The organism is Enterobacter sp. 342 (assembly GCF_036663495.1).
Lineage (GTDB): Bacteria > Pseudomonadota > Gammaproteobacteria > Enterobacterales > Enterobacteriaceae > Enterobacter.
Genome location: NZ_JAWUEI010000017.1, coordinates 57672 through 101773, shown reverse-complemented (window position 1 = coordinate 101773; position 44102 = coordinate 57672). Strand labels below are relative to the sequence as shown.

44 protein-coding genes and 2 pseudogenes (1 of these 46 only partly in view) are annotated in these 44102 nt (G+C 55.4%); 22 read left to right on the top strand and 24 right to left on the bottom strand.

What is annotated here, in order from left to right; all coding sequences use genetic code 11:
• Nucleotides 1-235, top strand: a pseudogene (locus tag V6E55_RS15145) (hypothetical protein); the annotation flags it as partial.
• Nucleotides 236-263: 28 nt separating this feature from the next.
• Here V6E55_RS15145 and V6E55_RS15140 read toward each other — a convergent pair.
• A complete protein-coding gene (locus tag V6E55_RS15140) occupies nt 264-455 on the bottom strand; it encodes a toxin-antitoxin system HicB family antitoxin (protein WP_316943240.1) in 192 nt (63 codons plus the stop codon).
• A gap of 125 nt (nt 456-580) precedes the next feature.
• Between V6E55_RS15140 and V6E55_RS15135 the strand changes: the two genes are divergently transcribed.
• From V6E55_RS15135 to V6E55_RS15125, 3 genes are all read left to right on the top strand, one after another.
• A complete protein-coding gene (locus V6E55_RS15135) occupies nt 581-922 on the top strand; it encodes a SymE family type I addiction module toxin (protein ID WP_316943238.1) in 342 nt (113 codons plus the stop codon).
• Nucleotides 923-980: 58 nt separating this feature from the next.
• Entirely contained in the window at nt 981-2009 is a 1029-nt protein-coding gene (locus tag V6E55_RS15130; RefSeq protein ID WP_316943237.1) for a virulence RhuM family protein, read from the top strand.
• A 443-nt stretch (nt 2010-2452) separates the two neighbouring features.
• Entirely contained in the window at nt 2453-3040 is a 588-nt protein-coding gene (locus V6E55_RS15125; protein ID WP_316943236.1) for a hypothetical protein, read from the top strand.
• Between the two features lie 31 nt (nt 3041-3071).
• Here the strand turns inward: V6E55_RS15125 and V6E55_RS15120 are convergent, their stop codons facing one another.
• Nucleotides 3072-3515 (bottom strand): acetyltransferase, encoded by a 444-nt coding sequence (locus tag V6E55_RS15120; RefSeq protein WP_316943235.1) that lies wholly within the window; start codon nt 3513-3515, stop codon nt 3072-3074.
• A gap of 282 nt (nt 3516-3797) precedes the next feature.
• Nucleotides 3798-4844 (bottom strand): class I SAM-dependent methyltransferase, encoded by a 1047-nt coding sequence (locus V6E55_RS15115; protein WP_316943234.1) that lies wholly within the window; start codon nt 4842-4844, stop codon nt 3798-3800.
• A 199-nt stretch (nt 4845-5043) separates the two neighbouring features.
• On the opposite strand from V6E55_RS15115, the gene V6E55_RS15110 reads away from it, so the two are divergent.
• From V6E55_RS15110 to V6E55_RS15095, 4 genes are all read left to right on the top strand, one after another.
• Complete coding sequence (locus V6E55_RS15110; protein ID WP_316943233.1) at nt 5044-5772, top strand: MerR family transcriptional regulator; 729 nt, start codon at nt 5044-5046, stop codon at nt 5770-5772.
• A 102-nt stretch (nt 5773-5874) separates the two neighbouring features.
• Complete coding sequence (locus V6E55_RS15105; protein WP_316943232.1) at nt 5875-6834, top strand: YbgA family protein; 960 nt, start codon at nt 5875-5877, stop codon at nt 6832-6834.
• Between the two features lie 145 nt (nt 6835-6979).
• The gene (locus tag V6E55_RS15100; protein WP_316943231.1) at nt 6980-8068 is read left to right on the top strand and encodes an AAA family ATPase; all 1089 of its coding nucleotides are present in this window, start codon (nt 6980-6982) and stop codon (nt 8066-8068) included.
• Nucleotides 8069-8184: 116 nt separating this feature from the next.
• Nucleotides 8185-8916: a carbonic anhydrase gene (locus tag V6E55_RS15095; protein ID WP_316943230.1), complete on the top strand. Its 732-nt coding sequence runs from the start codon at nt 8185-8187 to the stop codon at nt 8914-8916.
• Between the two features lie 107 nt (nt 8917-9023).
• Here the strand turns inward: V6E55_RS15095 and V6E55_RS15090 are convergent, their stop codons facing one another.
• From V6E55_RS15090 to V6E55_RS15075, 4 genes are all read right to left on the bottom strand, one after another.
• A complete protein-coding gene (locus tag V6E55_RS15090) occupies nt 9024-10016 on the bottom strand; it encodes a GlxA family transcriptional regulator (RefSeq protein WP_316943229.1) in 993 nt (330 codons plus the stop codon).
• A 26-nt stretch (nt 10017-10042) separates the two neighbouring features.
• Nucleotides 10043-10822: an MBL fold metallo-hydrolase gene (locus V6E55_RS15085; protein WP_316943228.1), complete on the bottom strand. Its 780-nt coding sequence runs from the start codon at nt 10820-10822 to the stop codon at nt 10043-10045.
• 124 nt (nt 10823-10946) lie between these two features.
• The gene (gene nlpA / locus V6E55_RS15080; protein WP_316943227.1) at nt 10947-11747 is read right to left on the bottom strand and encodes a lipoprotein NlpA; all 801 of its coding nucleotides are present in this window, start codon (nt 11745-11747) and stop codon (nt 10947-10949) included.
• A gap of 138 nt (nt 11748-11885) precedes the next feature.
• Complete coding sequence (locus tag V6E55_RS15075) at nt 11886-12305, bottom strand: GNAT family N-acetyltransferase (protein WP_114979007.1); 420 nt, start codon at nt 12303-12305, stop codon at nt 11886-11888.
• Nucleotides 12306-12491: 186 nt separating this feature from the next.
• Between V6E55_RS15075 and V6E55_RS15070 the strand changes: the two genes are divergently transcribed.
• The 6 genes from V6E55_RS15070 to V6E55_RS15045 all read left to right on the top strand — a co-directional run bounded on the left by V6E55_RS15070 (nt 12492) and on the right by V6E55_RS15045 (nt 20236).
• Complete coding sequence (locus tag V6E55_RS15070) at nt 12492-13061, top strand: TetR/AcrR family transcriptional regulator (RefSeq protein ID WP_129996999.1); 570 nt, start codon at nt 12492-12494, stop codon at nt 13059-13061.
• Between the two features lie 147 nt (nt 13062-13208).
• Nucleotides 13209-14330 carry an efflux RND transporter periplasmic adaptor subunit gene (locus V6E55_RS15065; RefSeq protein ID WP_114979009.1) on the top strand — a complete coding sequence of 374 codons (1122 nt, stop codon included), beginning with the start codon at nt 13209-13211 and terminating at the stop codon, nt 14328-14330.
• Entirely contained in the window at nt 14330-17440 is a 3111-nt protein-coding gene (locus tag V6E55_RS15060) for an efflux RND transporter permease subunit (RefSeq protein WP_316943225.1), read from the top strand. The genes V6E55_RS15065 and V6E55_RS15060 overlap by 1 nt, the downstream gene beginning before the upstream one ends.
• Nucleotides 17440-18804 carry a TolC family protein gene (locus V6E55_RS15055; RefSeq protein WP_316943224.1) on the top strand — a complete coding sequence of 455 codons (1365 nt, stop codon included), beginning with the start codon at nt 17440-17442 and terminating at the stop codon, nt 18802-18804. Before V6E55_RS15060 ends, V6E55_RS15055 begins: the two co-directional genes overlap by 1 nt.
• Before the next feature lie 120 nt (nt 18805-18924).
• Entirely contained in the window at nt 18925-19221 is a 297-nt protein-coding gene (locus V6E55_RS15050; protein ID WP_023333976.1) for a YicS family protein, read from the top strand.
• Nucleotides 19222-19330: 109 nt separating this feature from the next.
• Nucleotides 19331-20236 carry a DMT family transporter gene (locus tag V6E55_RS15045; protein ID WP_316943223.1) on the top strand — a complete coding sequence of 302 codons (906 nt, stop codon included), beginning with the start codon at nt 19331-19333 and terminating at the stop codon, nt 20234-20236.
• Nucleotides 20237-20272: 36 nt separating this feature from the next.
• Here the strand turns inward: V6E55_RS15045 and nepI are convergent, their stop codons facing one another.
• The 3 genes from nepI to V6E55_RS15030 form a co-directional block, all read right to left on the bottom strand.
• Nucleotides 20273-21463 (bottom strand): purine ribonucleoside efflux pump NepI, encoded by a 1191-nt coding sequence (nepI, locus tag V6E55_RS15040; protein ID WP_316943222.1) that lies wholly within the window; start codon nt 21461-21463, stop codon nt 20273-20275.
• 66 nt (nt 21464-21529) lie between these two features.
• Nucleotides 21530-22057, bottom strand: coding sequence for an SRPBCC domain-containing protein (locus V6E55_RS15035; protein ID WP_316943221.1), 528 nt, complete (start codon nt 22055-22057; stop codon nt 21530-21532).
• A gap of 97 nt (nt 22058-22154) precedes the next feature.
• The gene (locus tag V6E55_RS15030) at nt 22155-22607 is read right to left on the bottom strand and encodes a DUF1198 domain-containing protein (protein WP_114979016.1); all 453 of its coding nucleotides are present in this window, start codon (nt 22605-22607) and stop codon (nt 22155-22157) included.
• A gap of 219 nt (nt 22608-22826) precedes the next feature.
• On the opposite strand from V6E55_RS15030, the pseudogene V6E55_RS15025 reads away from it, so the two are divergent.
• A pseudogene (locus V6E55_RS15025) lies at nt 22827-23042 on the top strand (MBL fold metallo-hydrolase); the annotation flags it as partial.
• Nucleotides 23043-23103: 61 nt separating this feature from the next.
• Here the strand turns inward: V6E55_RS15025 and uhpT are convergent.
• The 7 genes from uhpT to ivbL all read right to left on the bottom strand — a co-directional run bounded on the left by uhpT (nt 23104) and on the right by ivbL (nt 30294).
• Nucleotides 23104-24501 (bottom strand): hexose-6-phosphate:phosphate antiporter, encoded by a 1398-nt coding sequence (gene uhpT, locus V6E55_RS15020; RefSeq protein ID WP_114979017.1) that lies wholly within the window; start codon nt 24499-24501, stop codon nt 23104-23106.
• Nucleotides 24502-24633: 132 nt separating this feature from the next.
• A complete protein-coding gene (locus tag V6E55_RS15015; protein WP_114979018.1) occupies nt 24634-25944 on the bottom strand; it encodes an MFS transporter in 1311 nt (436 codons plus the stop codon).
• Nucleotides 25937-27442: a signal transduction histidine-protein kinase/phosphatase UhpB gene (gene uhpB / locus V6E55_RS15010; RefSeq protein WP_316943218.1), complete on the bottom strand. Its 1506-nt coding sequence runs from the start codon at nt 27440-27442 to the stop codon at nt 25937-25939. The genes V6E55_RS15015 and uhpB overlap by 8 nt, the downstream gene beginning before the upstream one ends.
• On the bottom strand, nt 27439-28032 hold the full coding sequence (gene uhpA / locus V6E55_RS15005; RefSeq protein ID WP_114979020.1) for a transcriptional regulator UhpA: 594 nt from the start codon (nt 28030-28032) through the stop codon (nt 27439-27441). The genes uhpB and uhpA overlap by 4 nt, the downstream gene beginning before the upstream one ends.
• Before the next feature lie 77 nt (nt 28033-28109).
• Nucleotides 28110-28397 (bottom strand): acetolactate synthase small subunit, encoded by a 288-nt coding sequence (gene ilvN, locus V6E55_RS15000; protein WP_033144334.1) that lies wholly within the window; start codon nt 28395-28397, stop codon nt 28110-28112.
• Between the two features lie 3 nt (nt 28398-28400).
• A complete protein-coding gene (gene ilvB / locus V6E55_RS14995; RefSeq protein WP_316943216.1) occupies nt 28401-30089 on the bottom strand; it encodes an acetolactate synthase large subunit in 1689 nt (562 codons plus the stop codon).
• Nucleotides 30090-30195: 106 nt separating this feature from the next.
• Nucleotides 30196-30294, bottom strand: a complete 99-nt coding sequence (gene ivbL, locus V6E55_RS14990; protein WP_057979964.1) for an ilvB operon leader peptide IvbL — start codon at nt 30292-30294, stop codon at nt 30196-30198.
• Nucleotides 30295-30815: 521 nt separating this feature from the next.
• Between ivbL and tisB the strand changes: the two genes are divergently transcribed.
• From tisB to emrD, 4 genes are all read left to right on the top strand, one after another.
• Nucleotides 30816-30905 carry a type I toxin-antitoxin system toxin TisB gene (tisB, locus tag V6E55_RS14985; RefSeq protein WP_020684667.1) on the top strand — a complete coding sequence of 30 codons (90 nt, stop codon included), beginning with the start codon at nt 30816-30818 and terminating at the stop codon, nt 30903-30905.
• Nucleotides 30906-30969: 64 nt separating this feature from the next.
• Complete coding sequence (locus V6E55_RS14980; protein WP_096150935.1) at nt 30970-31416, top strand: GNAT family N-acetyltransferase; 447 nt, start codon at nt 30970-30972, stop codon at nt 31414-31416.
• 62 nt (nt 31417-31478) lie between these two features.
• Nucleotides 31479-32312 carry an EamA family transporter gene (locus tag V6E55_RS14975; protein WP_316943214.1) on the top strand — a complete coding sequence of 278 codons (834 nt, stop codon included), beginning with the start codon at nt 31479-31481 and terminating at the stop codon, nt 32310-32312.
• Between the two features lie 175 nt (nt 32313-32487).
• Nucleotides 32488-33672, top strand: coding sequence for a multidrug efflux MFS transporter EmrD (gene emrD / locus V6E55_RS14970; RefSeq protein WP_316943213.1), 1185 nt, complete (start codon nt 32488-32490; stop codon nt 33670-33672).
• On the opposite strand, the gene V6E55_RS14965 is transcribed toward emrD, so the two are convergent.
• Together V6E55_RS14965 and dsdC are read right to left on the bottom strand one after the other, a co-directional pair.
• Complete coding sequence (locus V6E55_RS14965; RefSeq protein ID WP_316943211.1) at nt 33575-34663, bottom strand: cellulase family glycosylhydrolase; 1089 nt, start codon at nt 34661-34663, stop codon at nt 33575-33577. The two genes, emrD and V6E55_RS14965, sit on opposite strands and share 98 nt — an antisense overlap.
• Nucleotides 34664-34747: 84 nt before the next feature.
• The gene (dsdC, locus tag V6E55_RS14960) at nt 34748-35674 is read right to left on the bottom strand and encodes a DNA-binding transcriptional regulator DsdC (RefSeq protein WP_114979025.1); all 927 of its coding nucleotides are present in this window, start codon (nt 35672-35674) and stop codon (nt 34748-34750) included.
• Nucleotides 35675-35883: 209 nt separating this feature from the next.
• On the opposite strand from dsdC, the gene dsdX reads away from it, so the two are divergent.
• Nucleotides 35884-37221, top strand: a complete 1338-nt coding sequence (dsdX, locus tag V6E55_RS14955) for a D-serine transporter DsdX (protein WP_316943210.1) — start codon at nt 35884-35886, stop codon at nt 37219-37221.
• A gap of 17 nt (nt 37222-37238) precedes the next feature.
• Entirely contained in the window at nt 37239-38528 is a 1290-nt protein-coding gene (gene dsdA, locus V6E55_RS14950) for a D-serine ammonia-lyase (protein ID WP_316943208.1), read from the top strand.
• Here dsdA and V6E55_RS14945 read toward each other — a convergent pair.
• The 4 genes from V6E55_RS14945 to V6E55_RS14930 all read right to left on the bottom strand — a co-directional run bounded on the left by V6E55_RS14945 (nt 38512) and on the right by V6E55_RS14930 (nt 42230).
• Nucleotides 38512-38859, bottom strand: coding sequence for a DUF202 domain-containing protein (locus V6E55_RS14945; RefSeq protein WP_316943206.1), 348 nt, complete (start codon nt 38857-38859; stop codon nt 38512-38514). The genes dsdA and V6E55_RS14945 overlap by 17 nt on opposite strands.
• Nucleotides 38849-39196, bottom strand: a complete 348-nt coding sequence (locus tag V6E55_RS14940) for a YidH family protein (protein WP_028017795.1) — start codon at nt 39194-39196, stop codon at nt 38849-38851. The genes V6E55_RS14945 and V6E55_RS14940 overlap by 11 nt, the downstream gene beginning before the upstream one ends.
• Nucleotides 39197-39288: 92 nt before the next feature.
• Complete coding sequence (locus V6E55_RS14935; RefSeq protein ID WP_129997020.1) at nt 39289-40611, bottom strand: 6-phospho-alpha-glucosidase; 1323 nt, start codon at nt 40609-40611, stop codon at nt 39289-39291.
• Nucleotides 40608-42230 (bottom strand): alpha-glucoside-specific PTS transporter subunit IIBC, encoded by a 1623-nt coding sequence (locus tag V6E55_RS14930; RefSeq protein ID WP_316943205.1) that lies wholly within the window; start codon nt 42228-42230, stop codon nt 40608-40610. The genes V6E55_RS14935 and V6E55_RS14930 overlap by 4 nt, the downstream gene beginning before the upstream one ends.
• A gap of 222 nt (nt 42231-42452) precedes the next feature.
• Between V6E55_RS14930 and V6E55_RS14925 the strand changes: the two genes are divergently transcribed.
• Nucleotides 42453-43199 carry a GntR family transcriptional regulator gene (locus tag V6E55_RS14925; protein ID WP_316943204.1) on the top strand — a complete coding sequence of 249 codons (747 nt, stop codon included), beginning with the start codon at nt 42453-42455 and terminating at the stop codon, nt 43197-43199.
• On the opposite strand, the gene V6E55_RS14920 is transcribed toward V6E55_RS14925, so the two are convergent.
• Nucleotides 43167-44102, bottom strand: partial view of a putative transporter gene (locus tag V6E55_RS14920; protein WP_129997023.1) — the 3' portion only. The gene runs 726 nt beyond the window's last position; 936 of the gene's 1662 nt are visible here — the last part of the coding sequence; its start codon lies off the right edge, out of view; the stop codon is at nt 43167-43169. The genes V6E55_RS14925 and V6E55_RS14920 overlap by 33 nt on opposite strands.

The window sequence follows — 44102 nt, the reverse complement described above, 5'->3', positions numbered from 1 at the left end:
CGGCCCAGATCCGCGAAATTTTAATCAGCGAGTCAGCTTGGGAAGAAATGACCTGCTTATTCGCACCTTCCCTAGAGAAATATCTGATGGTGAAAAAAAATTATTAACTTTAGTTGCTAATGGCGATGAAGAGTTTGTAAAGGAAAAGCTTCCTTTATTAGCCGATAAAAAATACATTGTATATGCAAATAATCCAGACGAAATTGCAGAACAGTTACATAACCTTTTGAGATAGCATATAAATAATTCGTTCAGTCGCCACTTTAGCCTTCTGGTTTAATTCCCTTCTTTCTCAACGCTTCCCTCGCCAGCTCCTTCAACCAGCTGGCGAGACTCACCCCTTCCTCAGCCGCCACAGCATCCAACTGCTCCTTCAATGCCGGATCAATACGCATCTTAAATTGCGGAGATTGCCCGCCGCCTTTTGGTTTTTTTTCGCGCGATATGATTGACATGAGGCCACCTATCCATCTACTCTGACACACATAGGAGGCCACCTAACCCTCCTTTACTTGCAACGCCCCGATGTGCGGGAACACAAACGGAGCGTCTAACCTCACCAACTATCAAGGAGTTGATTATGGCTGATTTGCATTCTACCCCAGACACCGACCAATCCGGAACCGAGCGTTCGTTAATTGTGGGATACCGCCCGAATGTTTTCGACAAATCCACGCCCAATATCATTCTGTCCGGCAAGTGGCTGCGCGCGGCGGGTTTTGATACCGGACATCAGGTCACGGTAAAGGTTATGAAGGGTTGCATCGTTCTGGTGGCGTATAACGAGCAGGAACAACGGTTGCAGGATGATTATAAGCGGACGAAAGCAAAGCTCGTTGAGATAGAGGACGCACTTGCAGCGATCCAAACTCCGCGTCCTGGAAAGCACCTCGCAAAATCAAATACAAACCACCTGGCTTAGCGGCTGTTTCTGGCATACTACGGGCTTACAGGCATCAACCTTATGACGCGGAGGCAGCATGACATATGAAGAATTAATAAATTCACCAGCCGGTGAGTTCGTCATGTTTGCCAGCAAAGATGGAAAAGTTCGCATTGAATGCCGCTTCGAAAGCGATACGTTGTGGCTCTCACAGGCCACGATCTGTGAGTTGTACGGCAAAGCCAAAGCAACGATCAGTGGGCATATCAAGAATATTTTTGATGAGGGTGAACTGGTCGAAAATTCAGTTGTTCGGTTTTACCGAACAACTGCCAGCGATGGTAAAGTATATAACGTTCAATATTTTAGCCTGCCCGTCATTCTCGCCATCGGCTATCGCGTCCGCTCCACGCGAGGCACACAGTTCCGACAGTGGGCCACCCAAATGCTACAGGAATACCTGGTCAAAGGCTTCGTGATGGACGACGAACGCCTGAAAAATCCACCTGTCGGATCATCCGCCGTGCCTGACTATTTCGATGAAATGCTGGAACGCATTCGCGATATACGGGCTAGCGAACGCCGGGTCTATCTCCGCGTGAAAGAAATTTTTGCGCTAGCCGCCGATTATCAGCCGTCTCTCAAAGAAACTACGGAATTCTTCCAGACTATCCAGAATAAACTGCATTTTGCCTGCACGGGTCATACCGCTGCTGAGTTGATTCACCAACGTGCGGACGCCACTCAACCGCATATGGGGCTGACCAGCTATAAAGGCGAAGAAGTCCGTAAAAGCGATATCACTACCGCAAAAAATTATCTGTCTCAGGATGAAGTGAGCGAGCTTAATCGCGTTGTGAATATGTGGCTGGATTTTGCTGAAGATCAGGCCAAACGCCGTAAGCAGGTATTTTTACAAGACTGGCAAACCAAGCTCGATCAGTTCCTGCAATTTAACGACCGGGACGTTTTAGAAGGAGCAGGCAAAATCAGCAAGAAAGTGGCTGATGAAAAGGCGTGCTCAGAATTCATAGAGTTTGAAAAAAAGCAGCGCCTGCTGAAAGAAGCCGAAGGTGAGAAAGATATCGTCGGCTTATTAAAATGGGATAAGCAGGCTAAACGATAACCCCGATACAAATGCATTATTGAGTGATATTCAGCATTTCAATACTTGATGCTGTTTTTTATCATTATTTTTGCAATGGAAGAATAATGATAAATAAAACTTATAATTTTTTAACATCAATTGGCACCACCCATATCTCTCAACGATAACTTTCTATTTGACCAGACAACGTTTTTTAGAATTCCTGTTTTGAAATGTAAGTCACAATTTAAACGACTAATGAAGAGTAGTTTCCCTCAGTCTATAAAAGATCGTGAGGGTTCAATAGAAGTGATTGAATTTATGCACTCGTTCGAACAACCTGGAGAAAAAATCTCCGGGAAAATCACAGCAAGTGGTAAAAGCAGTCTGCACGCTGATGACTCTTCAGAAGGCTGCATCATTGCTCCTCTTAGTGCCAGAAGGAGTATCTGGAAAAGCAACGATACGGTATTGATTGTCAAATGAAGCGTTTATTTTGTTTATTGCCATTAGTCGTTGCAGTCAGTTCGCAAGTATCAGCAACTGAAATGTCCGGCTTCGCGACTCAGTATTACCAGGATGACGGAACGCTGCCGGAAATATCAACAACATTCCCCCTCTTCCCAACCATCACCATCGGTCAAAAAACCGTCCAGATGGAGGTTACTCACCTGTCAGATATCACCAGTACCCCCGTTGAGAAAGACAGTTCTGCGCACTGGATCTGCCTTCATGACGACGATGGCACGAACTACTGGTTCATTTCTGATAATGAAATGGGGGCAGGGTTGTTAACGGCACTCGCTATAGCCAGGGACGGCACGCATAAAGAGTGTGTGACAACATCAGAACCTGTCAGAGTCTCCGTCGCTAACGTGCCATTGTTTAATGCAACTCACGGAAAATTAGTCAGGCTGTTCGGTACGAAAGAGATCGCTAAAATGAAAGCGATGCTTTTTTATCAGGAGACGCCAGTCCAGGGTGGATTTGTTCAGAGTAATACTGTCACTTATTACTTCGATGGTGAAAAAGTGCGTGGTGTTATTATTGGGCAAATTACCAGTAACTAGCTCGCAGACTTCCTCTTCCACAGAGAGGGAGTTAAGCCTGCCCACCCAACCGCATATGCAACAACGGAAACGGATTCCCCTGCCCGTCCAGCTCTGAGCGGCCAACCTGCTCAAACCCCATATGGTGATAAAATTCCACCCCCTGCGGGTTTTGCTCGTTAACATCCACCTCATTCACGCCAAACTCTGCAATGGCGTGTTGTAGCAGTAATTTCCCGACGCCCTTCCCCCGGCTCGCATGATCAACAAACAACATTTCAATGCGATTTTCATCGACGCCTAAAAAGCCGTGAATAACGCCTGCGTTATCTTCAGCAATAACGACCTTGAGGTTAGGTAAATACGCATTGAGCAATAACGGGCGCAGCGCCGCAATATCGCTTTCCTGTAAAAAGTGGTGGGTGGCGCGGACGGAAGATTCCCAGATCGCGACCAGACGTTCGAAGTGTGCGGGGAGTGCGGTTTCTATTTTCATGGGGGGATCATTATAGGGCGCGGCGATTAAATCAAGTATCCAGAAGCATGGAGGCAATAAACTGAAGACCTTAAATGAATCGTACCTGTGAAAGTCGAAAGCGTATCAAGGAAATGGCCCATAAGTTTGTTCAGGAGACTGGGCAGCAGATAGAGCATAAAAAGCAAGAGTCCCCAACAGACATTGAGAATAAAGAAACCAGTTAATCCTTCATGGCAGTTGTTCGGGTAAACCGAACAACTGAGGAACGGTAAATATTGTAGCGCCCTGTCCACCCTCACCCTAGCCCTCTCCCGAAGGGAGAGGGAACTGGCCGTGCGGTTTGTCATCCCCCACCCTGATTTCCATCACCGCATATACCCCATCCTTCGGCACCACAACGGTGACGTTTTCCACCGGCACACCCGCTGCAATATGAATATCCTGCAACTGTTGCAGTGTCCTTGGGTAAATATCCTCCCAGCCAATACCCCGCAGCACAAAATCAATCTGCGGGCTGCTGGTCAGCATGTTCGACACAATCACCGCGCCGCCGGGCTTGACCAGCCGCAGCACGCGCTGGAGAAAAATCACCGCATCGGCATCATTGAAGTATTCGAAAATCCCCAGCGCATCGACCAGTTCTGCCTGGTGCTCACCCAGCTCCAGCAGTAAGTCCTCGTTACGCACCAGCGTGTGCAACAAGTTGCGTCTGAGCAGGGTCAGCTGTTCACCCACAACAATACCTTCCTGCGCCGCCATGGTTTCGGCCCAACTAAGCGCCACAGGGTCTTTATCCACCAGCGTGAGATAAACCTGCTGACCGTCGAGCCTGGCCTCGCGCAGCGCCTCCAGCACCGGAATAGCGGCCCCACTCGCCAGGCTGACCCAGTTGTTCTCACTTTCGTTATGAATGTACTTTTCCACCAGCGCGGCCAGCACTCTGGCACGGGAGCGCACACCAACCGCATCGTTAGCGTGGATAAACCACTGGCGGCTGTCGCTGTCCATTTTTGTTCCGTCAGGCAGGCGGTCTTCCAGCGGGTTTTGCACTACAAACAACGCCAGCGCGGAGGGCACCAGCCGGGTTCGCCACGCGGTAAGCGCCGGGCGGTTACGAAAAGCCTGTTCGGAATAACGGTTTTGAGGGACAAGCACGGCCTGCCCGCCTTCTTCATATTCAATTAACGGAGGCCGGAGCGCTGGCTCGTCTTTCAGTGCCCGGTCAAGCGTAGTGATCTCACGGACAGCATCGTCTTTCATCGGCCACTGGTCGCTGACATCGGGAAATGACGCACTGAAAATCGTCATATTTTCCGGCGCGTCGCCGCGAAAAGGCTGCCAGTTCATCTCATTGTCTCCCGTTACGCTGATAACAAAAGTCTATCCAGGCAGGCCAGTAATACCCTACGAAGAAAGCACGATCTTCACTACTTCACCCACACCCGCGGAGCAAACCCAGAACCCAAACGGCACACTTTTCGGCGCTTCATCCCGTCCGGGAAAATTCGTAGTATATTGAGAATATTCCTCCACTCTGGACACGAGCATGGCTTACTCCATCGGCGAATTCGCCAGACTCAGCGGCATCACCGCTACCACGTTGCGTGCGTGGCAGCGTCGCTATGGTTTACTCAAACCACAGCGCACGGATGGTGGTCACCGCCAGTACAGTGATGAAGACGTCCAGCAGGCGCTAAAAATCCTCGACTGGGTAAAAAAAGGCGTCCCGATTGGCCAGGTCAAACCCCTGCTGGAACGCCCGACACCGGGTAGGACCAATAACTGGCAAACTCTGCAACAGAACATGCTGCAACGCCTGCAGGACGGCAAAATCGAGTCCCTGCGCCAGATGATTTACGACGCCGGACGCGAATACCCGAGGCCAGAACTGGTCGCGAACGTACTGCGCCCCTTGCGTAGCCAGGTCTCCGCTAACGTCGCCGCTGCCATGACCCTGCGCGCGATCCTCGATGGCATCATCATCGCCTATACCTCCTTCTGCCTCGAAGGTGATAAAAAAGCGCCGGGCGATAATATTCTGCTCAGTGGCTGGCATCTGAACGATGCATGCGAGATCTGGCTCGAAGCCTTAACGCGCACCGGCCAGGGCCACCGGATCGACATTCTGCCCTCGCCTCCTGCCACGCTGGCACCTGAAATATTCCCGGATCGTAAATGGCTTCTGGTGACCAGCGGGAAACTCACCGCCGCAGGCAAAAAACAGCTTGAACAGTGGCAGCAGCACGTCTCCATTGAGGTCATCACCCTCAAATAAAATCCATTTAAATTCAATATCAACACAAAACACCTTCACCAAAACTTGGACAAATAATCAATATTGTGTAAGTTTTAAGTATTGGATCTGGAGGTGTTCACCATGACAAAAAAACCTGTGCTGGGTATTAGCGGATGTTTGACCGGTTCCGCCGTTCGCTTTGACGGCGGGCATAAACGTATGGGTTTTGTCATGGACGAGCTGGCCCAGTGGGTCAGCTTCAAACCGGTCTGCCCTGAAATGGCGATTGGCCTGCCTACGCCACGCCCTGCCATACGTTTAACGCTGACAGAAAACGGTGAAACGCAACTGCGTTTCAGCAAGCCACCCCATGAGAACCTCACACAAAAAATGGTCGACTTTGCGACGGATTATCTACCTAAAATCGGCGATCTGGCGGGGTTCATTGTCTGCGCAAAATCCCCAAGCTGCGGCATGGAACGCGTGCGGCTGTATGACGAAAACGGCAACCGGGGCCGCAAGGAGGGTGTCGGGCTGTTCACCGCCGCGCTCCTTGAAACCTGGCCGTGGCTGCCCGTGGAAGAAGACGGACGCCTGCACGATCCGGTTCTGCGGGAAAACTTTATCGAGCGCGTTTTTGCCCTGCATGAGCTGAACACCCTGCGAGCCAACGGCCTGACGCGCCGCGCGCTGCTGGATTTCCACAGCCGCTATAAGCTCCAGCTGCTGGCGCACCATCAGGCGGGTTATCGCGAAATCGGCCCGTTTGTTGCGTCGCTGCACGAGTGGGAAGACCTGGACGCCTTCTTCGTGGCGTACCGGGAAAAGCTGATGACGATCCTGAAAAAACCCGCCTCGCGGAAGAATCACACCAACGTGTTGATGCATATTCAGGGATATTTCCGTAACCAGCTGAACAGCCGCCAGCGTGGCGAACTGCGCGATGTGATCCTGCACTATCGTAACGGGCAGTTGCCCATCCTCGCGCCGCTGACTCTGCTCAAACACTACATGGCCGAATACCCTGACCGGTATCTGATGACGCAAAACTACTTTGATCCCTATCCTGATGATTTGGGTCTGCGTCTGGCAGTAACGTGATGATAAAAATGCGAAGGCCCCCGTGACCTATAGAGGCCCAAAGCAGTACCCCGTTTAGACGACACCCTCACTGTCGTCTCTTTTTTGCATTTCATCTCAAAGACTGTGATTATATACAGGCTTATTCTGCAAAAGGGGCAAGCCTGTGATTAACACCCTGCACATTCAAAACTACCGCTCAATTCGCGATACGTCACTGGAGCTGGAACAGCTCAACATTGTCTTCGGCCCAAACGGCACCGGGAAATCGAATATCTATAAGGCGATTTACCTGATGCACAGCGCGGCTCAGGGGCAGTTTTCCCAGGCGCTGGCGAATGAAGGTGGGATTTTGAAAGTGTTCTGGGCAGGGAAAACCCGCAGAGACCAGTTGCGGCGCATGAACCTGGCGGTAGAAACCGAAACCTACGAATACGAATTGCAGGTGGGTTTTGTCGAAAAGCTGCCTTATCCGTCGCAGTTTCAGCTCGACCCGGTGATCAAAGAAGAGTCCATCTGGCTCAGCGGCCAGCACCGTCGTCCGTCGTCGCAGCTGATGAAGCGCAAGAATCAGGCCGTGTTTCTGAACAACGTGCATCACGAGAAAGTGACCCACAGCGGCACGCTGTATGAGAACGAATCGGTATTCGGGCAGCTCGGCGAACCGCATCTTTACCCGGAAGTGTCGCAGATGCGCGAGTCCCTGCGTAACTGGCGTTTTTATCACGAGTTTTCTGTCTCATCCGGCTCGGCGATGCGGGCTCCACAAGTCGGTTTCCGCTCCCCGGTGCTCGCCAGCGATGGCTCAAATCTGGCGGCAGCGTTTCAGACCATCGTCGAGATTGGCGACGAATTGCTGCTGATGCGCATTCTCGACCAGGCATTTCCTGGCTGCGTGTTTTACAGCGACAACACCGGCGGACGTTTCCGCATGATGATGCAGCGGGAAGGTCTGAGCAGGCCGCTGGAACCGGCGGAGTTCTCCGACGGTACCCTGCGTTTCCTGTGCCTGGCGGTGGCACTGTTAAGCCCGCGCCCGCCAGCGTTTATCGCGTTGAACGAGCCGGAAAACAGTCTGCACCCGCAGATGCTGCCAGCCCTGGCAAGCTTAATTGCTGAGGCCAGCCGCTATTCACAAATCTGGCTTACCAGCCACTCGCCGGAGCTGGCGAAGTTGATTGAGAAGCAGCGATCATTTTCGCTGTATCAGCTAAAGATGGTAGAGGGGGAGACGAGGGTGGAGCGGCTGGGGTAGGTTTTATTCTCTCACCTTCCTTACCTTAAATAACCACACTTAAGGACGGGTCTTATAGGAAAGAGTACAATGCCATCAATACCTTAATGCGCATTTATTATTCCTGGAGACATATCATGAAAAGCATTCTGACCGCATCCCTGTTCGCCCTTTCTGCCTCTGTCTTTGCAGGAGCGACCCCGCACTGGACATATGAAGGTAAGGCAGGTCCGAATAACTGGGGAGAGCTCAGCGACGAGTTTGTCACCTGCAAGACCGGGAAATTTCAGTCGCCGATTGATATCCGTCGACCCTTTGATGCCGCACTGCCGCCGCTCGAGCTGCACTTCCATACTGCCGCCGAAAAGATGATTAACAATGGCCACACCCTGCAGGTGACCGCCAGCGATGAAGATGAGTTCCGCCTGGATGACCAGACCTTCATCCTGCGCCAGTACCATTTCCACACTCCGAGCGAAAACCGGATCAACGGTAAATCCTTCCCGCTGGAAGCGCATTTTGTTCATGCCAGCAAAGAGGGCGACATCGCGGTGCTCGCCGTTATGTTTGAGGTAGGCCCTGAGAACAGCGCGTTGACTCCACTGCTGGCACATCTTCCGAAGGAAAAGGACCATGAAGTGTCGATTGATAAACGCCTCGATCTTCGTCCGTTGTTCCCGGCTGACCTGCACTACTATCGCTTCAGCGGTTCGCTGACCACCCCACCGTGCACCGAAGGGCTGCGCTGGCTGGTGATGAAAAACACCGTGACCTTGTCAGAAAAGCAGCTGGAGATGTTTAAGCAGGCGCTTGAGCACAGCAACAACCGTCCGCTTCAACCGCTGAACGGCCGTGTGATTGTTCAGTAACACCGTGTGACGCATAAAAATCCCGCCGTGCGGGCGGGATTTCCGGTTCAGATACGCTGACTTTCTTACGGTAAGAGCTGCGTCTAGTCACTGCGTTTCTAAATTGGTCATGCCACTCCCTTTGCAACAGGATTATTTTTAGCTGAAAATGGCTGAATTCGGAACGTTTTGCGCCATTCTGCCGGGCTGACCCCAAAACGCGCTTTAAACTGCTGGCGATATGTCACCGCCGACACAAATCCCACCTGCTCTGCCACGCGTTCAATCGGTATATTTCCGGCTTCAAGCAGGATCTGGCTGCGCCGCAGGCGTTCGGCGGTCAGCCAGTCGGCGACGCTCATCCCCGTGGCTTTAACAAAATGGCGGGTCAGGGTGCGGCGGCTCATGGAAACCACCTCCGCCAGCGAGTCCAGATTATGCGGCTCGTTAATGTGTTGCTGGAGATAATCAATCAGAAAGTTAATCCGCGCATCGCGGGTATCTTTTGGTACAGGCTGGGCAATAAACTGCGCCTGCCCGCCCTCACGGTGAGGGGGAACAATCATCCGCCGGGCAATCTGGTTCGCGACCACGCTGCCAAAGCGCTGGCGGATAATATACAAACAACAATCCAGCGCAGCGGCGGTGCCCGCTGAAGTAATGATGTTGTCGTCATCGACGTATAGGGCGTTGATATCCAACTGGACGTTCGGGAAAAGCGACTGGAACTGGTGCTCAAACTCCCAGTGCGTGGCTGCGCGTTTGCCATCGAGAATACCCGCGTAACCCAGCACAAACGAACCCAGGCACAGCCCGACCATTTCCGCACCGTTGTCTCTTGCCTGCACCAGGCTATCGAGCAGCATCTGCGGCGGGCGTTCCAGAACGTGCTGCCAGTAAGGCACCACCACGATATCAGCCTGCGCAATTGCGGAATAATCCTGCGTGGCATTAAGCGCAAAGCCGTCTCTGGAGGTCAGTAATCCCGGTTTTTCGGCACAGATCGTGACATTAAAGCGCTTTTCCCCAGATACCGTATCACCAAACAGAATACAGGGAACGGAGTAGTGGAACGGGCTAAACCCGTCCACTGCAACAATCGCGACGTTTACTGGTGGCATTTGTCTCTCCTTTCCCCTTTGAACACTCAGAATATAACGCTTTCGCCATCCTGTGGAATGCTCAGCATATCACTGAACTGGTTGGCTTCGGCGTACTCACGCAGTGCGTGGCGGGTTAACAGGCAGTGGTTGATCGCCTCCATATGGACCGCCACAATCTGTGCCTGCGGCAGCAGGAAATGGACGTTCAGAACATCCTGCTCGCCCATAATAATCGGCCCGAAACCCAGCACATGCGCGTAACCAGCATTAAGTACCACCACATCCGGCTGGTGTTTTTGCAGATCGGCCGCCACCTCTTCGCGCCAGATGGTATCTCCTGCAATGTACAGTGTCTTCTCATCAGGATGACGCAACACCACACCGCAGGCTTCCCCCAGACGCTCCGCCAGCTCTGGCACCGCATAAGCACGATCGGTACCGTGCTGGCCGCCGTGGGTTTTCGCGATGCGGATATCGCCAAAACGAGTCTCATCTGTCATCACCGTCAGGTTGCTAAACCCCTGGCTGCGCAGCAGTGCAGCGTCACTGTCGTTTTGCACGTAGACAGGTTTGTCTTTGGCGATCAGCTCAATGGCCGTTTGATCCCAGTGATCGTTATGGGTGTGGGTGACAATCACCGCATCGGCATCCAGCAATGTTTTTACGTCAACGGGCAGTTCAACCATCGGGTTGCGAATATCTGCGCGCGCCGTGCCAGGAAAACCCGGATACGCGCCTTTTGGTGCCAGCATCGGGTCGATTAAAAAACGTTTTCCGGCGTAGGTAATCAGCTGAGTGGCATTGCGAATTTGGGTGATGTTCATGGGTTATCCTCCGGTTGGTGTGAGAAAGAGAATAGCCAGAGGGGCAGTTTTGCGATGTGGGTTAAAGGGCGATGATCGATGGAATCGGGCCAATGTGAAAAGGCGGGTTTCCCCGCCAGCGTGCTTACCAGCCAGGCACTGCGCCGCCGTTAAAGATAGTCTCTGCCGCTTTCGCCACCTCAGGTGACTGATACGACTGAATAAACGCCTTCACGTTCTCTGCGTCTTTGTTGTCTTCACGCGTCACCACAATGTTCACGTACGGCGAATCTTTGTCTTCGATAAAGATCCCGTCATGCACCGGCGACAACCCGGTTTGCTGAAGATAAGTGGTGCTGATAATGGCGACATCGACTTTCGGGTCATCCAGCACGCGCGGCAGTTGCGCCCCTTCCAGTTCCATAATTTTCAGGTTTTTGGGATTTGCCGTGATATCCAGCGCCGTCGGCAGCAGGCCAGTGTCTGGCTTGAGGGTAATCAGCTTCTCTTTTTGCAGCAGCAACAGCGCGCGGCCGAGGTTGGTTGGGTCGTTCGGAATAGCAATGGTCGCGCCATCTTTCAGGTCAGACACGGATTTGATTTTGCGGGAGTATCCGGCCATCGGGAAAACAAAGGTGTTCGCCACGGCGACCAGTTTGTAGCCGTGTGCTTTGTTATCTTCTGCGAGGAACGGGCGATGTTGGAAGACATTAGCGTCCAGTTCCCCCTGGTTGGTGGCATCGTTAGGTAACAGCGAGCCGCTAAAGCCCACCAGCTCGACATCCAGGCCATATTTCTCTTTCGCCACTTTTTTGGCGACTTCCGCCACGTCCTGTTCAGCGCCATTGATGACGCCCACTTTAATGTGTTTGGCATCGCTGCCACTTTGATCGCACCCTGCCAGCAGCAGGCCAGCAAGTACCAGAGCACCCAATCGACGTTTCACAAGACAGTTCCTTTTGCTGAATGTTTTAGTGACTATATCGACAACGAGGCGGTGAAATAAAAACCGAAAAAGAATCAATAAGAAGGATAAGTTATATGCGGTCTATTGCCGGGCTTACCCTGCCTACAGATTCAGGACTTAAAGCGCTTTTGCCAGGTAATGTCGCTGCATGCCCGGATAAGGATAATCCTGCAAAGACATCTGAAGCTGGTACCCCTGTTTTTCATAGAACGGGCGCGCCTGGAAGCTGGCGGTATCGACCAGCGCGTGCTTGCAGCCCTGGCGTCTGGCTTCGTCTTCAGCCGTTTTGATAATCCGACCGCCGACGCCGGAACCGCGCACGCTATCGCTGACCCACAGAAAATCAATATTCAGCCAGTCGCCTTTACGTACCCCAATTAGCCCACCGAGCATAATGCCTTTTTCGTCTCGCACGTAAACGCCAATATCCCCACTGAAGCTCGCCAGATCTAAAAACTGCCCGTTATAGGCTCTCAGCCCCGTCAGTAACTCTTCTTTTTCTTCAGGCGTAACTTTTTTAGTGATGCTCAAATGCATATTGCTCTCCTTATTTTCAGCGCAATCTGAATATCTCACAGCTTAACCTTCATAAAAACTCCTTATTTCCTCCATTGTTTAATCCAGGAAACATTCATTCAATATGTAAATAAAAAAAGCCTTTCCAATACGCACCCGAAACGTATACTGAGAACGATCATTCTCACTTTTACACGGTAGCCGACGATGAGTACGAAACTGGAAGAAAGACAAAAACAACGTCAGGACGAGATCATCATCGCCGCGCGCCGCTGCTTTCGCGCCAGCGGATTTCACGCTGCCAGCATGTCGCAGATTGCCAGCGAAGCGAAGCTTAGCGTCGGGCAAATTTACCGATATTTCAGCAACAAAGACGCGATTATCGAAGAGATGATCCGCCGAATCATCGACTCGCGCATTGAGGAGATGCAGGGGAAAACCCTGGTGGAAGGGATGCCGCAGGCGCTCGCCTGGCGACAGACCCTCAACGAAGATGACGATGCGCTGATGCTGGAAATGTCCGCTGAGGCCACGCGCAATCCGCAGGTGGCGACGATGCTAATAGAAGCCGAATCGCGCATGTTTGCCAACGCCTGCGAGCACCTGAAAAAGCAGTTTCCCCACCTGAGCGACAAGCATATTCGCTGCTGCGTGGAGATTACCGCTGTGATGATCGAAGGAACTATTTATCGTCGACTCATGCCATTAAAAGTACCGTCAGAACAATTAGAACCCCTTTATCAGGATATTTTAAATATGCTTTTCTCTGCGAAGTAATCGCATATGAATAATTAGCGGGAATAAATAATCCCCCTTTTTTACATTTCTGGCTCAGCCAGAGATGCGGTATCGCTGTGCCTTTAAATAGCCCTCCTCCCTGTTAAGCGATTAACGGGCAGGTATCGTTCACCCTGGAAAAAGATTATGAAAACCATAACAACCTCCATCGCGGCATTACTCCTCCTGACAGGGTGCGATAATGCGCAAATATCTGCTCCCCAACGTCCTCTTCCGGAAGTGGGGATTGTCACCCTCATGAGCCAGCCTGTTTCCGTCGTCAGTGAGTTGACGGGCCGCACCACCGCAGCCATGAGCGCCGAAGTGCGCCCGCAGGTAGGCGGCATTATTCAAAAGCGGCTGTTCACCGAAGGCGATACCGTTAAAGCCGGACAGGCGCTGTATCAAATTGACCCTTCCAGCTATCGCGCGGCGTTTGATGAAGCCGCCGCAGCACTGAAACAGGCCCAGGCGCTGGTAGCGGCCGACTGCCAGAAAGCCCAGCGCTATGCACAGCTGGTGAAAGACGACGGCGTGTCACGTCAGGATGCGGAAGACGCGAAATCTACATGCGCGCAGGACAAGGCCAGCGTCGAGTCAAAGAAGGCCGCGCAGGAGAGCGCTCGCATTAACCTCAACTGGACCACCGTGGCCGCACCGATTACCGGACGCATCGGCATCTCCTCCGTCACCCCCGGCGCCCTGGTGACCGCCCAGCAGGATACCGCGCTGGCGACCATTCGCGGTCTGGACAGCATGTACGTCGATTTGACGCGCTCCAGCGCCGATCTGCTGCGCTTACGTAAACAAACCCTCGCCACCAACAGCGACACGCTGAGCGTGTCGTTAATCCTGGAAGACGGCAGTACCTACAGCGAAAAAGGTCACCTGGCGCTGACAGAAGTCGCGGTCGATGAATCTACCGGCTCGGTGACGCTGCGCGCCGTCTTCCCGAACCCGCAACATCAGCTGCTGCCGGGCATGTTTGTGCGCGCCAGAGTGGATGAAGGCATCATGAACGAGGCGATCCTCGCGCCGCAGCAGGGCATTACCCGCGATGCCAAAGGCAATGCCACCGCGCTGGTCGTTGATGCCAGCAACAAAGTGGAACAGCGTCAGCTGGAAACGGGCGAGACATACGGCGACAAATGGCTGGTGCTGAGCGGCCTGAAAGCAGGCGATAAGCTGATTGTTGAGGGCACCGACAAAGTCACCACCGGCCAGGAAGTGAAAGCCGAAGAGATGAAAACAAACGGAGGAAACGCCTGATGTTTTCCCGTTTCTTTGTGCGTCGCCCGGTATTTGCCTGGGTGATCGCTATTCTGATTATGCTCGCGGGTATGCTGGCGATCCGCACACTGCCGGTTGCGCAGTACCCGGACGTCGCCCCGCCATCGATCAAGATTTCCGCCACCTACACGGGTGCATCGGCACAGACGCTGGAAAACAGCGTCACCCAGGTCATTGAGCAACAGCTGACCGGGTTGGATAACCTGCTCTACTTCACCTCCACCAGCAGTTCGGACGGCTCGGTCAGCATTAACGTGACCTTCGAACAGGGAACCGACCCGGACACCGCGCAGGTTCAGGTGCAGAACAAAGTCCAGCAGGCAGAATCACGCCTACCAACCGAAGTACAGCAGTCCGGGATTACTGTCGAAAAATCGCAGAGTAACTTCCTGCTGATCGCGGGCGTGTACGATAAGACCGACAAATCCAGCAGTTCCGATATTGCCGACTGGATGGTCAGTAACGTGCAAGATCCGCTGGCACGTGTTGAAGGCGTGGGTAGCTTGCAGGTGTTTGGTGCTGAATACGCTATGCGCATCTGGCTCGACCCGGCGAAGCTGGCCTCTTACGCGCTGATGCCGTCCGACGTGCAAAGCGCCATTGAAGCGCAGAACGTGCAGGTTTCTGCTGGTAAAATCGGTGCGCTGCCGTCATCAAACGCACAACAGCTGACCGCCACCGTGCGCGCCCAGTCGCGCCTGCAAACAGTCGATCAGTTCAAAAATATCATCATCAAAAGCAAGACCAACGGCTCAGTCGTCCACATCAGCGATGTCGCGCGTGTAGAGATGGGCAGTGAAGATTACACCGCGACCGCGAAGCTGAACGGCCACCCGGCTGCGGGTATGGCTGTGATGCTTTCCCCAGGTGCTAACGCGCTGAATACTGCCACGGCGGTGAAGAACAAAATCGCTGAATTTAAACGTGCGATGCCGGAAGGCTACGACGTTGCCTACCCGAAAGACAGCACCGAGTTCATCAAGATCTCGGTTGAGGATGTGATCCAGACGCTGTTCGAAGCCATTATCCTCGTGGTGGTGGTGATGTACCTGTTCCTGCAAAACATCCGCGCCACGCTTATCCCGGCGCTGGCCGTGCCGGTGGTGCTGCTGGGTACGTTTGGTGTCCTGGCGCTGTTCGGGTATTCCATCAACACCCTGACACTGTTTGCGATGGTGCTGGCGATAGGGCTTTTGGTGGATGACGCCATCGTGGTGGTGGAAAACGTCGAGCGTATTATGCGCGACGAAGGGCTGCCCGCCCGCGAAGCGACCGAAAAATCGATGGGTGAAATCTCTGGCGCGCTGGTCGCCATTGCTCTGGTGCTTTCCGCGGTGTTCCTGCCGATGGCGTTTTTCGGCGGCTCCACCGGGGTTATCTATCGTCAGTTCTCGGTAACCATTATTTCGGCGATGATCCTCTCGGTCGTGGTGGCGCTGACCCTGACTCCGGCGCTTTGCGGCTCGGTACTGAGCCACACCCCACCGCACAAAAAAGGCTTCTTCGGCGCATTTAACCGCTTCTACAGCAAAACCGAACACGGCTATCAGAACAAGGTGCTGCGCGCACTGCGCCGCTCTGGCGGGATGCTGGTCATCTACGCCCTGCTCTGCGGCGCAATGGGGCTGGCGATGCTAAAACTGCCGGGCAGCTTCCTGCCAACGGAAGACCAGGGCGAAATCATGGTGCAGTACACCCTGCCAGCAGGGGCGACTGCAGTGCGTACCGCAGAGGTGAGCCGCCAGGTGCGTGAGTGGTTCCTCACCAAAGAGAAAGCCAATACCGACGTTATCTTTACCGTTGAGGGCTTTAGCTTCAGCGGCAGCGGCCAGAATGCCGGGATGGCGTTTGTCTCGCTGAAAAACTGGTCTGAGCGTAAAGGCACTGAGAACACCGCCCAGGCCATTGCCCTGCGTGCCACGCAGGAGCTGAGCACCATTCGTGATGCCACCATTTTTGCCATGACGCCACCTTCGGTCGACGGTCTGGGGCAAAGCAACGGTTTTACCTTCGAGCTGATGGCCGCCGGTAATACCGACCGTGAAACCCTGCTGAAAATGCGTAACCAGCTGATTGGCGAGGCGAATCAGGATAGCGACCTGCACACCGTACGTGCCAACGATCTGCCGCAGATGCCACAGTTGCAGGTGGATATTGATAACAACAAAGCCGTGTCTCTGGGGCTCTCCCTCAGCGATGTGACCGATACGCTCTCAAGCGCCTGGGGCGGAACCTACGTGAACGACTTTATCGATCGTGGTCGCGTGAAAAAGGTCTACATCCAGGGTGACAGCGATTACCGCGCCGTGCCGTCCGATCTGAACAAATGGTATGTACGCGGCAGCGACAGCACCATGACGCCGTTCTCTGCGTTCGCTACCACCCGCTGGGAATACGGCCCGGAAAGTCTGGTGCGTTACAACGGATCGGCAGCGTATGAGATTCAGGGCGAAAACGCCAGCGGCGCGAGCTCCGGTACGGCGATGAGCAAAATGGAGCAGCTGGCAAACAGCCTGCCATCCGGCACCACATGGGCGTGGAGTGGTTTGTCGTTGCAGGAAAAACTGGCGAGCGGTCAGGCGATGAGCCTGTATGCCCTCTCCATTCTGGTGGTGTTCCTGTGCCTTGCCGCGCTGTATGAAAGCTGGTCGGTACCGATTTCGGTCATCATGGTGATCCCGCTTGGTGTACTGGGGGCAGCAGTGGCCGCCACCCTGCGCGGCCTGAACAACGACGTTTACTTCCAGGTGGCGCTGTTGACCACCATTGGCCTGTCGTCGAAAAACGCCATTCTGATTGTTGAATTTGCCGAGGCAAAAGTGGCTGAGGGGTATTCCCTGACCCGGGCCGCTATCCGCGCCGCTCAGACGCGTCTGCGCCCTATCATCATGACCTCGCTGGCGTTTATTGCGGGTGTGACACCGCTGGCCGTGGCAACAGGTGCAGGGGCCAACAGCCGCGTGGCGATCGGTACGGGCATCATCGGCGGTACGCTCGCCGCAACGCTGCTGGCTATCTTCTTCGTCCCCCTATTCTTTGTACTGGTGAAACGTCTGTTCTCCGGTAAGCGCGCAAACCGGAGGTCATAATGTTTCGCGTCTCTGTTTTAGTGTTAGCTCTGTTGAGTGCGGGCTGTGTCTCGCTCGATCCAACCTATCAACGGCCTGATGCCCCCGTCCCGGCGACATTGCCGGGCGCGCACGGCGAAGCGACGACCGTGGTCAGCCAGTGGCAGCAGGTGATGAACGATGCGCGTCTGAAAAGCGTGGTGACAATGGCGCTCAACAGTAACCGCGATGTGCAAAAAGCGATTGCCGATATCGACGCCGCCCGCGCCCAGTACGGTGAAACCCGCTCGTCATTGTTCCCGACGGTGGACGCAGAACTGAGTCACACCCGCAGCCGCACGCTGGCAAGCAGTGTGACCACCAGCGATGAGGCAAATGGCGCTGTCTCCAGCTTCGAGCTGGATCTGTTCGGCCGTAACCAGAGCCTGTCCCGGGCGGCACGTGAAACCTGGCTTGCCAGCGAATTCACCGCCCAGAACACCCGCCTGACGATGGTCAGCGAGCTGACGACGGCCTGGGTTACTCTCGCCGCCGATAACAGTAACCTGGCGCTGGCGAAATCGACGATGGAGAGCGCCGTAAACTCGCTCAACATCGTGAAGCGTCAACAACAAGTTGGCGTCGCGGCGGCAACGGACGTCAGCTCAGCGATGGCGGTTTACCAGCAGGCGCGGGCCAGCGTGGCGAGTTATCAAACCCTGGTTATGCAGGACAAAAACGCCCTGAATCTGCTGGCGGGCGCGACCGTACCGGATAACCTGCTGCCCGGTACGCTGGAGAGTCTGAGCGATAACGCCATCACCCTGATCCCGGCAGGCGTCAGCTCTAGTACGCTGCTGCGCCGCCCGGATATTCAGGAAGCCGAACATAACCTGCTGAGTGCCAACGCCAATATCGGCGCCGCACGCGCCAACTTCTTCCCGACGATTTCGCTCACCGCCAGTGCAGGGGTGGGAAGCGATTCGCTGTCGTCCCTGTTCAGCCACGGTATGAAGGTCTGGTCGTTCGCACCATCCATCACCCTGCCGCTGTTTAGCGGCGGCAACAACATGGCGCAGCTGCGCTACGCTGAGGCAGAGAAAAAAGGGTTAATTGCCACCTACGAGAAAACCATCCAGAGCGCGTTCAAAGATGTGGCCGATGCGCTAGCGCGTCGCGAAACGCTGAGCGAACAGCTTGATGCCCAGCGTGAATACGTGGCCGCCGAGCAGAAAACGCTGGATGTGGCAACGCGCAGCTATCAGGCCGGCGCGGGAGATTATCTGACGGTACTGACCGCGCAGCGGTCGCTGTGGTCGGCGCAGGAATCGTTGATTGCGCTGCAGCAAACCGACCTGGAAAACCGCATCACACTGTGGCAGTCGCTGGGCGGCGGGATTCACTAACTTCATCGGTGGGCGATTCTCATGCGCAGAAAAGAGAAAATCATACTTTTGTCTGGAATCGCTACACTGAATGTAACGATATATTTCATGGGAAGCATGTGACGTTAACTGGAGGTTTCGATGAAAGCTGCGCACCTGGTCTGCCTGCTGGTTTGTCTGCTCTTCGCCGCGTTTGTCCATGCTCAGGAAAAGGAGGATCCGGCGAAAGAGGCGCAAATAAAGCAGCAGGTCCTTAAAGATATTAAGAAAACCTGTACGCCACAGAAAAAGCAGAGCGATAAAGCCTGGCAGGAGATGATTTTGTCGTCCGAGGCCAATCAACTGCTGATCAAAAACGCCATTACCGCCGTGAAGCGCGACAATCTGGACGCCTACTGGGCAGCGATTGGTCAGGTGGATTGCATGGAAGATTATTAAGTACGCCGCTACGTTTCCCATGACGAGTCTGGTTTAGGGCTCCTGGCTGCACGCCACAGGCAATCGTCCCATGTTATGCTGGGAAAAAACCAACATAACAGGGGAGAACATGGGTTCCACACGTAAAGGGATGCTGAACGTCCTGATCGCCGCCGTTTTATGGGGAAGCTCAGGGGTTTGCGCGCAGTACATCATGGAGAAAAGCCATATTTCTTCGCCTTACCTGACTATGGTTCGCCTGCTGTTTACCGGTGTTATCCTGCTCACGCTTTCCTTCGTGCACGGCGACAAGATTTTCTCGGTCATCAAAAATCGCAAAGATGCCCTCAGCCTGCTGATTTTCTCGCTGGTTGGCGCGCTCACCGTGCAGCTTACTTTCCTGCTGACGATTGAAAAATCCAACGCCGCCACCGCGACAGTGTTGCAGTTCCTCTCACCGACCATCATCGTGGCGTGGTTTGCGCTGGCGCGGAAAAAACGTCCAGGTATGTTTGTCTTATCCGCGATAATGACGTCGCTTATCGGCACGTTTCTGCTGGTCACCCACGGCGACCCGACCTCACTCTCTATTTCGCCTGCGGCCCTGTTCTTCGGCATCGCCTCGGCGTTTGCCGCCGCGTTTTATACCACTTACCCGTCAACGCTGATCGCCCGCTACGGCACGCTGCCGATTGTCGGCTGGAGTATGTTGATTGCCGGGTTAATGCTGACTCCGTTCTACGCCGGGCGCGGAACAACGTTTGTCATTGATGGCAGCCTGCTGCTGGCGTTCTTCTACCTGGTGGTGATCGGTACCGCGCTGACGTTCAGCCTGTACCTGAAAGGTGCACAGATGATTGGCGGGCCAAAGGCGAGCATTTTGAGTTGCGCCGAGCCGCTGAGCAGCGCGCTATTGTCGGTTATCCTGCTGGGTGTGGCGTTCACTCTACCGGACTGGCTGGGCACGCTGTTGATTGTGTCGTCGGTGGTACTGATTTCGATGGATTCGAGAAGACGGGTTCAGACATCGGCGTAGCCAGATTCCCTCTCCCACGGGAGAGGGAGAAAGCCATTACTTCGCCTTCACCTTCGAGGCCACCAGCAGCGCCGTCAGCAGCATCAGCGTACCGGAAATCACCAGCGGTGACGTCAACCCCAGATGGTCGAGCGCAACGCCACCAATGGCTGCACCGCAGGTGTTCGCCAACTGGATCACCGCCACCTGAATGGAACCGGCTTTTTCCGCCTGATCAGCAAGCGAGCGGGTGATCCACGTTGACCAGCCTACCGGCACCAGCGCAAAGGCAAAGCCCCAGATAATGGCAATCGCCGACGCTACCCATTTATCGCTACCCCACAGCACCAGCACTGTGGCACTGACAGCCAGCACCAGCGGTGCACCCGCCAGCGCCACTTTCAGGGAGCGTTTCAGGAACTGGGACGACAGGGATGTGCCAATAAAGCTGGCAATGCCGAAACTCAACAGCACCAGCGTCAGGCCATCCACGTCAAAGCCCGCCATGGTCATAAACACCGGGCGGATGTAGGTGAAGAAGGCAAACTGCCCGGCGAAAGACATAAAGATAGCAGTCATCCCCGCCAGCACACCCGGGCGCTTCAGCAGGCTGAACATGTTCTGTTTGTGATGCGCCGCTTCACCCGGCAGGGATGGCAGCGCTTTCCACACCCAGATAATGCACAGAAAACCCATTACCGCCGCCGCGTTAAAGACGTTTCGCCAGCCGATAATCCCACCAAGGAAACTGCCCAGCGGCGCGGCGATCACCAGAGCAATAGAAACGGCACCAAAGATAACGGACAACGCTTTTGGCACCGTGCGCGCAGGTACAAGCCGCATGGTCAGTGAGGCGGACATTGCCCAGAAGCCGCCCAAGCCTAAGCCCAGACAGGCACGACCGAGCAGCAGCAACGTGAAGCTTTCAGCAAACGAGACCAGCAGGCAGGAGAGTGTCAGTAGCACGCTAAACAGAATAACCACTTTGCGGCGGTCAATGGTGCCAATCACCTGGGTGATAAACAGGCTGGCGAACATCGCCACAAAGGCGGTTACGGTAACAGACTGTCCCGCCACACCTTCGGAAATGCCCAGATCCTGCGCCATGGGCGTCAGCAGGCTGACCGGTAAAAACTCAACGGTAATCAGGCAGGCGACGCAGAATGCCACGGAGAAAACCGCCGACCAGTTTGGGCGTGAAACCTCTTTGGTCTGCGGTCTGGTCGTGGGTTGGATATGTTCGGTCATGGGCGTCACCTGGAGATAAAAACGTGCGGAAAAGTCGCGCAGTTTATCATCAAAAGTGTGACGAATTTAACGATTTGACAACTTTTCTTTCATCGCTGCATTCGCCAGGCCAACGATCCACTCCTGATGCCCGTTAATCATCGGGTTTGGCACGGTACGCGCCAATTCCTGCGCCGGAACGCCTTTCTGCGACTCCTGAGTCAGAATGCGTACGCGGTTGGCGGGCAGGTCTTCAAACAGCCACGCGTGGATCACGTCCAGGCGTGAGTTCGCCTTCCCTTCCACCCAGCCGTGCCAGGCGATACGCGCGGCTTCACCGTCAACCGGTGGAACATATTCCGTCACCTGCGCCTCAACCGGGAAGCCAAAAGTGGTGAAGCGGAAGCGGGCGTTAGCACTCAGTTCAGGGCCGCTGCCGTCGTGGAAACGAATATCTTCGGCGTTGCTGTAATAACCCGGCCACAGGGTCGTGTCGTTGAGTTGCGCCCAAATCTCTTTGGCGCTCAGCCCGGCGACGATGATTTCGTTAGATGCAAAGTTATCGGTGGTGCCTGGCAGGTAGTCGTTCGGCCAGATAATCGCGGATTGTTTCATGGTTCACCTCGTCATGTTGTTGATGAGGTGATGTTGCGCTCACGAGTGGTATAAATCTAATGATGATACTTTATACTCTTCATCACGATTCGTGATATCAGTGCAGGTAAAACACGCCCTCTTGCGGCAAGAAGAGCTGATTGTAGCGTAGCTGGAAGGCATTAAGTTCCTGCAGATCGGGCTCGATCTCGCGCATAAAGCCGAGCGCGAGTCGGACTTGCGCATCGGTGATTGGCGCACCCAGGCGGGCTTTACGCAGCATGCGGTGCCAGGTGTGCAGGTTCTCTTCGCTACCATCGACGATGCAGACCTGCCAGATCAGCAACACTTGTGCCGCGTTTTGCAGGTGCGCCTCGTCCGGACGCTCAAGATAACGGATAAACTCATTCCCCGGCGTTTTGCCAAACTGGTCGATCATCGACTCAACGGGCATCGGGGTGATCCCCAGACGTTCGCTTAAGCGTTTGATGGCGCGTCGGGAATCCGAGGTCAGGATCCGAAATCCGACCACAAACACCACAGCAAGCGTTGCCAGCATTATCCAGACCATGCGTTCTCCTTAGAATAGCCGCTCATCATAGCGGGAAACGCAGGGCGTCAAAAGCGGGCAGAACCATAATAGTGAACTGAAAAGCGCTGGAAAAAGGGCAGGAAAGCCACTTTGGTTTTTATTGGGGCAATTGTATATCCACGGTGTATGGTCAATGCCTGGCGGTAACGAATAATCACTTCAGGGAAAGAGCGAACATGTCCATAACAATCAGTGTCCTGCTGGAGAATAACCGGTATCAATCACATCCATGCAATTTTCGGCGGTTTCCATCTTCGCTGTGCGTCACCGCGTAAGCTCTGGGCAGTCAGGCAGTTTCTGCGCGGCCTACAGCTCGACAAAATAATGGGCTGCCATTGTACGGGTAAATGGGGCAATTTGTGGTTGCCCGGCACAGTCACCCCGTCAACAGGGGATATTTTTGTTTTGGGGTAGGTCTTAACCCAGTTAATAAAAAAGCCCGGCGGTCAGCCGGGCAAAGAAGTCACCTGCACACTCAGGCTGCTTTCAATTTTTGCTTCTGCGCACGATTCTCTCGGCGGATCTTACGTTCTTCCAGCACCGCGACCATCGCCATCAGGACGATACAGCCGATGGCTGCGGCATCCAGCGCGGCGAAGGTACCTGCCCAGCCGGTGAGGCCGAAAACTGGCGTGCCGTCGGCGATCATCCCCAGACCGAGCTTGGCGAAGCTGTCGCCGATCAGGTAGGCGAAGGTGCCCTTAATCCCATCGGCGGCACCGATCGCTTTTTTCGGTACAAAACCAACCGCCGCCACGCCGATCAGCAGCTGTGGACCAAACACCAGGAAGCCGAGCGCGAACAGGGATGCCAGATAAACGTACTGGTTGCTGGCATGCTGGTACACACCGAGGGTGGCGATAATCAGCGCCAGCGCAATGCAGGCCACCAGCGCACGACGTCCATTGGCAAGGTCAGAAAGCCAGCCCCACAGCAGCGTGCCAACCAGCGCGCCCACTTCGAACAGGGTAAAGCCCTGGATCGCGACTTCTTTAGAGAGCTTCAGCTCCTGGAAGGCATACACGGTTGACCACTGGTCGATACCGATACGCACCACGTACAGGAAGATGTTCGAGAAACATAACAGCCAGATCACTTTGTTTTTCAGCACGTACTCAACAAAGATCTGCCATTTGGTCATCTCGTTTTCTTCGGTTTCTTTGTCCTCTTCGCTGATCTCCTCGCCAAACAGCTCTTCAGCTTTGCCGAGGCCATAAGATTCCGGGGAATCACTACCAAAGCGCAGGCCGATAAAGCCGACAATCAGGGCGATAATCGACGGGAAGATAAACATGCCGATCACATGGCCGTCGAACAGATAGTTGGCACCGAACAGAGCCACGCCCGCCGCACCGGCACCACCGAGGTTGTGGGAGATGTTCCACATGCCAAGATACGACCCACGCTTACGGCGCGGCGTCCATTTGGTGATGGTGGAATAGCTGCACGACCCGCCGGTACTCTGGAAGAAACCGCTCAGGGCGTAGAAGGCAATCATCAGGAACAGGCTAACCGAGCCCGCGCCCATGCTGGCGCTAAAGCCGAGCATACAGATGGCAGAGAGGATCAGCATAAACGGCAGGAACTGCTTGGTATTTTTGCCGTCAGCGTAATAGGAAACCAGCGTTTTACCCACGCCGTAGGTGATGGAGAAGCCCAGGCCAATCATCCCCAACTGCGTCATGCTCAACCCATAGGTCGAGATCATGTCATTCTGCGCGATGTTAAAGTTTTTGCGGATCAAGTACATGGTCAGGTAGCCGATAAAGACTACCAGATAGGACTGCATGAACGGCTTGAACCACATTTTGCGCCGCACATCGAGCGGCAGATCCAGGGTCGGCTTGCGCACCTGGTTTAAGAAGGCCAGCATGGTTGGTTTACTCCTGAGCTGATTTTTACCGCATTGTAAAAATCAGCCGGGAGAGATGCCTGAGACAGCGTCCAGGTGAAACCGGGAATATTTCCTAGTTTTGCCCCTTTCGGGACGAAAAGGTGAGGCGTATCACGCTTCGCGCGGTGCCTGGGCGTGCAAAAACGGTAACAGCAGCAGAGCAGAAATCCCCGCCGCAATGGCAATCACCGCGAAGAAACCGCTCCAGTGCCAGATGTCGATGACCCGCGCCAGCGGCCAGCCGGAGAGCGATGCGCCGAGGTAGGCAAACAGCCCGACAAAGCCCGTTGCCGCGCCAGCCGCCTCTTTGTGCGAGCACTCTGCCGCCGCCATGCCGATCAGCATCTGTGGACCAAACACAAAGAAACCGGTGGTGAAGAAGCACGCCGCCTGCATGACGTAGCTGGCAAACGGCATCAGCCACAGTGAGCCTACCGAGAGCAAAATCCCGGCAGCAAAAATGAGGTTCATCGGGCCACGGTTGCCGTTGAACAGCTTGTCCGAACCCCAGCCCGCCACCAGCGCGCCGATAAACCCGCCCAGTTCAAACATGGTCACCGCCGAGTTGGCCGTCACCAGATCCACGCCGAGCGTCTCAGACATGTACAAATTACCCCAGTCATTGATCGCCGCGCGCACTACGTAGACCAGCACATAACAGAGCGACAGCAACCAGATATAGGGGTTCTTCAGCACGTATTTGGTGAGGATTTCTTTGCGGGTTAACCCTGCCCCTTCCTGCTGCTGGGCAATCTCCATTTCATCATGACGCCAGTCACCCACCGCAGGAAGACCTACGGTCTGCGGCCTGTCACGCAAACGCCAGCAGAGGAACAACCCGGCGATAATCGCTAACCCGCCCGCAATCATCATGCCTGCACGCCAGCCGTAATGCAGCGCTGCTGCGCCGACGACGATGGGGATCAGCGCGCCACCCACGTTATGCGCGGTGTTCCAGACTGCCCACCAGCCGCCACGCTCGTTGCGCGAGTACCAGGTAGTGAGCAGACGGGCACAAACCGGGGCTCCCCAGCCCTGGAAGAAGGCGTTCAGCGCCCACAGCAGCGCAAAGGCCCACAGTGAGGTGGAAAAACCAAACAGGATATTCACCACTCCCGTGGCAATCAGCCCAAAGCCCATAAAATAACGGGCGTTGGAGCGGTCACTGACGATGCCGGAGAAGAACTTCGACAGGCCATAGGTGATGTAAAACAGCGTCGCCAGCAGGCCGATGTCGGTGCGGGTCATCACGCCGCTGGCGAGGATCTCCGGCGCGGCGGCGTTGAAGCTTTTGCGGGTGAAGTAGAACAGCGCATAGCCGAGCCAGATGGTGATCAGGATATGGCGACGCCAGTAACGGTAACGGGCGTCAATTTCATTTTTATCGCTGATTGGGGCGGCAATAGCAGGGGTCTTAAACATGGTAACTCCTCAGCGGCAAACTGACGCTGACGCGCGTCCCGTGGGTGCAGGAGATGTTCAGCGTGCCGCCCAGCGCCTTCACGCGCTCGCGCATACCTGCCAGGCCAAATCCCTGCTGACCGGAGCCCGGCGGCAGGCCGCAGCCGTCATCTTCAATCACCAGCATCAGACGCTCGTCCTGCTGCCAGGCCTGCAACGTTACCGCGCTGGCATTGGCGTGCTTCACGATATTATTCAGCCCTTCCTGACACACCCGAAACAGTGTCACCCGCTGGCCTTCACTCAACAGCGACTCTTCAATCCGCCAGTCGAGATGGCTGACAATCCCGCGGCTTTCCAGCTCCATCTCGCGCATCAGGGAACGCACGGCCTGCTCAAGGGAAAGATCGTCCAGCTGGCGTGGACGTAACCTTCCGAGCAAACGCCTTACCGAGTCATACACACCCAGCGAGAGCTGTTCGATATGCGCTCCGCCCTGCTTCACACCGGCGTTTTCCGCCGCCAGACGCTGAACGATGCCCGCCTGCGTGCGGATGGCGGTAATGGTCTGGCCGATGTCATCGTGCAGCTCACGCGCCACCTCCTGTCGTACGCTCTCTTCGGTTTCCAGCAGGCGCTCCGCCAGACGACGGTTACGCGCCAGCTCGGTTTGCAACGACTGGTTCAGCTCACGCAGCCGTTGAATGCCCGCCCCGAGCAGCAGCCCGGTCAGGCTCTGGGCCAGAAGCGAGAGCAGTAAGTCTACCGGATGATCGTGCCAGGTCTGGCTGGCAATCAGCGCTATGGCGTTCATCAGGGTGGCGATCAGCGCCCCTTGCCAGCCGTAGTGCCACGCAAGCGCAATAATCGGCAGGGCCAGACAAAACGGGGTAAAGCGCGAGAGCTCTGCGGGCAGACCAAGCTGCAGCCACAGGCTTACCACAAACAGCAGCAGATACCAGATGAGGTGCCGTGCGCGCCAGTTCACCGGCTGAGAAACCAGCGACGGGCCGAGTGGCTGCCAGACGGTGCTGGTCAGGTAATGCCAGATCACCAGGCAAGTTGGCGCGAGCGTCAGGCCGCCGGTAAGGGTCAGTAGCAGCGCGTTGAGCATCTCTTTTTCGCCCACCCAGGGCAGAGACTGAAGCAGCGCGGCGGCAATCAGCGCCGCCCCCTGACGCAACAGCGTGCGCCAGTCGCGCTGGTGACGATATCGGGAAATAAGGGCAACAGGGAGAAGCGTGAGCAGGCTTCCGGTCATCAATAAGGGCAGATGCGCGAGGGCGACTTCCTGCGCCAGCCAGACCAGCATCAGCCACTCTGCGCCCAGCAACACAGGCCAGTAGCCACGCGGGCATTGCAGCATTAACCCCAGACGCAGGCCGAACGGGAACAGCAGTACTGCCAGTTCCGGGCGCTCCACCAGATGCAGGCTGATGCTCCACAGGCAAAACCAGGCGGCAGAGAAGATAAAAAAGCTGGCGACGACGGCGATCAGCCGCGAAAACACGGGACTCATTGCCAGCTATCAAACATGCGGCGCGCCAGCTCGACATCGTTGCTGACGTTGAGTTTTTCCATCAGATTGGCGCGGTGAACGTGCACGGTTTTTGGCGACAGATCCAGCTCAGCGGCAATCTCTTTCACCGACATCCCCTGAGCGAGCTTCTCCGCCACCTGACGCTCGCGTTTGGTCAGCGGATCCTGGCGTCCGGCAGCCAGCTTGATGGCGATATCCGGTGTCAGATAGCAGCCGCCGGTAGAGACGGTGCGCACGGCGGCGATCAGTTCGTCCGGGCTACAGCGTTTAGAGAGAAACCCACGTGCGCCCGCGTTGAGCGCCTGCTCCACCAGCGCCGGGCTGTCATGGACCGAAAGCATAATGATCGCCATTCCCTTCGGTAACTGAGTCAGCAGTTCCAGCCCGGAGAGATCAGGCATTGAGATGTCACAAATACAGACCTGCACCCCACGTCCGGGTAAACCCGCCAGCGCCTCGCGCCCGGAGCCAAACTCTGCGACGACCTCAAAATCAGGTTCAAGGTTCAAAAGCTGAGCAAATCCGGAGCGGACGATAAGGTGGTCGTCGATAAGAGCGATGGTCGTCATGGCGCGTTCCTGGCGAGCAGATAAAAAAACGCGCTTACCTTAACGATAAGCGCGTGGGTGTTCAAGCAATGAGCGATTTATTCGAAGAACACCGCAATTTTGTTAAACATGGTGGGATCGGACTGGTTGCGCGCCACTCTGGTGACATCTTCCAGCTTATCGATCTGCGCCATCATCTGCTCCAGACGCTGATCGTCATTCACCAGCAGCCAGATGCGGCTGTGCTCGCTGCCCTGAATCGGCAGACAGAGAATGCCTTCGACGTTAAATGCACGGCGGGCGAATAGCCCACAGACGTGCGTCATGACGCCAGGGTGGTTGCGGACGGTGAGTTCCAGAATGACGTTATCATGTTGTTTCTGCATGGCTTATTCCCCCACCATCTCAGTATTTGCCGCACCCGGTGGCACCATCGGATACACTTTTTGTTCAGGGTCGATACGCACGTGGATCAGCGCCGGGCCAGGGCGTGAAATCGCCGCTTGCAGCGCCGCGTGGGCATCCTCTTCAGCGTTCAAATCGCAGGTATGCAGGCCAAATCCGGCGGCAATCTGCATAAAGTTGATCATACCGGGATAGGTCGCGGCAAACACGCCCTGCTTATAGAACAGGCTCTGCTGCTGATGTACCAGCCCCAGCGCTTCGTTGTTCATCAGGATGATTTTGACGTCTAACTGGTTTTCGGCCGCGGTCGCCATTTCCTGAATGTTCATCATCAGGCTGCCATCACCGGAGAAACAGATAACCTTGCGGTCCGGATTCGCCAGCGCCGCGCCCACAGCGGCAGGCAGGCCAAAGCCCATGGTACCCAGGCCGCCGGAAGTCAGCCACTGGCGCGGGCGGTTCAGCGGATAAGCCTGTGCGGTCCACATCTGATGCTGGCCTACGTCGGTGGTGATGATCGCGCTGTCGTCCACGCAGGCGGCAACGGCGTTAATCAGTCCGTAGTGGCTGAGCGGGTCGCCTTCCGTTGGGATTGCACCAGGGAATTCCTGTTGCAGGTCAGCTACCAGCTGACGCCACTCTTCACGCCCGGTCGCCTCCGTTTGCGGGATCAGCTGTGCCAGTACCTCAGCCACATCCCCCTGAATCGCCACGTGCGGCTGTTTGATTTTCCCCAGCTCGGCGCGATCGATATCCACGTGAATGATTTTGGCATTCGGACAGAACTGCTCGGTTTTACCAATCGCCCGGTCATCAAAACGTGCGCCGAGAACAATCAGCAAATCAGCCTCTTGCAGAATGTAGTTGGTGCTGCGCGCACCGTGCATCCCCAGCATCCCCAGTGACAGTGGGTGCGCTTTCGGCAGCATGCCAAGCGCCATCAGCGTCATGGTGGTGGGCAGGTTGGCTTTCTCTGCCAGCTCACGCACCGCCTCAGAGGCATTAATCGCCCCGCCGCCCAGGTAAAGCACCGGACGTTTGGCGGCGTTAATCATAGCTGCAGCATCACGTACGCTCTCTTCACTAAATTCTGGTGCGGGGGCACGCTCGCCCGGCTCAGGCAGAACATCGATCTCGATCTCTGCGGTCTGGACATCCTTAGGAATGTCTATCCACACCGGGCCTGGACGGCCGGACTGTGCAATGCGAAACGCATCGCTGATAACTTGCGGAAGCTCGGCAATATCGCGAACTAAATAGTTATGTTTGGTGATGGGGATAGAGATGCCGTAGGTATCCACTTCCTGGAACGCATCAGTACCAATCATTGATGATGGCACCTGGCCGGTAATGCAGATCAGCGGAATGGAGTCGAGACGCGCATCGGCAATGGCGGTCACCAGGTTGGTCGCCCCGGGGCCGCTACAGGCCATACAGACTGCCGGTTTGCCCTGCGTACGCGCCATGCCCTGGGCGATAAATCCCGCCCCCTGCTCGTGACGCGCCAGTACGTGGCGGATCTGCGTGCTTTGGCTTAACGCATCATACAGCGGCAGTACCGTCCCGCCAGGGATACCCGCAACCGTGGTGATGCCCTGTCGTTCCAGTAAATGAACGATTAACTGCGCGCCAGTAAAACGCGTCTTCGTGGATGTTGTGCCCGAACTTGCCATGCTCCAGTCCTTTTCTTCTGGGCCGACTTTCCGGGGAGGCTCTTAAACGAAAAACCCCACCCGGTTTGCGCCGGCGGGGTTTTGGATTCGTGTGTTGATCCAGTCCCTACGGCGCATTGCCGACGACCACCACCACACGCACGACGACCACTGCGGCTGGTTGCGCAGTTTTTAGTAGGGTCGAAGTGAAGATGGATGAAGTCATTGGGGACCTGTGTTTGGAATCATTGATGGAATTTATACAAACACAGGTTTTCTGGCGTGACAATGGAAATATTTTCATCTGCGCAAAAATGCGTCAGGGATCACGTTTCGTTTATTGGGTGATGAAAACAAAAAACCCCGCCTAAGCGAGGTTTTTATCAGGGTTTTGCGGTTGGTCGCCGCAGAACACACTGTGTTACGTCAACGCAAAAAGTATACGCGATCGCAGGAGAACGCGCAATTCCGGCACGGATTTTGACGTTTTTGAGTATGGATCGTCTTCCTAATTTTGTCCATAAAATACTGTTCATGCATACAGTATTTATCTATACTGAGGGTGTTCGCAGTGCGCGAGGGGGCCGCTGTTTTACCGGCGCAACAAAGTCCTGGCTGAAACGGGTGGTGCCGTCAGTGCCTTAACCCCCGAAGTGAGCACACTGTGTTACGTCAATCCAGGTGCTGGCAACAGGCGGCGGAAAGGTACGCCAGCATCGTGCTCCTTTTGACCAAAAGGAGACGCGTATGAGCGTAGTGGATATGGTGATACTTATCCTCAAACTCATTGTTGCTGTACTGCAACTGCTTGATGCTGTCCTGAAATACCTTCGGTGATTCAGGTTCAAGTCGCACCTGAGAGGGGCGGGCAACCGCCCCTCTTTAATAACGAGGGAATGCTATGTCGCGTCTGTTAATTGAGCCCGTCACACCGGATGAACCGGGGTATATCGCCCTGAAGGCGGAAAGTATCGCACTGAATTTCAACATGCTGCGCAGGCTGGAAGAGAACTGGCAGCGGGGTGAGAACCGCTTTAACGCGCCGGGTGAAAAACTACTGGGGGCGTTTCTCAACGGCAAACTGGTAGGCGTGTGCGGCCTCAACCGCGATCCCTTCAGCCAGCAGCCGCGTGCCGGGCGCATTCGCCACCTCTATGTCAGCGAGAAATGCCGTGGGCTTGGCATTGGCAAACAGCTTTTGACCGTGGTGATGGCCGATGCCAGCATCTGGTTTGATTTTCTCAATACCCATGCGCCTGATACTGCGTACGGGTTCTATCGCCAGGCAGGTTTTACGCTGGTCTCGGACGAACCGCGGGTGACGCACCGCCTTTTTTGTGCGGTGTAACTGGCTGGCAGCATCAGGGTGTGAATGTTACAGTTGAGTGACAATTCACCAGCCGATACCCCATGACCATCACCGTTTTCTGCATTTTGCTCTTCGCCGCACTGCTGCATGCCAGCTGGAACGCCATCGTCAAAGCCGGAACGGACAAGCTCTATTCCGCGATTAGCGTCAGCGGCTCCGCTGCGCTGATTGCCCTGGTACTGCTCCCCTTTTCTCCGCAGCCATCCGCAACAAGTTGGCCTTTCTTGATTGTCTCTTGTGCCTTACAGGTGGTGTATACCGTACTGGTGGCGAAGACGTATCAGGTCTCAGACATGAGCCAGACCTATCCATTAATGCGCGGGACAGCCCCGTTGCTGGTGGCGCTGATCAGCGTGCTGGTGCTCGGGGATAGCCTCTCATGGCTCGCATGGTCTGGCATCGGCGTGATCTGCCTGTCTATTCTGGCCATGGCGATGAATGGCCGTATGCGGTCACGCAAAGGGATTTGGCTGGCGCTACTCAACGCATGCTTTATCGCCGGGTATACGCTGGTGGACGGAACGGGTGTACGTTTATCCGACACTGCACTGGGTTATACGCTCTGGACCTTCTTTATGAACGGCTTCTGTCTGCTGTGCTGGGCGATGGTAGCGCGACGACGCGAAGCCTCTCGTTACCTGGGTCTGCACTGGAAAAAAGGGCTGCTCGGCGGCGTCGGGACGATGGGATCGTATGGCCTGGCATTATGGGCGATGACTCAGGCTCCGCTTGCGGTTGTGGCCGCGCTACGTGAAACCTCAATTCTCTTCGGTGCGTTAATTGCTTTTGTGCTTTTGAAAGAGAAGGTTGCTGGTCTGCGCATCGCTGCTGCGCTGGGTATTGCCGGTGGGGCTATCCTGCTACACCTGGCGTAATCCACTGGCAACATTAGTTGCCGATCTTGTTTACAAATCCTGCCTTTACCGGTTTTTTCATTCACCACGACAATGCTTAAATTGTCATCTCTCTGTGGTAGATTCCTCGCGCATTTATGGGAATGCGCAGTCACTTATTCTTCATTTTTCTCTTTTGGCAAAAGTATTCAGCGACATGAAAAAACAAAGGAACGTTAACTTATTGTTGATGCTGGTGTTACTGGTGGCCGTCGGTCAGATGGCACAAACCATCTACATTCCGGCGATTGCCGACATGGCAAAGGAACTTAACGTCCGTGAGGGCGCAGTACAAAGCGTGATGGCAGCCTACCTGCTGACCTATGGCGTTTCGCAGTTGTTCTATGGGCCGCTCTCCGACCGTATCGGCCGCCGCCCGGTGATTTTAGTCGGTATGTCTATTTTCATGGTCGCCACGGTGATCGCGATGACCACCCACAACCTGACCGTGTTGATTGCCGCCAGCGCCCTGCAGGGTGTCGGCACCGGCGTTGGCGGGGTGATGGCGCGTACCTTACCGCGGGATATGTATCATGGCACTCAGCTTCGCCATGCTAACAGTTTGTTGAACATGGGGATTCTGGTCAGCCCGCTGCTGGCCCCGCTGATTGGTGGCCTGCTGGATACCATGTGGTCCTGGCGGGCCTGTTACGCTTTCCTGCTGGTGCTGTGCATGATCGTCACTTTTAGCATGGCGCGCTGGATGCCGGAAACGCGCCCGCAAGACGCACCGCGTACGAAGCTTATCGCCAGCTATAAAACGCTATTCGGCAACGGGGCGTTCACCTGTTACCTGTTGATGCTGATCGGTGGCCTGGCGGGTATTGCGGTGTTCGAAGCCTGCTCCGGTGTACTCCTGGGCGCAGGGCTTGGCCTGAGCAGCATGGTGGTCAGTATTCTGTTTATTCTGCCTATTCCTGCGGCATTCTTCGGTGCCTGGTTTGCCGGACGTCCCAACAAACGTTTCTCGACGTTAATGTGGCAATCGGTCATTAGCTGCCTGCTGGCAGGCGTAATGATGTGGATCCCGGGGCTGTTCGGCGTGATGACCGTCTGGACGTTGCTGATCCCGGCGGCACTGTTCTTCTTCGGTGCGGGGATGCTGTTCCCGCTCGCCACCAGCGGCGCGATGGAGCCATTCCCGTTCCTTGCAGGCACTGCGGGGGCGCTGGTGGGCGGTTTGCAGAATATCGGTTCCGGTGCGCTGGCCTGGCTCTCCGCTATGATGCCGCAGACCGGTCAGGCTAGTTTGGGTTTGCTGATGACGCTGATGGGACTGCTGATTTTACTGTGCTGGCTGCCGCTGGCATCGCGTGTCCCGCATCACGAGCAACCGGTTTAACCGCATGATGGCCCGGCTTTTCGCCGGGCTTTTCACAGACAGGGGTGATCATCGCCTGCAGCAGCGGTTCTGGTGCGGGTCGCCATGCCCCCTCTTCCCCGTCGTAAAACTGGAAATCCGCGTTGATCGCATAGGGAATTTTCGCCTTTTGCAGCTCACAGGCCATAAAGGTAGCAAAGGCCATTTGCGAAGCGGTTGGGGTGAAGTGGCTTGATTCCCCCACACCCCAACCCCCAACCCAGCTAACGTGTCCGGTTTTTTGTTGCCAGTGCAGCGCGGTAGTGATGCGATTATGAATCGCGGCTTTCTCCGCCGCCGTCCCGGACGTCCACGGATATTTACCGCTATTTTTCAGCGGCCCCCACGGGAAAATGTGCCACTCAGCCAGAAGGTAGTTTTGGCTGTGCGCAGGGAGCTTCAGGCTGGATAAATCTTCCGGTGCGGCACGCAGGCGGGGAGCGATAAAAATCATGCGATTAGCATCAATTGCATGAATGTCTTTGATTGTCTTCTCATACACACGGTTGAGCGATGCCGTATTGTGATTGAGCTTGTCCGCAGGTTCGTAGATCAGGTCAAAACCCAGCAGTGGCGAGCTTTGGCCGAAATAGTGCGCGACAGCAATCCACCAGTTGATCACCTCTTTCTCGTTATCCGCTTTCGGGTCACTTTTATACTCATCAGCCTGATAAGAGATAATCGGGATCACACCATATTGCTCGCAGGCTTCCACCAGCTTGCGCAGATGAATCAACCGCGCTTCCGTCGGCTCATCGGCTACTCGGATGCGCACGTGGGTAATGCCCTTTGCGCGAAAATCGCGCACCACCAGCGGGTCGAATTCGCGGATCCCGCGTTCGGTACGCGCCCAGTCGACATCGAGACCCACACCCAGCAGCTGCGCATAGCGGGCAGCTGTCATCGGCGGCTCAGCAGCAATGGCCGAGCCGGAAGCGATCAGTAACGCAGAGGCAATAAAAGGCTTTAACACGGTTTACCCTGGATAAATCGAAAGCATTACCTGTATTTAGCACGCTTTTTCACATTTGGTGTAGAGCCAAAGCGTAATAATTCTTCAGCTTGCCAGTTCTCTCAGCCAGCCAATAAAGGCGTCTATTTTCGGCCATTGGCGACCAGAAAGCGTCGAAATATAGTAGTGCTGATGACATTTCAGGGTCTTTTCGCCAAACGGGGCGATCAGCTCGCCCCGTTCGAGCCGTTTCTGCACCAGCCGCTTTCTGCCCATCGCGACGCCTACGTGGTTGATGGCCGCAATAATCGCTAAATCGGAACGATCGAAACCAATTCCAGATGATGGCGGCATATTCACCGCAAAATGCTGCGCCCAGCTAAGCCACTCATCCGTACCGGAATCGTTGCTCCAGGCCTGACGGTCGTGCAGCAGCGTGCAGTGACTGAGGTTATCGGCGTTTTTCAGCAGTTCATGCTCGCGGGCATACTGCGGTGAGCAGACAGGCAAAATCTCCTCATCCATCAAAAAGTGATGAGAAAGGTGATTTGGCGGCGTATCGTCAAAATACAGCGCAAGATCGACACCCGTTCGCTGCATGTTGACGTAATCATTGCCGGTCAGAATAGTGAGAGAAATAGACGGGTAGCGGCGGGTAAAATCCCCCAGCATGGGGACCAGCCAGCACTGGGCAATCGACGGCCGGGAATAAACCGTCAGCGTGCCGGACAGCGCCTGGTTTTTGATGTCCAGGATCTCCTGGTTCAGGGTGTCGAGTGAAGATTTGAGCGTCCAGTAAACGCGTTTTCCCTCCTGCGTCAGCTCCACTTTACGGTGCGAGCGGACAAATAGCTGAATACCCAACTCCTCTTCCAGCAGGTTGATGCGGTGACTCACCGCGCTGGGGCTGAGCGACAACTCTTCCGCAGCCAGCGCGAAGGACTCGTGCCGGGCAGCCACCTCAAAGGTGTACATTTTCGACAGCTGCCAGCCGTTTAACAGCCGATTTCGGGCTTCATTCACATCGTTCATCACAATTCCCACGCCTTGTTTTCATGTTCAGCATACCGTTCAAAGGTGAATTTATGTGAACCTAATACGAATTTAGTGCGCTTTTTAGAGTTTAGTCACTCAGTTGATCCAATCTGGCTCATCTGAAAGCCAATTTATATCGTTTGTCAGCCCATGCCGTTTTTTCGTCCAATACCCGTAGATTACTTAAGGGTGAGGTGAGGTGAGATATGGGATCTCAGGTCTGGGTTGTGGCAACGCTGCTCGTCAGCATCGTGTTGATTGTTTTAACCATCGTAAAACTGAAGTTTCACCCGTTCCTCGCACTGCTGCTGGCGAGCTTTTTCGTCGGTGCAATGATGGGGATGAGCCCGCTGGATATGGTGAACGCCATTGAGAACGGGATTGGCGGTACGCTGGGCTTCCTGGCGGCGGTCATCGGCCTTGGCACTATTCTTGGCAAAATGATGGAAATCTCCGGGGCGGCAGAGCGCATCGGGATCACACTGCAGCGCTGCCGCTGGCTGTCAGCTGACGTGATTATGGTGCTCGTGGGGATGATTTGCGGGATCACGCTGTTTGTGGAAGTGGGCGTGGTGCTGCTGATACCGCTGGCATTTTCCATTGCCAAAAAGACCCACACCTCACTGCTCAAACTTGCCATTCCGCTCTGTACCGCATTGATGGCGGTGCACTGCGTGGTGCCTCCCCATCCTGCGGCGCTGTTTGTCACCAATAAATTAGGTGCGGACGTCGGAACGGTTATCGTCTACGGTCTGCTGGTGGGCCTGATGGCCTCGCTGATAGGCGGCCCGCTGTTCCTGAAACTGCTCGGCAACCGTCTGCCGTTTAAACCGGTTCCGGCTGAATTTTCAGACCTGAAAGTTCGGGAGGAGCACACGCTGCCATCGCTGGGTGCAACACTGTTCACGGTACTGCTGCCGATTGCCCTGATGCTGGTGAAAACCATCGCTGAGTTAAATATGGCGAAAGAAGGTACGCTGTATACGCTGCTGGAGTTTATCGGTAACCCGATCACCGCGATGTTTATCGCCGTGTTTGTTGCCTATTACCTGCTGGGGATCCGCCAGCATATGAGCATGGGCGCAATGCTGACCCATACTGAGCACGGCTTTGGCTCTATCGCGAACATTTTGCTGATTATCGGCGCAGGCGGGGCGTTTAACGCCATCCTGAAAACCAGCGGGCTGGCGGATACGCTGGCGCATATTCTCTCGAACCTGCATATGCACCCTATCCTGCTCGCCTGGCTGGTGGCGCTGGTGCTGCATGCCGCCGTGGGTTCGGCCACGGTGGCGATGATGGGAGCCACCGCGATTGTTGCGCCGATGCTGCCGCTTTACCCGAACGTGAGCCCGGAGATCATCACTATTGCCATCGGTTCCGGCGCAATTGGCTGCACAATCGTTACCGATTCTCTGTTCTGGCTGGTGAAGCAGTACTGCGGCGCGACCCTGAATGAGACCTTCAAATACTATACGACGGCGACGTTTATCGCCTCGGTGCTTGCACTTGCTGGCACATTCCTGCTTTCTTTCATTATCTGAGCGCGAAGAGACGTATTATGGAAAACGCAACTATCACTACTTTAACCGCACAGTTTCCTCTGGTTGAGGATCTGATCGCCCTGAAAGAAACCACCTGGCTTAACCCGCGTACCACCACGCTGGCAGAAGGATTGCCTTACGTCGGGCTAACCAAAGCCGACGTGGACGACGCGCATGCTCGCCTCAACCGTTTCGCGCCGTATCTGGCGAAAGCATTCCCGGAAACGGCGGCGACCAATGGCATCATCGAATCTGAACTGGTTGCTATTCCGGCGATGCAAAAACGGCTGGAAAAGGAATTTGCTACAAACATTCCTGGCACCCTGCAGCTGAAAAAAGACAGCCATCTGCCGATCTCTGGCTCCATCAAAGCGCGCGGCGGCATCTATGAAGTACTGACCCATGCCGAAAAACTGGCGCTGGACGCCGGATTGCTGAGCATTGAAGACGACTACAGCATCCTGCTGGAGCCACGCTTTAAGGACTTCTTCAGTCAGTACAGTATCGCCGTAGGGTCGACCGGCAACCTGGGGATGTCCATCGGCATTATGAGTGCTCGTATCGGCTTTAAGGTGACGGTGCATATGTCTGCTGACGCCCGCGAGTGGAAAAAAGCCAAACTGCGCAGCCACGGCGTGATCGTCGTGGAGTATGAGCAGGATTATGGCGTGGCGGTGGAACAGGGGCGCAAAGCGGCAGAAAGCGATCCGAACTGCTTCTTCATTGACGATGAAAACTCCCGCACCCTGTTCCTGGGCTATGCGGTGGCAGGCGAGCGCCTGAAGGCACAGTTTGCCGCCCAGGGACGTGTAGTGGATGCAGAACATCCGCTGTATGTTTACCTGCCATGCGGCGTCGGCGGTGGTCCTGGCGGCGTGGCGTTTGGTCTGAAACTGGCCTTTGGTGATAACGTTCACTGCTTCTTCGCGGAGCCAACGCACTCGCCGTGCATGCTGCTGGGCGTCTACACCGGCCTGCACGATGAAATCGCGGTGCAGGATCTGGGCATCGATAACGTGACGGCCGCAGACGGTCTGGCCGTAGGACGGGCCTCCGGCTTCGTGGGCCGCGCGATGGAGCGTCTGCTTGATGGGTTCTATACGCTTTCCGATCAGAGCATGTACGACATGCTCGGCTGGCTGGCGCAGGAGGAAGGGATCCGTCTGGAGCCGTCGGCACTGGCAGGCATGGCCGGTCCGGTCCGCGTTGATGCCGGTGAGAACGTTACCCACCTGGTCTGGGCAACCGGCGGCGGAATGGTACCGGAAGACGAGATGGCAAAATATCTGGCTAAAGGGAAAAAATAACCTGCAGGTGGGTTGCCGCAAACAGCAGTGACAGCGACAGCACCGCAAGCGCAATCAGGAACTTATCCCGTACCGCTTGCGGCTGCACAAAATCGTTCTGTGACACATCCATCAGGTTACGGCTGCGGGTATAGCGCCATAAAATGAGTGCCACCAGCGCCAGCACAACCAGTGAGATCCAGAATGGCACCCCTGTACGGTGCCAGTTGTGCTTAATCGCCAGGGCAATCAGCGCGCCGTACCCAAGCAGCGTGCGCAGCCAGGCGAGTGATGTCCGCTCCGGCTGCAGGCCGGGGTCGGCTTCGCGTCGCGCTTTGCGGCTATCCACCATAGAACACCAGCACCATAATCACCCCCGCCACCGTCAGCAGGATCGTACTGATGATGAGTAACCCGCGCGTATAGGGCAGATCCTGCTTCAGACGCATCGCCTTCTCATTGCGCAACCAGCGCAGGTAGCCGTAAATCGCCAATACACCCGCGAACAGGCACAGCAGCAACGCCAGCACCTCGCGAATCAGCGGTGTGGCAAAATCAGGTGCGAGTTGATCAAGACCCACCCCTGCGGCAAGAAAGCCCAGCGCTGTGCGGATCCACGCCAGAAATGTGCGTTCATTAGCCAGAGAGAAGCGATAGTCCGGCGCTTCACCGAGGCGGGAAATTTTCATGAAGGTTCCTTGTCGTGCCAGAGACAGGCTTCAGCATAGCGTAAATCGACAAGGACAAGGAGACCGGCATCGGGCGATGCCGGTCGGAAAGGTTAATGCAGCTCTGGCCAGTAACCCTTGTTGGCCTCGATGAGGTCATCCAGGATGGCTTTCGCAACGGAGGCACTCGGCACGGTTTTCGACAGGGTAATCGCCTGCCAGAGTTTCTGGTATGAGCGTTGTTCCCAGGCATCCACCACCAGTTTTTCCACCGCTACCTGCTGACTCATCAATCCTTTCTGGAAGTGCGGAATATCGCCCACGGTCAGTGGTTCCGGCCCGTTGTGGCCCACCAGACACGGAATTTCTACCATCGCGTCGGCATCAAAGTTATGGATAGCCCCATTATTCGGCACAATCAGCAACATGCGCTCCTGGGTGTTAAAGGCAATCGCGGTGGCCAGATCGACGATGTACGACGCATGTTCGTCAATTTCCAGCTCGCCGGCGGAGGATTTACCGGCTTCGATAATCGCCCGACAAGAGCTGAACACGTGCTTTTCGCGGTGATCCATGACTTCATTGGCGCGGGTCCGTTCCGGGTTGGAGTGCGCGACCACATAGTCCGGGAACAGGTAATACTTCAGATAGGTGTTTGGCATAGTGTCCGGATCCAGCGCCTGCACGTCTTTTGCTTTGGCAAAGGTATCGTTCCAGCTCGCTTCGGTATGCGCATCTTCTGAAGGTGGTACATAGCCATTTTTCGCCACATATTCGCGCAGTTTCGGCATCAGATCGTTGCCGTTAAGATCTTCAATCGACGTCCACCAGCCGAAGTGGTTCAGGCCGTAGTAGCGCACGCGCATCTCTTTGCGGTCCTTCAGGCCAACAATCTGTGCCATGCGCCCTTCAATGCCGATCGGCATATCGCAGATGTTCAGGATTTTGGCGTTCGGACGCAGACGGCGGGTGGCTTCCGCCACAATCGCCGCCGGGTTGGAGTAGTTCAGCATCCAGGCGTTCGGGGAGTACTGCTCCATATAATCCACCAGTTCCAGCACGCCGCCGATAGAGCGCATACCGTAAGAGATCCCACCCGGGCCGCAGGTTTCCTGACCCAGCACACCGTGGCGAAGCGGGATTTTCTCGTCTTTTTCACGCATTGGGTATTTGCCCACGCGGATATGCGCCATCACAAAATCGACATCGGTAAAAGCGGCTTTTGGATCGGTGGTGTAGCTGAATTCAATTTCCGGAGCCTGTTCCTTGAGGATAATTTTGCACGCCTCAGCGATGGTTTCCTGGCGGGCACCGTCGTTGTCATAGAACTTCAGCGCGCGCAGCGGGAAACGGTCACGGTTGGCTAACAGCATCAGGACGATACCAGGCGTGAAAGTGCTACCGCCGCCTGCAATGACAACTGAGAATTTTTTCATGATATAGCCTCTGTCAGGGTGGTTTGTTCATTCGTTAAAGGGGTTTTCATCAGTGATTCCAGCTGGTCACGCACCTGAGGAACGTGCAGACCGACAATCACCTGAATACCGTTGCCGCGCCGGACGACACCGTGTGCGCCCAGGGCTTTAAAGACGTCGTCGCTTTGGGTTTGCGCCATATCGACCAGCGCGATACGTAGGCGGGTGGCGCAGTTGTTGATGCTTTCGATATTGGCCGCACCACCGAGTGCCTGTAAGAATCCGGCGGCTTGTCCAGCCTGCTGGCTGGCCGCCACCGGGGCGGTGGTTTGCTCGCGCGCGGCCTTATACTCAGCCTTGCTGTAGAGTTTTATTTCGCTCTCTTCCCGGCCAGGTGTTTTGAGGTTCAGACGCTCAATCAGCGTTTTGAAGACCACGAAGTAGATACCGGTGAAGCAGACGCCGATACCGATTTGGGTGAACATCATTGAGGCGTGGTTATGGAACATTGGGATCCAGTTTTGCGGCAGGAACTGGTCCAGCATGCCACCGCCCATATTGCCTACCACGCCAAAGATGTACATCACCGTCGCCATCGTCGCGGCCAGTACGGCGTGGACGGCAAACAGTAGCGGCGAAATAAACAGGAAGGTGAATTCGAGTGGCTCGGTAATCCCCACCAGTACGGCGGTGAGCGTAGCCGGGATCAGCAACCCAGCCACCTTGACGCGGTTTTCCGGCGACGCGGTGTACCACAGCGCCAGCGCAATCCCGACAGAGCCAAACACTTTGGAGTTACCGTGCAGCGCGAATCCGCCTTCCGGGAACAGGGTTTTCAGCGGCAGTGTACTCTGGCTAAATTCCTGCAGATGCTGCGCCCAGTAGACCTGAATCCCCCCTTCCACTGCCGCAGGGCCGAAGATAAACGGACCATAGACAAAGTGATGCAATCCGGTTGGGATCAGAATGCGTTCCAGGAAGGTATAAACCCAGACCCCCAATGCACCGGCAGAACGTAAGAAGGCCTGCAGAGATTCAATGCCCATTTGCACTTTCGGCCAGCCCAGCAGCGTCAGCCAGGCGCAGGGGATCATAACGAAGAATGCAAGGATAACGACGAACGACGTACCCTGGAAAATCCCCAGAAAAACCGGCAGCGGCTTGTCGAAATAGCGGTTATGGATCGCGGTGACGATGCCCGAAATCACAATCGCCCCAATAATGCTGGTATCCAGCGTTTTGATGCCCGCAATCATCGCCAGCCCGCTTCCGGCCGTCGGTTCGGCGGAGAAATCGACGCCAAAGAAATGACCCCAGGTCATCCCCATCGCATTGATGAAGTAGTTCCAGGTCAGGAAGCTAATCAGCACCGCCAGACAGGCACGGCCCTGCGCCTGCTTCGCCAGACCAATCGGCAGGCCGACGGCAAAAATCAGCGGCATATTGCGAAACACCGCCCAGCCGCCCTCTTCAATGATGTGAACGATCTGCGCGAAAAGATTATCCGGAGCGGTTAAAGCCTCACCCACAAACAGCGGGTTGCGAAGCATGATGGCGATTCCCACCACGATCCCGGCGAACGGAAACAGCAACACCGGGGTAAACATGGCACCGCCAAAACGTTGTATTTGACTGAGCATTTTTAAATCCTCACGTAACAACCTGTAGGGGGTAGAGGCCTTTATGGTTTTTTGCTGGCCTGAGGTGAGCATAAGAACTTACTGATGCGCGAACATGGCGTGCCGCTGCGATTCGTGATCGCATTCATGGTTTTATTTTGACCAGTCAGGTCTACTTTTCGTTATAAATATGGACATGTCAGGACACAATCCACCTCCAGACAAAGGCAGAGAGGTCTACTGGTGATCTACAAATCTATTGCCGACAGATTGCGGCTGCGGCTGAATTCATCGGACTACAACATCGGCAGCCCGCTTCCTGGTGAAAAGGCGTTGGCGCAGGAATTCGGCGTGGCGCGGATGACCATTCGAAAGGCACTGGACTTGCTGGTCAGTTGGGGACTGGTGGAGCGGCGGCACGGCAGCGGGACGTTTGTATCGCGAAAAGATGTCCATCATGAAACCACTAACCTGACCGGGCTGGTGGAGGTGCTGCGTCAGCAGGGGAAAGAGGTGCAGAGCAAGGTGTTGCAGTTCGAAGTCATGCCCGCACCGCCCGCCATCGCAAGCCAGCTGCGGATACAGGTGGATGAACGGATCTACTTTTCGCGTCGCGTGCGTTTCGTGGATGGGAAACCCCTGATGCTGGAGGACAGCTTTATGCCCGTGAAGCTGTTTCGCAATCTGTCGCTGGCGCATCTTGAAGGGTCGAAGTTTGATTACATCGAGAAGGAGTGTGGGATCACTATCAGCGGTAACTACGAGAGCCTGACGCCAGTGCTGGCAGATAAACAGCTGGCCGGTTACCTGAACCTGCCGGAACAAACGCCGCTGCTGCGAATTACATCTCTCTCTTACAGCGACAGCGGCGAGTTCCTCAATTATTCCGTGATGTTCCGTAATACCAGCGATTACCAGGTGGACTACCATCTGCGGCGCATCCACCCGGACGCATTGCTAGCTCATCCCCCAGAACAGCACCGCCAGTAGCTGCGGGGTGATGATGCGCAGGAACATGACCAGCGGGTAGACTGTGGCATAGGACAATGCTGCCGCACCGCTGGTGGCGTGCAGGTTATTGGCAAAAGCCAGCGCGGGGGGGTCCGTCATGGAACCAGCAAGCATGCCGCACAGCGTCAGATAGTTCATTTTGGCGAACATCCGCGCCAGAATGCCCACCGTAAGGAGCGGGATCGCCGTGATAAATATCCCGTAGCCGACCCAACTCATCCCTTCGCCCTTGACCAGAGTATCAACAAAATCTCCGCCGGATTTCAGGCCGACAACGGCCAGAAACAGCACGATGCCCAGCTCGCGCAACGCCAGGTTGGCGCTCGGTGGCATAAACCAGTAGAGCTTACCGATGCAGCCGATACGACCAAGAATGAGCGCCATAATCAGCGGCCCACCCGCCAGGCCCAGCTTGAGCGCAACCGGGAAACCCGGCACGTACAGCGGAATGGAGCCCAGAAGTACGCCAAGCCCGATACCGATAAACACAGGCAACATCTGCACCTGCTGCAGTTTTTGCTGAGCATTACCCACCATATCCGCCACAGCATCAATCGAAGACGGCCGCCCGACAAGGTTGAGGATATCCCCGAACTGCAGGCTCGCCTCCGGGCTGGCAACCAGCTCAACACCCGCACGGTTGAGACGGGAGATCACCACGTCATAGCGCTCTTTTACCTGCAGATCGCGTATTTTCTTGCCCAGAACGTGCTCGTTAGTTACCACTACGCGCTCCACGCGCATATCGGTGCCACGGGTTGAGAGCGACGTATCCACTTCCTGACCAATCACCAGCCGCGCGTTGTTTAAATCCCCGGGCTGGCCGACCAGGTGCAGCAGATCACCTTGCTGAATGATGGTGCCTGGCGCGGGCACCATCAG

What these genes read in the sequence shown, in the direction of transcription:
- V6E55_RS15140 (WP_316943240.1), bottom strand. Translation starts at nt 455, where the DNA reads ATGTCAATCATATCGCGCGAAAAAAAACCAAAAGGCGGCGGGCAATCT.
- V6E55_RS15135 (WP_316943238.1), top strand. Translation starts at nt 581, where the DNA reads ATGGCTGATTTGCATTCTACCCCAGACACCGACCAATCCGGAACCGAG.
- V6E55_RS15130 (WP_316943237.1), top strand. Translation starts at nt 981, where the DNA reads ATGACATATGAAGAATTAATAAATTCACCAGCCGGTGAGTTCGTCATG.
- V6E55_RS15125 (WP_316943236.1), top strand. Translation starts at nt 2,453, where the DNA reads ATGAAGCGTTTATTTTGTTTATTGCCATTAGTCGTTGCAGTCAGTTCG.
- V6E55_RS15120 (WP_316943235.1), bottom strand. Translation starts at nt 3,515, where the DNA reads ATGAAAATAGAAACCGCACTCCCCGCACACTTCGAACGTCTGGTCGCG.
- V6E55_RS15115 (WP_316943234.1), bottom strand. Translation starts at nt 4,844, where the DNA reads ATGAACTGGCAGCCTTTTCGCGGCGACGCGCCGGAAAATATGACGATT.
- V6E55_RS15110 (WP_316943233.1), top strand. Translation starts at nt 5,044, where the DNA reads ATGGCTTACTCCATCGGCGAATTCGCCAGACTCAGCGGCATCACCGCT.
- V6E55_RS15105 (WP_316943232.1), top strand. Translation starts at nt 5,875, where the DNA reads ATGACAAAAAAACCTGTGCTGGGTATTAGCGGATGTTTGACCGGTTCC.
- V6E55_RS15095 (WP_316943230.1), top strand. Translation starts at nt 8,185, where the DNA reads ATGAAAAGCATTCTGACCGCATCCCTGTTCGCCCTTTCTGCCTCTGTC.
- V6E55_RS15090 (WP_316943229.1), bottom strand. Translation starts at nt 10,016, where the DNA reads ATGCCACCAGTAAACGTCGCGATTGTTGCAGTGGACGGGTTTAGCCCG.
- V6E55_RS15085 (WP_316943228.1), bottom strand. Translation starts at nt 10,822, where the DNA reads ATGAACATCACCCAAATTCGCAATGCCACTCAGCTGATTACCTACGCC.
- V6E55_RS15075 (WP_114979007.1), bottom strand. Translation starts at nt 12,305, where the DNA reads ATGCATTTGAGCATCACTAAAAAAGTTACGCCTGAAGAAAAAGAAGAG.
- V6E55_RS15070 (WP_129996999.1), top strand. Translation starts at nt 12,492, where the DNA reads ATGAGTACGAAACTGGAAGAAAGACAAAAACAACGTCAGGACGAGATC.
- V6E55_RS15065 (WP_114979009.1), top strand. Translation starts at nt 13,209, where the DNA reads ATGAAAACCATAACAACCTCCATCGCGGCATTACTCCTCCTGACAGGG.
- V6E55_RS15060 (WP_316943225.1), top strand. Translation starts at nt 14,330, where the DNA reads ATGTTTTCCCGTTTCTTTGTGCGTCGCCCGGTATTTGCCTGGGTGATC.
- V6E55_RS15055 (WP_316943224.1), top strand. Translation starts at nt 17,440, where the DNA reads ATGTTTCGCGTCTCTGTTTTAGTGTTAGCTCTGTTGAGTGCGGGCTGT.
- V6E55_RS15050 (WP_023333976.1), top strand. Translation starts at nt 18,925, where the DNA reads ATGAAAGCTGCGCACCTGGTCTGCCTGCTGGTTTGTCTGCTCTTCGCC.
- V6E55_RS15045 (WP_316943223.1), top strand. Translation starts at nt 19,331, where the DNA reads ATGGGTTCCACACGTAAAGGGATGCTGAACGTCCTGATCGCCGCCGTT.
- nepI (WP_316943222.1), bottom strand. Translation starts at nt 21,463, where the DNA reads ATGACCGAACATATCCAACCCACGACCAGACCGCAGACCAAAGAGGTT.
- V6E55_RS15035 (WP_316943221.1), bottom strand. Translation starts at nt 22,057, where the DNA reads ATGAAACAATCCGCGATTATCTGGCCGAACGACTACCTGCCAGGCACC.
- V6E55_RS15030 (WP_114979016.1), bottom strand. Translation starts at nt 22,607, where the DNA reads ATGGTCTGGATAATGCTGGCAACGCTTGCTGTGGTGTTTGTGGTCGGA.
- uhpT (WP_114979017.1), bottom strand. Translation starts at nt 24,501, where the DNA reads ATGCTGGCCTTCTTAAACCAGGTGCGCAAGCCGACCCTGGATCTGCCG.
- V6E55_RS15015 (WP_114979018.1), bottom strand. Translation starts at nt 25,944, where the DNA reads ATGTTTAAGACCCCTGCTATTGCCGCCCCAATCAGCGATAAAAATGAA.
- uhpB (WP_316943218.1), bottom strand. Translation starts at nt 27,442, where the DNA reads ATGAGTCCCGTGTTTTCGCGGCTGATCGCCGTCGTCGCCAGCTTTTTT.
- uhpA (WP_114979020.1), bottom strand. Translation starts at nt 28,032, where the DNA reads ATGACGACCATCGCTCTTATCGACGACCACCTTATCGTCCGCTCCGGA.
- ilvN (WP_033144334.1), bottom strand. Translation starts at nt 28,397, where the DNA reads ATGCAGAAACAACATGATAACGTCATTCTGGAACTCACCGTCCGCAAC.
- ilvB (WP_316943216.1), bottom strand. Translation starts at nt 30,089, where the DNA reads ATGGCAAGTTCGGGCACAACATCCACGAAGACGCGTTTTACTGGCGCG.
- ivbL (WP_057979964.1), bottom strand. Translation starts at nt 30,294, where the DNA reads ATGACTTCATCCATCTTCACTTCGACCCTACTAAAAACTGCGCAACCA.
- tisB (WP_020684667.1), top strand. Translation starts at nt 30,816, where the DNA reads ATGAGCGTAGTGGATATGGTGATACTTATCCTCAAACTCATTGTTGCT.
- V6E55_RS14980 (WP_096150935.1), top strand. Translation starts at nt 30,970, where the DNA reads ATGTCGCGTCTGTTAATTGAGCCCGTCACACCGGATGAACCGGGGTAT.
- V6E55_RS14975 (WP_316943214.1), top strand. Translation starts at nt 31,479, where the DNA reads ATGACCATCACCGTTTTCTGCATTTTGCTCTTCGCCGCACTGCTGCAT.
- emrD (WP_316943213.1), top strand. Translation starts at nt 32,488, where the DNA reads ATGAAAAAACAAAGGAACGTTAACTTATTGTTGATGCTGGTGTTACTG.
- dsdC (WP_114979025.1), bottom strand. Translation starts at nt 35,674, where the DNA reads ATGAACGATGTGAATGAAGCCCGAAATCGGCTGTTAAACGGCTGGCAG.
- dsdX (WP_316943210.1), top strand. Translation starts at nt 35,884, where the DNA reads ATGGGATCTCAGGTCTGGGTTGTGGCAACGCTGCTCGTCAGCATCGTG.
- dsdA (WP_316943208.1), top strand. Translation starts at nt 37,239, where the DNA reads ATGGAAAACGCAACTATCACTACTTTAACCGCACAGTTTCCTCTGGTT.
- V6E55_RS14945 (WP_316943206.1), bottom strand. Translation starts at nt 38,859, where the DNA reads ATGGTGGATAGCCGCAAAGCGCGACGCGAAGCCGACCCCGGCCTGCAG.
- V6E55_RS14940 (WP_028017795.1), bottom strand. Translation starts at nt 39,196, where the DNA reads ATGAAAATTTCCCGCCTCGGTGAAGCGCCGGACTATCGCTTCTCTCTG.
- V6E55_RS14935 (WP_129997020.1), bottom strand. Translation starts at nt 40,611, where the DNA reads ATGAAAAAATTCTCAGTTGTCATTGCAGGCGGCGGTAGCACTTTCACG.
- V6E55_RS14930 (WP_316943205.1), bottom strand. Translation starts at nt 42,230, where the DNA reads ATGCTCAGTCAAATACAACGTTTTGGCGGTGCCATGTTTACCCCGGTG.